The 57,671-nt window shown below is 65.7% G+C and carries 49 protein-coding genes and 1 pseudogene (1 of these 50 running past the window's edge); 32 read left to right on the forward strand and 18 right to left on the reverse strand.

Translation table 11 applies throughout. From position 1 onward, the window contains the following. Positions 1 to 262: 262 nt before the first annotated feature. From istA to L8H00_RS13925, 3 genes are all read left to right on the forward strand, one after another. Positions 263 to 1,771: an IS21 family transposase gene (istA, locus tag L8H00_RS13915; RefSeq protein ID WP_347340738.1), complete on the forward strand. Its 1,509-nt coding sequence runs from the start codon at positions 263 to 265 to the stop codon at positions 1,769 to 1,771. Beyond that, positions 1,758 to 2,486, forward strand: a complete 729-nt coding sequence (istB, locus tag L8H00_RS13920) for an IS21-like element helper ATPase IstB (protein WP_056634497.1) — start codon at positions 1,758 to 1,760, stop codon at positions 2,484 to 2,486. The genes istA and istB overlap by 14 nt, the downstream gene beginning before the upstream one ends. A 168-nt stretch (positions 2,487 to 2,654) precedes the next feature. Then, the gene (locus L8H00_RS13925; RefSeq protein WP_242097905.1) at positions 2,655 to 3,047 is read left to right on the forward strand and encodes an IS5 family transposase; all 393 of its coding nucleotides are present in this window, start codon (positions 2,655 to 2,657) and stop codon (positions 3,045 to 3,047) included. A gap of 26 nt (positions 3,048 to 3,073) precedes the next feature. On the opposite strand, the gene L8H00_RS13930 is transcribed toward L8H00_RS13925, so the two are convergent. Next, positions 3,074 to 3,595: a hypothetical protein gene (locus L8H00_RS13930; RefSeq protein WP_242097906.1), complete on the reverse strand. Its 522-nt coding sequence runs from the start codon at positions 3,593 to 3,595 to the stop codon at positions 3,074 to 3,076. Positions 3,596 to 3,834: 239 nt separating this feature from the next. Between L8H00_RS13930 and L8H00_RS13935 the strand changes: the two genes are divergently transcribed. Continuing rightward, a complete protein-coding gene (locus L8H00_RS13935; RefSeq protein WP_242097907.1) occupies positions 3,835 to 6,882 on the forward strand; it encodes a TonB-dependent receptor in 3,048 nt (1,015 codons plus the stop codon). A 96-nt stretch (positions 6,883 to 6,978) separates the two neighbouring features. On the opposite strand, the gene L8H00_RS13940 is transcribed toward L8H00_RS13935, so the two are convergent. Beyond that, positions 6,979 to 8,007: a hypothetical protein gene (locus L8H00_RS13940; RefSeq protein ID WP_242097908.1), complete on the reverse strand. Its 1,029-nt coding sequence runs from the start codon at positions 8,005 to 8,007 to the stop codon at positions 6,979 to 6,981. Between the two features lie 139 nt (positions 8,008 to 8,146). Here L8H00_RS13940 and L8H00_RS13945 point away from each other — a divergent pair, with 139 nt between their 5' ends. Together L8H00_RS13945 and L8H00_RS13950 are read left to right on the forward strand one after the other, a co-directional pair. Continuing rightward, positions 8,147 to 8,413, forward strand: a complete 267-nt coding sequence (locus L8H00_RS13945) for a hypothetical protein (protein ID WP_242097909.1) — start codon at positions 8,147 to 8,149, stop codon at positions 8,411 to 8,413. Positions 8,414 to 8,478: 65 nt separating this feature from the next. Further along, entirely contained in the window at positions 8,479 to 9,786 is a 1,308-nt protein-coding gene (locus tag L8H00_RS13950; protein WP_242097910.1) for an aspartyl/asparaginyl beta-hydroxylase domain-containing protein, read from the forward strand. 6 nt (positions 9,787 to 9,792) lie between these two features. Here L8H00_RS13950 and L8H00_RS13955 read toward each other — a convergent pair whose 3' ends face one another. Next, the gene (locus L8H00_RS13955; RefSeq protein ID WP_242097911.1) at positions 9,793 to 10,944 is read right to left on the reverse strand and encodes an aspartyl/asparaginyl beta-hydroxylase domain-containing protein; all 1,152 of its coding nucleotides are present in this window, start codon (positions 10,942 to 10,944) and stop codon (positions 9,793 to 9,795) included. 155 nt (positions 10,945 to 11,099) lie between these two features. On the opposite strand from L8H00_RS13955, the gene L8H00_RS13960 reads away from it, so the two are divergent. Both L8H00_RS13960 and L8H00_RS13965 read left to right on the forward strand, forming a co-directional pair. Beyond that, positions 11,100 to 12,230 (forward strand): hypothetical protein, encoded by a 1,131-nt coding sequence (locus L8H00_RS13960; RefSeq protein WP_242097912.1) that lies wholly within the window; start codon positions 11,100 to 11,102, stop codon positions 12,228 to 12,230. Positions 12,231 to 12,453: 223 nt separating this feature from the next. Then, positions 12,454 to 12,663, forward strand: coding sequence for a hypothetical protein (locus tag L8H00_RS13965; protein ID WP_242097913.1), 210 nt, complete (start codon positions 12,454 to 12,456; stop codon positions 12,661 to 12,663). A 36-nt stretch (positions 12,664 to 12,699) separates the two neighbouring features. On the opposite strand, the gene L8H00_RS13970 is transcribed toward L8H00_RS13965, so the two are convergent. After that, positions 12,700 to 13,821 (reverse strand): tyrosine-type recombinase/integrase, encoded by a 1,122-nt coding sequence (locus L8H00_RS13970; RefSeq protein ID WP_242097914.1) that lies wholly within the window; start codon positions 13,819 to 13,821, stop codon positions 12,700 to 12,702. Positions 13,822 to 14,083: 262 nt separating this feature from the next. Here L8H00_RS13970 and L8H00_RS13975 point away from each other — a divergent pair, with 262 nt between their 5' ends. From L8H00_RS13975 to L8H00_RS13985, 3 genes are read left to right on the forward strand one after another with little or no spacing between them, the layout of a single operon-like run. Beyond that, positions 14,084 to 14,779: a bacteriorhodopsin gene (locus L8H00_RS13975; protein ID WP_242097915.1), complete on the forward strand. Its 696-nt coding sequence runs from the start codon at positions 14,084 to 14,086 to the stop codon at positions 14,777 to 14,779. Then, positions 14,776 to 15,651: a Brp/Blh family beta-carotene 15,15'-dioxygenase gene (locus tag L8H00_RS13980; RefSeq protein WP_242097916.1), complete on the forward strand. Its 876-nt coding sequence runs from the start codon at positions 14,776 to 14,778 to the stop codon at positions 15,649 to 15,651. The genes L8H00_RS13975 and L8H00_RS13980 overlap by 4 nt, the downstream gene beginning before the upstream one ends. Further along, positions 15,648 to 16,478 carry a formate/nitrite transporter family protein gene (locus L8H00_RS13985; RefSeq protein WP_242097917.1) on the forward strand — a complete coding sequence of 277 codons (831 nt, stop codon included), beginning with the start codon at positions 15,648 to 15,650 and terminating at the stop codon, positions 16,476 to 16,478. The genes L8H00_RS13980 and L8H00_RS13985 overlap by 4 nt, the downstream gene beginning before the upstream one ends. Before the next feature lie 45 nt (positions 16,479 to 16,523). Here L8H00_RS13985 and L8H00_RS13990 read toward each other — a convergent pair whose 3' ends face one another. After that, positions 16,524 to 22,310 carry an autotransporter-associated beta strand repeat-containing protein gene (locus tag L8H00_RS13990; protein ID WP_242097918.1) on the reverse strand — a complete coding sequence of 1,929 codons (5,787 nt, stop codon included), beginning with the start codon at positions 22,308 to 22,310 and terminating at the stop codon, positions 16,524 to 16,526. A gap of 226 nt (positions 22,311 to 22,536) precedes the next feature. On the opposite strand from L8H00_RS13990, the gene L8H00_RS13995 reads away from it, so the two are divergent. Then, positions 22,537 to 23,529, forward strand: a complete 993-nt coding sequence (locus tag L8H00_RS13995) for a helix-turn-helix domain-containing protein (protein ID WP_242097919.1) — start codon at positions 22,537 to 22,539, stop codon at positions 23,527 to 23,529. Between the two features lie 93 nt (positions 23,530 to 23,622). Here L8H00_RS13995 and L8H00_RS14000 read toward each other — a convergent pair whose 3' ends face one another. Together L8H00_RS14000 and L8H00_RS14005 are read right to left on the reverse strand one after the other, a co-directional pair. Beyond that, positions 23,623 to 24,684 (reverse strand): UbiA family prenyltransferase, encoded by a 1,062-nt coding sequence (locus tag L8H00_RS14000; RefSeq protein WP_242097920.1) that lies wholly within the window; start codon positions 24,682 to 24,684, stop codon positions 23,623 to 23,625. Then, complete coding sequence (locus L8H00_RS14005; protein WP_242097921.1) at positions 24,674 to 25,642, reverse strand: hypothetical protein; 969 nt, start codon at positions 25,640 to 25,642, stop codon at positions 24,674 to 24,676. The genes L8H00_RS14000 and L8H00_RS14005 overlap by 11 nt, the downstream gene beginning before the upstream one ends. Positions 25,643 to 25,799: 157 nt before the next feature. Here L8H00_RS14005 and L8H00_RS14010 point away from each other — a divergent pair, with 157 nt between their 5' ends. The 4 genes from L8H00_RS14010 to L8H00_RS14025 are packed head-to-tail and all read left to right on the forward strand — an operon-like array spanning position 25,800 to position 30,806. Further along, positions 25,800 to 26,624: an ABC transporter permease gene (locus L8H00_RS14010; protein ID WP_242097922.1), complete on the forward strand. Its 825-nt coding sequence runs from the start codon at positions 25,800 to 25,802 to the stop codon at positions 26,622 to 26,624. Between the two features lie 38 nt (positions 26,625 to 26,662). Further along, positions 26,663 to 28,729, forward strand: a complete 2,067-nt coding sequence (locus L8H00_RS14015; protein ID WP_242097923.1) for a cytochrome P450 — start codon at positions 26,663 to 26,665, stop codon at positions 28,727 to 28,729. Then, positions 28,726 to 29,922, forward strand: a complete 1,197-nt coding sequence (locus tag L8H00_RS14020; protein WP_242097924.1) for an ATP-binding cassette domain-containing protein — start codon at positions 28,726 to 28,728, stop codon at positions 29,920 to 29,922. The genes L8H00_RS14015 and L8H00_RS14020 overlap by 4 nt, the downstream gene beginning before the upstream one ends. Then, on the forward strand, positions 29,913 to 30,806 hold the full coding sequence (locus L8H00_RS14025) for a sulfotransferase (protein WP_242097925.1): 894 nt from the start codon (positions 29,913 to 29,915) through the stop codon (positions 30,804 to 30,806). The genes L8H00_RS14020 and L8H00_RS14025 overlap by 10 nt, the downstream gene beginning before the upstream one ends. A gap of 236 nt (positions 30,807 to 31,042) precedes the next feature. On the opposite strand, the gene L8H00_RS14030 is transcribed toward L8H00_RS14025, so the two are convergent. Together L8H00_RS14030 and L8H00_RS14035 are read right to left on the reverse strand one after the other, a co-directional pair. Then, positions 31,043 to 31,417 (reverse strand): hypothetical protein, encoded by a 375-nt coding sequence (locus tag L8H00_RS14030; protein WP_242097926.1) that lies wholly within the window; start codon positions 31,415 to 31,417, stop codon positions 31,043 to 31,045. Next, complete coding sequence (locus tag L8H00_RS14035) at positions 31,395 to 31,976, reverse strand: hypothetical protein (protein ID WP_242097927.1); 582 nt, start codon at positions 31,974 to 31,976, stop codon at positions 31,395 to 31,397. Before L8H00_RS14035 ends, L8H00_RS14030 begins: the two co-directional genes overlap by 23 nt. Before the next feature lie 383 nt (positions 31,977 to 32,359). Here L8H00_RS14035 and L8H00_RS14040 point away from each other — a divergent pair, with 383 nt between their 5' ends. From L8H00_RS14040 to L8H00_RS14070, 7 genes are all read left to right on the forward strand, one after another. Beyond that, positions 32,360 to 32,581, forward strand: coding sequence for an antitoxin VbhA family protein (locus L8H00_RS14040; RefSeq protein ID WP_242097928.1), 222 nt, complete (start codon positions 32,360 to 32,362; stop codon positions 32,579 to 32,581). 288 nt (positions 32,582 to 32,869) lie between these two features. Next, positions 32,870 to 34,141 carry a nucleotide sugar dehydrogenase gene (locus L8H00_RS14045; RefSeq protein WP_242097929.1) on the forward strand — a complete coding sequence of 424 codons (1,272 nt, stop codon included), beginning with the start codon at positions 32,870 to 32,872 and terminating at the stop codon, positions 34,139 to 34,141. Positions 34,142 to 34,211: 70 nt separating this feature from the next. Beyond that, positions 34,212 to 35,009 carry a metallophosphoesterase gene (locus L8H00_RS14050; RefSeq protein WP_242097930.1) on the forward strand — a complete coding sequence of 266 codons (798 nt, stop codon included), beginning with the start codon at positions 34,212 to 34,214 and terminating at the stop codon, positions 35,007 to 35,009. Between the two features lie 58 nt (positions 35,010 to 35,067). Beyond that, a complete protein-coding gene (locus L8H00_RS14055) occupies positions 35,068 to 35,766 on the forward strand; it encodes a polysaccharide biosynthesis/export family protein (protein ID WP_242097931.1) in 699 nt (232 codons plus the stop codon). 34 nt (positions 35,767 to 35,800) lie between these two features. Next, the gene (locus L8H00_RS14060) at positions 35,801 to 38,044 is read left to right on the forward strand and encodes a polysaccharide biosynthesis tyrosine autokinase (protein WP_242097932.1); all 2,244 of its coding nucleotides are present in this window, start codon (positions 35,801 to 35,803) and stop codon (positions 38,042 to 38,044) included. Further along, entirely contained in the window at positions 38,034 to 39,251 is a 1,218-nt protein-coding gene (locus L8H00_RS14065) for a hypothetical protein (RefSeq protein WP_242097933.1), read from the forward strand. Before L8H00_RS14060 ends, L8H00_RS14065 begins: the two co-directional genes overlap by 11 nt. Further along, complete coding sequence (locus tag L8H00_RS14070) at positions 39,251 to 40,603, forward strand: O-antigen ligase family protein (protein ID WP_242097934.1); 1,353 nt, start codon at positions 39,251 to 39,253, stop codon at positions 40,601 to 40,603. The genes L8H00_RS14065 and L8H00_RS14070 overlap by 1 nt, the downstream gene beginning before the upstream one ends. 3 nt (positions 40,604 to 40,606) lie before the next feature. On the opposite strand, the gene L8H00_RS14075 is transcribed toward L8H00_RS14070, so the two are convergent. Further along, positions 40,607 to 41,764 carry a glycosyltransferase family 4 protein gene (locus L8H00_RS14075; protein ID WP_242097935.1) on the reverse strand — a complete coding sequence of 386 codons (1,158 nt, stop codon included), beginning with the start codon at positions 41,762 to 41,764 and terminating at the stop codon, positions 40,607 to 40,609. A 123-nt stretch (positions 41,765 to 41,887) separates the two neighbouring features. Between L8H00_RS14075 and L8H00_RS14080 the strand changes: the two genes are divergently transcribed. From L8H00_RS14080 to L8H00_RS14100, 5 genes are all read left to right on the forward strand, one after another. Then, positions 41,888 to 42,952 carry an EpsG family protein gene (locus L8H00_RS14080; RefSeq protein ID WP_242097936.1) on the forward strand — a complete coding sequence of 355 codons (1,065 nt, stop codon included), beginning with the start codon at positions 41,888 to 41,890 and terminating at the stop codon, positions 42,950 to 42,952. Between the two features lie 193 nt (positions 42,953 to 43,145). Beyond that, positions 43,146 to 44,321: a glycosyltransferase gene (locus tag L8H00_RS14085; protein ID WP_242097937.1), complete on the forward strand. Its 1,176-nt coding sequence runs from the start codon at positions 43,146 to 43,148 to the stop codon at positions 44,319 to 44,321. Next, positions 44,318 to 45,418, forward strand: coding sequence for a glycosyltransferase family 4 protein (locus L8H00_RS14090; RefSeq protein ID WP_242097938.1), 1,101 nt, complete (start codon positions 44,318 to 44,320; stop codon positions 45,416 to 45,418). The genes L8H00_RS14085 and L8H00_RS14090 overlap by 4 nt, the downstream gene beginning before the upstream one ends. A gap of 98 nt (positions 45,419 to 45,516) precedes the next feature. Further along, positions 45,517 to 46,422 (forward strand): sugar nucleotide-binding protein, encoded by a 906-nt coding sequence (locus tag L8H00_RS14095; protein ID WP_242097939.1) that lies wholly within the window; start codon positions 45,517 to 45,519, stop codon positions 46,420 to 46,422. 7 nt (positions 46,423 to 46,429) lie between these two features. Then, entirely contained in the window at positions 46,430 to 47,536 is a 1,107-nt protein-coding gene (locus L8H00_RS14100) for a glycosyltransferase (RefSeq protein ID WP_242097940.1), read from the forward strand. A 24-nt stretch (positions 47,537 to 47,560) separates the two neighbouring features. Here the strand turns inward: L8H00_RS14100 and L8H00_RS14105 are convergent, their stop codons facing one another. Then, a complete protein-coding gene (locus L8H00_RS14105; protein ID WP_242097941.1) occupies positions 47,561 to 48,562 on the reverse strand; it encodes a glycosyltransferase in 1,002 nt (333 codons plus the stop codon). A gap of 156 nt (positions 48,563 to 48,718) precedes the next feature. On the opposite strand from L8H00_RS14105, the gene L8H00_RS14110 reads away from it, so the two are divergent. Then, the gene (locus L8H00_RS14110; RefSeq protein ID WP_242097942.1) at positions 48,719 to 49,798 is read left to right on the forward strand and encodes a glycosyltransferase; all 1,080 of its coding nucleotides are present in this window, start codon (positions 48,719 to 48,721) and stop codon (positions 49,796 to 49,798) included. Positions 49,799 to 49,976: 178 nt separating this feature from the next. On the opposite strand, the gene L8H00_RS14115 is transcribed toward L8H00_RS14110, so the two are convergent. From L8H00_RS14115 to L8H00_RS14135, 5 genes and pseudogenes are all read right to left on the reverse strand, one after another. Then, positions 49,977 to 50,414, reverse strand: a complete 438-nt coding sequence (locus tag L8H00_RS14115; RefSeq protein ID WP_347340742.1) for a transposase — start codon at positions 50,412 to 50,414, stop codon at positions 49,977 to 49,979. Positions 50,415 to 50,479: 65 nt separating this feature from the next. Further along, positions 50,480 to 50,917, reverse strand: coding sequence for a transposase (locus L8H00_RS14120; RefSeq protein WP_242097944.1), 438 nt, complete (start codon positions 50,915 to 50,917; stop codon positions 50,480 to 50,482). Positions 50,918 to 51,128: 211 nt separating this feature from the next. After that, positions 51,129 to 51,324: pseudogene (locus L8H00_RS14125) on the reverse strand (IS5/IS1182 family transposase); the annotation flags it as partial. 95 nt (positions 51,325 to 51,419) lie between these two features. After that, positions 51,420 to 52,415, reverse strand: coding sequence for a glycosyltransferase (locus tag L8H00_RS14130; RefSeq protein ID WP_242097945.1), 996 nt, complete (start codon positions 52,413 to 52,415; stop codon positions 51,420 to 51,422). Beyond that, entirely contained in the window at positions 52,412 to 53,971 is a 1,560-nt protein-coding gene (locus tag L8H00_RS14135; RefSeq protein ID WP_242097946.1) for an O-antigen translocase, read from the reverse strand. Before L8H00_RS14135 ends, L8H00_RS14130 begins: the two co-directional genes overlap by 4 nt. 149 nt (positions 53,972 to 54,120) lie before the next feature. Here L8H00_RS14135 and L8H00_RS18995 point away from each other — a divergent pair, with 149 nt between their 5' ends. Genes L8H00_RS18995 through L8H00_RS14150 form a run of 3 tightly spaced genes read left to right on the forward strand, consistent with a single transcriptional unit; the run spans position 54,121 to position 56,545 of the window. Next, the gene (locus tag L8H00_RS18995; protein WP_242097947.1) at positions 54,121 to 55,086 is read left to right on the forward strand and encodes a DegT/DnrJ/EryC1/StrS family aminotransferase; all 966 of its coding nucleotides are present in this window, start codon (positions 54,121 to 54,123) and stop codon (positions 55,084 to 55,086) included. Next, complete coding sequence (locus tag L8H00_RS19000; RefSeq protein ID WP_347340741.1) at positions 55,083 to 55,604, forward strand: DapH/DapD/GlmU-related protein; 522 nt, start codon at positions 55,083 to 55,085, stop codon at positions 55,602 to 55,604. Before L8H00_RS18995 ends, L8H00_RS19000 begins: the two co-directional genes overlap by 4 nt. A 5-nt stretch (positions 55,605 to 55,609) precedes the next feature. After that, positions 55,610 to 56,545: a GNAT family N-acetyltransferase gene (locus L8H00_RS14150; RefSeq protein ID WP_242097948.1), complete on the forward strand. Its 936-nt coding sequence runs from the start codon at positions 55,610 to 55,612 to the stop codon at positions 56,543 to 56,545. Here L8H00_RS14150 and L8H00_RS14155 read toward each other — a convergent pair. Both L8H00_RS14155 and L8H00_RS14160 read right to left on the reverse strand, forming a co-directional pair. Continuing rightward, the gene (locus L8H00_RS14155) at positions 56,523 to 57,632 is read right to left on the reverse strand and encodes a DegT/DnrJ/EryC1/StrS family aminotransferase (protein ID WP_242097949.1); all 1,110 of its coding nucleotides are present in this window, start codon (positions 57,630 to 57,632) and stop codon (positions 56,523 to 56,525) included. The two genes, L8H00_RS14150 and L8H00_RS14155, sit on opposite strands and share 23 nt — an antisense overlap. Beyond that, positions 57,629 to 57,671 carry the end of an FdtA/QdtA family cupin domain-containing protein gene (locus L8H00_RS14160; RefSeq protein ID WP_242097950.1) on the reverse strand. The gene runs 548 nt beyond the window's last position, so the window shows 43 of its 591 coding nt (coding positions 549-591); its start codon lies off the right edge, out of view; it ends in the stop codon at positions 57,629 to 57,631. Before L8H00_RS14160 ends, L8H00_RS14155 begins: the two co-directional genes overlap by 4 nt.

Genomic DNA, 57,671 nt, shown 5'->3' on the forward strand with positions numbered 1-57,671 from the left:
ACGGGATGTCAGCGCCGACATGATCGACAGCACCGTAGTCCGGGCGCACCACTGCGCCGTCGGGCTAAAAAAGGGGATCAGAAATTCGAGGGGCTCGGCCGTTCGCGAGGCGGCTTCACGAGCAAGCTGCACGCCCGCTGTGATTGTGGATCGGCGTGGAAAAAGGACCCCGGTAGCGGGGTGATCGGCGTCGAAAAAGGACCCCTCATCCCGGTGGTCTAGGCTGTCCGCTTGGCGGTGTGTCAGGCGGCGAGATCGGGATGTGGTATTGGAGACGGTGTTGAGGATCCGGCGCGAGCACGCGGCGGGAAAAGCCATCAAGGCGATCATGCGAGACCTGCATTTATCTCGCAAAGTGGTGCGCAAGGCGATCCGGTCGCCGGAGGCGGACATGGGCTACCGGCGTGAGGTGCAGCCGCTGCCCAAGCTGGGGCCGTTCCAGGCGCGACTGAATGCGTTGCTCGATGAAGACGAGGCGCGGCCGCGGCGCGAGAAGCTGCGCATCACGCGTATCCACGATCTGCTGCTGCGCGAGGGGTTCGACGGCTCGTATGATGCGGTGCGCCGCTATGCGGCCCGCTGGCGGCAGGCACGTCGTCGGGACGTGATGAATGCACCAGCGTTCATCCCGCTGCTGTTTCGGCCGGGCGAGGCCTATCAGTTCGACTGGAGCCACGAGGACGTCGAGATCGCGGGCAAGCCGATGCGCGTGAAGGTCGCCCATGTGCGGCTGTGCGCGTCGCGGGTGATATACGTGCGAGCCTATCCGCGTGAGACGCAAGAGATGCTGTTCGACGCGCATGCGCGGGCGTTCGCCTTCTTCGGGGGCGTGCCGACGCGCGGCATCTACGACAACATGAAGACGGCGGTGACGAGCGTGTTCACCGGCAAGGAGCGGGTCTTCAACCGGCGCTTCCTGGTCATGGCCAGCCACTACATGGTCGAACCGACAGCCTGCTCGCCAGCAGCCGGCTGGGAGAAAGGTCAGGTCGAGAACCAGGTGCAGACCGCACGTGGCCGGTTCTTCCAGCCGCGTCTGCGCTTTGCCAGCATCGAGGAGCTGAACGGCTGGCTTGAGGCGGAGTGCCGGCGCTGGGCGGACATGCACCAGCATCCCGAGCAGAAGGAACTGACGGTTGCTCAGGCATGGGCTGCCGAGCGTAGCGTGCTCCAGCCGGTCGTAGCGCCCTTCGATGGGTTCTATGAGAGCGAGCACGCGGTAAGCGGCACGTGCCTGATAAACTTCGACCGCAACCGCTACTCGGTCACGGCCAAGGTCGTGCGGCGTGCGGTCCAGGTCCGTGCGTATGCCGACCGCATCGTCGTGCGCTGCGACGGCGAGGTCGTTGCCGACCATCCCCGGTTCTTCGGTCGTGACCGGACCATCTACGACCCGTGGCACTATTTGCCTGTGCTGGTGACCAAGCCGGGCGCCCTGCGCAACGGTGCGCCGTTCCAGGGCTGGGAGCTGCCACCTGCGCTATCACGGCTGCGGCGCAAGCTCGGCGCCGGCGACGATGCCGACCGGCGCTTCGTACGGGTGCTGGCGGCGGTGCTCGACGACGGGCTGGAGGCAGTTGAAGCAGCCGTGCACGAGGCGTTGCTGGCCGGCGTCACCAGCGACGACGTCATTCTCAACATCCTGGCCCGCAGGCGAGAACCGCCACGACCGTTGACCATCGTCACGCCCGAAGACCTGGCGCTGCGTCATCCGCCGCGTGCCGACTGCGGTCGCTATGACAGCCTGCGAGGCCTTCATGCAGCGGCATGAGATGATGACGGCGATGGCGGGGCTTGGCCTCAAGGGCATGGCCGGCGCGTTCGACGAGGCGGTGACCACCGGCCTGCAGCGCAAGCGCACGACGATGGAGATCCTGACCGACCTGCTGCGTGCCGAGGCAACCCACCGCCATGCAGCGTCGGTCCGCTACCGGATGTCAGCCGCCAGGCTACCAGCGGTGAAGGATCTCGACGCCTTCGTCTTCGAGGACACCCCCATCAACGAAGGCCTGGTGCGCTCGCTGCACAGCGGCTCGTTCCTGGCGGGCCAGCGCAACGTCGTGCTGGTCGGTGGAACGGGCACCGGCAAGACACACCTGGCCAGCGCCATCACCGCCAACGTCGTGCGAGCTGGCGCCCGCGGACACTATTTCAACACGGTCGACCTGGTGAACCGGCTCGAGGAGGAGAACCGCCTCGGCAAGGCGGGCACGCTGGCGGCTCAGCTCTCCCGGCTCGACCTCGTGGTGCTCGACGAGCTGGGCTACCTGCCATTCGCCCGCTCGGGCGGTCAGCTGCTCTTCCATCTGGTCAGCAAACTCTACGAGCGCACTTCCGTCATCGTCACAACGAACCTGGCCTTTGGCGAATGGCCCACCGTCTTCGGCGACCCCAAGATGACCACCGCGCTGCTCGACCGCATTACCCACCACTGCGACATCGTCGAGACCGGCAACGACAGCTGGCGCTTCAAGCACCGCAGCTGACGCCCGGGACCACCGGCCAAAGACGCTTCGCGCTGGTTGCGCCTCCGGTCGGGCTACGCCCGCCCTACGCCGCAACCAGCGCGAACGGCACGCCCGCCATAACCGTCACGCTGCACGACGAAGGGGGTCCCTTTTGGACGCCGATAGGGGGTCCTTTTTGGACGCCGATTGACACGCTGTGATGGTCAGGGGCGACCGCTATGTTTCGTCCTGACGCCGGGCCAGACTCACGACGTGAAGGGTTTCGGGCCCTTGTTCGGGATGCTGGCTGACCGGATCGAGGCTCTGCTTGCCGATAAGGGCTATGACGCCGATGCCATTCGCCAGGAACTCGCCAAGGCGGATGTCGAGGCGGTCATTCCAACCAAAAGCAACCGCCGCATACCGATCCCGCATGATCGCGAAAAATACCGTTGGCGCAATCTCGTCGAGCGCTTGTTCAACAGGCTCAAGAACTGGCGCCGTGTCGCAACGCGTTATGACAAGACCGCAGAGTCATACCTCGGCTTCGTCGCGCTCGCCTCAGTTACGCTGTGGCTGCCCTTTGTCCACGTGACCTAGGTTCACCCTCCCGCTCGCACGCTGTATTATCCCACCCGTCGCCCGCGAACAGGCCGCTCGTGATCGACGAACATAAAATATGACCCGAGCGCGCCTTTCTTGATCCGGAGTTTGACACCCGATCTGGGATCCATCGACGACGGATCGGTCGTCTGCCAATGCGCGCCATCGGGCAGAAGGAATTCGAACTTCCCGTTACCGATGGAACGCACTTGCGTGGCCGTCGTCTCGATCTCGGTGAACTCGTCGCGCTTCGTCTCGTCCGAGCGACCGAACAAGGGGATCGACGGCAGGGCGAAACCGAAGAGCGAGCGCTTCGTCTGCCGCACGCCCTCCTGGTCGAGGACGGTCAGCGTCTTGCGATCGAGGGCCTGTTGCAATTGCGCCGCGGCCTTGTCGAAGCAGGCCAAGCGCGCCGTCGAATCGGCGACAGCGCGACACTGGGCAATGGCCGCCACTTCGCCTGCTTTGGGCACTTCGGCCCCTGCGAACGAAGCAAGCGCCGTCGCGCCCAAAGCTGCCAGAGTCCATCGATGATCGCGTCGCATGTTACCCCCTGAGGTTCGGTCTGTTCACCAAGCCTTAGCCGAAACCGGTTCCGAACCGCAAAGCCTCACCCGAGTGTGTCTAATATGTGACGATCGTAATTTTCCGGAACAAACCGCCACTAACCAATTGTCCGATCCGGACATAGACGGCTAGGAATGCTGCAACGCAAGGAACCTGCGTGATGTTTTCTCGTCGACAAGGTCCCCAAGGATCCGGCGAGCTAAAGGGGGAATATCAGATGACGCGTAGCTATCGTCGACAGTTGCTCGCCTCAAGCCTGCTGGTCGGTGCCTCGTTCGCCATGACTGGCGCGGCACACGCGCAGGCCAGCACGGCGCCACAGGCATCGTCCACCACGGACGAAACCGGCCAGACCACCACGCCGGACACTGCCAAGCCCGACAGCACGGGCGACATCGTCGTCACCGGTTCGCTGATCCGCGACCCGAACCTCGTATCGGCCAGCCCGGTCACCTCGGTCGGCCAAGACGAGATCCAGCTGCGTCAGTCGAACACGGCGGAAGAAATCCTGCGCGACCTGCCCGGCGCGGTTCCCAGCATTGGCTCGGCCGTCAACAACGGCAATGGCGGCGCCTCGTTCGTCGATCTTCGCGGCCTCGGCTCGACGCGCAACGTCGTCCTGCTCGACGGCAACCGCATCGCACCCGCGGGCCTCGCCGGACGCGTCGATCTTAACAACATCCCGCTCGCTCTGGTCGAGCGTGCGGACACGCTCACCGGTGGTGCGGCCACCACCTATGGCGCCGATGCGGTCGCCGGCGTGGTGAACTTCATCACGCGCAGCAACTTCTCGGGCGTCGATGCGCAGATCAGCAACCAGATTACCGAACGCGGCGACGGCAAGTACTTCCGCGGCGATCTGACCATCGGTGGTAACTTCGACGAGGACAAGGGTAACGTCGTCTTCTCGGTGGGCTATCAGAATTCCGATCCGGTCTACCAGGGCGACCGCACCTATTCGGTCAACAACATCGACTCGTTCTCGGGCACAACGAGCGGCTCGGGAACCAGCATTCCTTCGCGCTTCACGCGCCCCGGCTCGGCAACGCAGCAGATCGATCCTAACACAGGTGGGCTCGTTCCAACCTATGCGCTGTTCAACTTCAATCCCTACAACATCTTCCAGACTCCGTTCCGCCGCTACAATATGTACGGTGCCGGCCATTACGACATCAGCGACAGCATCGAGGTGTATACGCGCGGCCTGTTCTCCAAGAACACCGTCCAGACCATCGTTGCGCCATCGGGAATTTTCAGCAGCTCGCTGACCATCCCATATAGCAATCCGTATCTCCCCGCTGCTGCTCGCGCGCAGTTCTGCGCCTCCAACGGTCTGACCGTCGCACAGTGCACCGCAGCGGCTGCGGCTACGAGCCCGTTCCTTGCGGACGGCAAGACGGCGAACCCCGACTTCCGCACGTTCACGACCACCGTGTTGCGCCGTACCACCGAAGTTGGTCCGCGTATCTCGAACTTCTCCACGACGATCTTCGACTATCGCGGCGGCGTAAAGGTGGGCATCACCGACTCGCTCAAGCTCGACGTTTCGGCAGGCTATGGCGAATCCGAGAACCGTCAGACGCTGCAGAACTACGTGCTTACCTCACGCGTCCGTGCGGCGGTCTATGCAACCAACACCACGACTTGCCTTGCCAACGCACCGAACGGCGCGGCGAGCACGGCTGCAGGTTCGGGCTGCGTTCCGCTGAACATCTTCGGTCCCCAAGGCTCGATCACGTCCGCGATGATCCCGTATATCACGGGTGAGAGCACCACGACGGTCCGGACGTCGCTCCTTCAGACACGCGCCCTGCTGACCGGCGATCTGCCGATCACCAGCCCGTTCGCATCGAGCCCGATCGGGTTTGCAGCCGGTGCCGAGTATCGCAAGTACTTCGCATCGCAGCGCTCGGACACACTCGCTCAGACTGCGGGCGAATTGGGCGGTGCCGGTGGTGCTGCGCCGAACGAGGACGGTGGTTATGAGGTCACCGAGGGTTATGCCGAAATCAACGCGCCGTTGATCAGCGACAAGCCCTTCTTCCAATCGCTGTCGCTCGAAGGCGGTGTCCGTTATTCACACTACAAGGTCTTTTCGGCCAACAACCCGACCTACAACACGACGACGTACAAAGGTGGCGGCGCTTGGGAGCCGGTCACGGGCCTCAAGCTGCGTGGCACCTACCAGCGTGCGGTTCGCGCGCCGAACATTGCGGAGCTTTTCGCACCGCAGGTGACGGGCCTGACAAACCTCGCCAGCGATCCCTGCGCCTCGTTCACCAACCAGGGCAAGGTGAAGATGGCGACGCCGACCGGCAATCTCGCCGCCATCTGCCTTGCGCAGGGTGCGACGCAGGCGAATCTGGCGAACATCGCCGATCCCACGGGTGGGCAGGCCAATGCGACCGCCGGTGGCAACCTCAACCTGAAGCCCGAGATTTCGGACAGCTTCACGGGCGGTGTCGTCTTCCAGCCGACGTCGTTGGTTCGCGGTCTCTCGCTGAGCGTCGATTATTACAACATCAAGGTGACCGGCGCCGTTTCGTCGCCGGGGCCGCAGGACGTGATCGATGCTTGCTTCAAGAACCAGACAGCAGCCAGCGCCACCAGTGCTGCCTGTACGTCGATCCGGCGCAATCCGGTCAACGGTCAGCTTGACGGCGACGTGGCGACGACGTTCGGCTTGCCGCTGGTTTCGTCGAACCTGGGTCTCATCAAGACCAGTGGCATCGATCTGGGCTTCAACTACAGCCGAAACATCGGCGTGGTGAAGTTCTCGGGCAGCTTCACGGGCAACTACACGATCGACTCGAAGTTCAAGGCAATTCCGACGTCGGGCCTCTATCGCGATTGCGTTGGCTACTACTCGGTTAACTGCCCGTCGATCCAGCCCGAGTTGTACTGGAACGCCCGTGCGACGTTTGGCTACCAAAAGACCGATTTCTCGGTCCTGTGGCGCCATATCGACTCCGTCCAGTACGAGCCGGCAGCGATCGACACCTCGACCGCGGCGGCCACGGCTGCGACCACCCCAGCTGCGGGCTTTGGCCGCATCCCGGCGTACAACTATATCGATTTCACGGTTCGCTACAGCGTGAACGAGAACTTCGACTTCACGATTACGATGACCAATGCGTTCGACAAAAACCCCCCGCTGGTCGGTTCGACCATCGGTTCGACGCTCTACAACAGCGGCAACACCTATCCGTCGACCTACGATCCGCTGGGCCGTCGCTTTGCGGTTTCGGGTCGCCTCCGCTTCTAGAACAAGCGGAAACACAAACGAGAAAGGCGGGCTTCGGCCCGCCTTTTTTGTTTCGGCATTCTGCCGGAACGACCAAACGGCAACGTCCCGGAAGGCTCAGCCCAACAGCGAAGAGGCCAACACCAAGGGAATGCCATGCGCATCCGCAACCGCCGTGGCCCAGATCGCCACCTTGTCGAGCTCGTCGGCATGAAGCACACCGGCATCCGCCACCTCCGCCGCCCGTGCGGCGTCGCCAAACACGGTGCCGAACTTGGAATGCCGGGTGAAGGCGGGGCCAGCGACGATGCCGTCCACCGCCGTGGATGACAGCGCCAAGCTGAAATGCGCGCCGAGCGCCACCGTCACCTCACGCGAACGCCGCGTCACCGCCTCGCTGTCCAGTGTCCGGACGCGTGCGCCGAAGCGCTGCGCCATGCCAGCGAACAGCGCCTGCTGCGCCAGCCAGCACAAGGCCGCGATCTGGAGATCCGACTGGCCGAAATATTCGTCCTGACCAAAATTGAACGGCAGCATCCCGTCCTTCGCGAGACCCAGGAACAGCTGGCGCACCCAGAGCCGCCCCCACAGCCCCTTCTTGGCGACCGATCCCAGAAACACCGGCAGCGGCGCATGAAGAAGCAGAGCCGTCGCCTCGGGTCGCAGCGCCATGATCGCTGCGGCGAACCCGTTGACGATGTTGGAAGGCTTGATGACCACCGCCTCTCCGCTCGCGAACGGTCGTGCCAGCAACGCGAGCGTATCGTCCAGCAACCGCTCCGCATCCGCCCGCGTACCGCCGCGATGGCGAAAACCGACGACGTCGTTGAGGATCACCGGCTCCTTCAGGCTGGTCGCGATGCCCGGAAGGTCGAGCGCGTTGGCGAGCAGCGTCGAGCAGCAGAATGCCGAATGGAAGATCACGCGCAGTGGCGCTTCATCCGGCCGCATGCCGAGCACGGCCTTGCGCGGAAGCGGCTCGAGCGGCAGGCCGGCAGGCAGATACTCGTCGGTCAGGAACGTGGCCGAGCGGCGCGTGGCGCGATCGACGCGCAGGAACTGGACCATGTCGAGCGTGGCATCGTAGCGATGCGGCAGCCATTCGGCATCGCGAACGATCGCATCGGGGGTAGCGGAAATCGGCATGCCGCTTCGTGCCTATCATGGCGCATCTGTGCAACAAACGTATCGGCATGCTTGGAGGCAAGCTTGCAAAACTACGGCGGCTCGGCACAATCGTTTAAGTCCGCTCTGTGTGGCGGGTCCAATCCGTTTGGAGGAACCGATGCCCTTGTCGATCAAGCTCGCCATGCTGCTCGTCATTGCAATGTTGGCCCAAGCCCCGGCCTTTGCCGACGATGCCGTCGCCACCAAAGCTGCCACGCCTCCTGCCGAAAAATTGATCTGCAAGACCGAAACCGTCGTGGGGTCGCTGATCCCGGGCCCGAAGCGTTGCCACACGCGGGCCCAGTGGGAGGAACATGCGCGCGCAGGTCAGGCGATCGCGCGCAAGCTGGTCGAGGACGGAACAGGTCGCCCGACCACCAACTGACGCGTCCATAGGACGCCCTTGCGCCTTGACGCTACGCACGACGATAAACCGGGGAAGGCCAAGCCATGGCGCAACATGATACGCAGGACGCGCGTCTCGCCAGCCTGTTGCGGGCCGCGGTCGCTGCGCGGGGCGCCCGCGATCCGGCCGCGGAGATGCGCGCGCTGCGCAACGTGTTGGCGCTCGATCCCGCCAATCCCTCCGCGCTGAACGCGCTCGGCATGCTTGCGCTCGGCACACGCGACTTCGCTGCGGCGGACAGCCATTTCACCGCTGCGGCGAACGCCGATCCCGCGGCACCACCCCTCTGGCTGAACGTCGCCAACGCGCGCCGCCAGCGCGGCGATACCGAGGGCGAACGCACGGCACTCCACCGCATCCTCCAGATCGACCAGCGCCACCTGATGGCGACGCTCCGCCTCGCCGAGCTCCACGAACGGCTGGGTGAACTGCCTCAGGCGGGCGTGCGCTGGGGCGCCGTCCTCGCGATCGTGCAGATGATGCCAGAAGCGCCAGCTGCCCTCGAACCGATAATCGCGCACGCGCAGCGCTTCGTGCTGGAGCGCAGCGCCGCGTTCGGCGAAGCGGTGGATGCCGGGCTCGCACCGGCGCGCGCGGCGATCGATCCGTCCGAACGGCGCCGCTTCGACGCCTGTATCGATACGCTGCTCGGGCGTCGGCGGATCTACGTCAACGAATGCCACGGGATGCGTTTTCCGTTTCTCCCGGCGGACGAGTTCTTCGACCGGCGGCTGACGCCGTGGCTGACGAAGATTGAAGCGCAGACGGATGCGATCCGCGCGGAATGCGCGGCATTGTTGCGCGGCGGGGATGCCGGGTTCGAGCCCTATGTCGCGATGGATGCGGGAACGCCGGAAAACATATGGTCCGGCCTCGACCATTCGCTCGACTGGAGCGCCTTCTACCTGCTGCGCTATGGCAAGCGGGAGGACGCGGCACAGGCCGCCTGTCCGATCACCACCGCAGCGCTCGATGCCATGCCGCTGAACGACATGCCCGGCCGTGGTCCCACCGCCTTCTTCTCGATCCTGAAGCCCCGAACCCGCCTGCCCGCGCACAGCGGGGTCAGTAATGCGCGCGCGACGGTTCACCTGCCGCTGATCGTCCCGCCGGGCTGCGGCTTCCGCGTCGGCGGGGAGACGCGCAAATGGGTCGAAGGCCATGCCTTCGCGTTCGACGATACGATCGAGCACGAAGCGTGGAACGACAGCGACCAGCTTCGTGCCGTCCTGATCTTCGATGCCTGGAACCCGCACATCACGCCGGTCGAGCAGGATCTGCTGCGGCGATTCTTCATGGTCGCCGACGCCAGCGGCCACGATCCCGGAGGCGCTGCCACGATCGCGGACTGACGGGGCTCAGCCTTCGTCGACGAAGGCGCCGACCGCGCCGAACAACACGGTCAGCGCCGCGCGCTCGTCCGCGCTCAGCTCGGGGCGCCAGATTTCGAACAGCAGTACGGTGCGGTCGCTCGTGCCACGGTTCCATGCCTCGTGCTCGATCGAATCGTCGAACACCAGCGCCTCGCCCACGCGCCATTCGCGCGTCTGCGAACCGACACGCAACGCCGCCCCCGGTGGTGCGATCAGCGGCACATGGACGATCAGCCGGGTGTTGAGCAGGCCGTGATGCGGCTGGATGTGCGTTCCCGGCGTCAGCTTGGAGAAGAGCGCCATCGGCGAACGCTCGGGAATGATCGGCATCGGCGCACTCGCCAGCGCCGTCATCGTGGCCGGACAACGATCGGCGATTCCGGGTACGGGCGCGCCCGCCTTCCAGAGATAGCAGGCGCTCCAGCGCGGATCGTCGCGCAGGGGATTGGGGGCAGGGGGGCGCCCGGCATGCGTCTCGACATAGGGCGCGAAGGCGTCCCCGGCGAGGACCGCCTGCAATTCGCCGAGCATGGCCGCGCTCGCCGCCTCGACGGCTTCGAGCCACGGGAACATCGTGCGCGGGAAGAACTCCATCTGCGGCAGGCCCGGGAAATAGAAGCTCGACGGGCGCTGGAGGAAGATCTCGGCCTTGCCCGTCAGCAGGTCGATGGCGTGCGCGACGCGGGGGAGGCCCGCCATGTCCGCGATCCCGGCCGATTCGAGCCGCGCATGAAGGTGCGCCTCATAAAGCGGTCCGGCGTTTTCGAGATAGGCCCGCGCGCGGTGCAGGTCGGGGTGGAGCGTGGCCGGCACGGCGGCCGGGTTCGCGTTCGCGTTCGCCAGCGCGGCCTGGTAGAAGGCACTGGCCGCGCGAACGTCGCCGTCGCCCAGAAGATCGCCGCTCATCAGCAACGCAGCGACGTGACCGGGCTGGCGCGCCAGCAAACGCCCGAGTGCGACCTGCGCACCGGCCGTGTCGCCGAGCGAGCGACAGGCCTGCGCCAGGGGAAACAGGGCACGGGGATCGTCGGCGATGCCGATGAACCGCGCCTGGGCAAGCCGGGCGTCGCCGCACCGCAAGGCCGCCAATCCCTCTTCCAGGACCTGTGCCGTATCGATCGCTTCGAAATCCGCCATGCCTCGTTCTTTACCTGTCAGCAGCCCCTGCGAAAACCTGTGACTACGCCTTCGGTGTGAGAGGATCCTGAACCCTCGATCCATCGATTTCCAATCCTAAATCCTATGGGATTCGGTGGATACCGCATTATCATCCCCGCCACGGGAGACGTTCGATGCTTTTGTTCGCATTGCTGCTGGCCGGCCAGGCGGCCACATCCGATATCGTCGTCAACGGCAAGCGGCTCGACGACGCAGCGGCGATGTGTGCGAAGCGGCAATGCACGCCCCTCCAGGATGCGCGCGTATCGATCGCGCTGGCGGAACGCGCCTTTCGTTCCGGCGACTATCTGACGGCGAAGCATATCCTGGCCGTGGCGGTAGCACGCGAGCGCGGGAACGCGGCGTCCGATCCCAAACCCGTTGCGGCGCTATATGAGGCGTATGCGACCGTGGCGATCCAGGACGGCGACGAAAACGTCTATCGTCGCGCGGTCGGCAGCCAAGTCCGCACCCTCCGCGACAATCTTCCTGCGAACGATCCGGCCGTGCTCGATGCGGCGTTCGCCACGGGAGACATGTGGATGAAGCTGCGCGATTTTCGCAATGCCGAACAGGCCTATGCCGCGGTCGAACACAGGGCAACCGCGGCAGGGCAAAACCGGATCGCCATCCTGGCCGCCATGCGCCGGATCGGCTTGGTCGGTGGCGATGCGAACGGTGCGACGGCCAACGCCATGCTCGCCAAGCTGGAAGCACGCCCCGGTGCCGACGATCCGACAATCCGGCCCGCCATGCGCGTCCTGCGGCTACGAATCGCGGCGCGGGGCGGAGACGACAGCCAGATCGATGCCATCGTGCGCGATATCGGCCACGATCAGTCCACCCGGCCCGTACTCATCTGGGCACCACCCTATCCCGAGACCGGGGAGGCCGCCGCCCGTGACGACGAGCGCCGTTTCAGTTTCCGCGATCCGGCCTCACCGCAATCATCGGAGAACAGCCCCTATCGCTGGGCGGATGTCGGCTTCTGGATTCGGCCGGATGGCCATACGGACGAGGTTACCGTGCTGCGTGGCACCCCATCCCGCAATTGGATCAAGGCGTATCTGCCGGTCGTCGCCGCGCGCCGTTATACCGGATCCGCCACGGCCACAGGCCAGGGCGTGTACCGGGTCGAGCGCTTCACCGAACGCCCCACCTACGTCGCTCCCATAGGCAGCCTGATCCAGCGGCGGGCGGGCCCGGTACGGCTCGAGGTGCTCGACCTCACCGGCGCATCCGCTCCGATGCCGGTCCGATCCTGACCGACCGACCGGCGACGATCGCGGGAGCACGTCCAGCGATACGGAGGGGTGACGAAGCCGTCTCCGCCTATGCACATCATACCTCGCCTGCCCCGGCGGGCAACGATGAGGCTCCTGCCGCGGATTCGATTCAGCCGGATCGGCCTGATGCAGACAATGGAAGGGCTCCAGCGTCAGCACTATTGCCATTCCGACGCGACCAAGGATCGTGCTGGAGAGCGGAATGCCAGGCCTCAACGACACCGACGCGCTTTGTTATCAGGCGGTGATCGCGGAAGATCTGGCGCAGACGCTCCCTTGCGCCTTGGATCGCATGCATTATGCGATGGTCGCGCAGGAATACCGGGCCAGCGCGGCATCGATCGTCGAGCAATATCGGCAACTTGGCGAACGTGTCGCAAATCACGCCCGGTGCCTCGCGCACGTCGATTGATCCGCCGCGCCGGCCAAGTCTTTCAAATCACTTGCCTCAAAGAAACCCCTCACCCGCATGCTCGCGGAACCGCTCGTGGTCGCGCACATACTCCGCCACCATCTCGAGCGAAGCATGCCGGCTATGCTCCTTCATCTTGAACAGATTGGCGTTCTGCCGCCCCGCCTCGGTCAGGAAACCCGCGCGCAGCGAATGGCCCGAGAACATCTCGGGCGGATAGCCCGCCGCGACCGCTGCGGCCTTGACCACCAGCGCCACGCCCTGCGCGCTCATAGGCTTGTCGGTCAGCCGGCCCTGAGGCGTGAGCTTGCGGAAGACGGGGCCGCTTGCGATCCCGGCCTTCGCCAGCCAGGCGCGGTAATGGCGCACCGGTTCCAGGCGACGCCCGTCGGGAATGGCGACGCTGTGGCCCTTGCCCTCCTGGTCGGTCTTGGACGCGGCGATGCGGACGAGGAGGCCGCGCGCGTCCTCGGACACACGGCCGACGGTGATCGCGACGAGCTCGGAACGGCGGAACGCGCCCGCCATCCCGATCGCCAGCAGCGCGCGGTCGCGGTGCGCGCGCAGATCGTCGCCGGTGACACAGCGCAGCATGTCGCGCAGCACGTCGCCGTCCGCTGCGCGCTTGCGCGCCGGCAGGTCGTCGCGCTTGTCGCGGCGGATCGCGCGCATCGCCTTGTCGAGCCGCGCGGCGTCGGGCTGCGAGGTCGGAGGCTCGACGTCGGCCGCGCGGTGCGCGAACACGATCGCGGCGAGGCGGCGGCCGATCGTCGACCGGCCGAGCGGGACGGGGGGCTTGGGCGGCTGCACGCGGCCGCGCTTCGTCCGGCGCGGTTCGGCGGGCACGAAGCCGCGCTCCGCCAGCAACGTCAGGAACGCCGCGACCGTCGACGGCGTCGCGGGCAGCGCCCGATAGCCATTCTCCGCGCACCACGCGCAAAAAAGCCGCCAGTCGGATTGATAGGCGCGCAGCGTCGCATCGGCCGAAGCGCGCGCGACATAGCCGTCGACCCGCTCGCGGTCGTCCGGCGCGAGTTCGGGCAGGAACGGCGCGAGCGATGCCGGCGGATCGACGATCGCGGGCATGCCGGCCATGATCGCGTTCAGGTCGATGACCGAAGGTTGATCCGGCTCCTGCGCGTCGTCGCTGTGGTTCACGCCGGCTCCCCCCATGCCGCCCCGATCGGCCGTCCGGCGATAGCGCCCTGCCCTTTTGCCGACCAGATTCTTTTTAGCGGGAAGGAAGGTTATCGCTAATTAGAGGCCGGCTGGATCGACCGCGATCATCGGTCATCCCAGGCCGGAACCCGCCCATCGCGCTGCCTCGCCACGAACATGCGCGAAGTCGCCGGAACGATGCTCCGTGCCGAACGCTCTGCGGGGCACGGGAGCTTGCAAACAGGGAAAGCAGTCTATGGTCATGTCACCATTTTTCGTGGGCTTCGTCATCATGGCGCTCGCGTCACTGGCGATCTACGCCAAGGGATCGAAGCTGCCGCCGGTGCGGCATCACACCTATTTCCACGCGACCGTGCCCTTCATCGCGGCGACCGCCTATCTGGCGATGACGTTCGGCATCGGCGACGTGCTGAAGATCGACGGCACCGTCACCCTGACGGCGCGCTATGCGGATTGGGCGATCACGACGCCGATCCTGCTCACCGGGCTGGTGCTGACGGCGCTGCACGAGCGCAAGGAAGCCTCGGGCTTTCTCGTGGCGATCATCGTCCTTGACGTGCTGATGGTCCTGACCGGATTGATCTCGTCGCTGGCGATCCTGCCGGTGATGAAGCTGGTGTGGTTCCTCTGGTCCACCGCGGCGTTCCTGGGCGTACTCTATATCCTGTGGGGGCCGCTGCGCGTGCTCAGCCGCAGCTATGGCGGGCCGCTCGACAGCGCCTACACCAAGAATCTGTCAATCCTGAGCATCGTGTGGGTGCTCTATCCGGTGGTCTTCGCGGTGGGGCCGGAGGGCGTGCAGGCGATCTCGCCGCTGGCCTCGGCCTGGGCGATCCTGGTGCTCGATGTCGTGGCCAAGGTGGTCTATGCCTTCATCGCCGCCAGCAACATTGAGATCGCGGTGCGCAACCTGCGCGACGAGGATTACCGCGCGTGATCCAGGCGCGCGCCCCGCTCATCGGGTGGGGCGCGTTCCTGGCGGCGGGCATCGCCGCGGCGATGCTGGCGCTGGGCTGGCAATTCGCCTTTGCCGGCCTGGCGATCGGCCTGCTGGGTCTGCCGCACGGCGCGAGCGATCTCGCGGTCGTGGCGCCCGCGCGCCGGCCCGGCTTCCTCGCCAGCTATGTCGGCTGCATCGCGGCGGTGATGCTGGTGTGGCGGGCGGAGCCGGCGACGGCGCTGGCGCTGCTGCTGGCGCTGTCGGCGCTGCATTTCGCGATCGATGGCGATGCGCGGCATGGGGCCGTGCGCAACGTGGCACTCGGCCTGTTCCTCGTCGCCGGGCCGGCGCTGTTCCACCATGACGCGATCGCCGCATTGTTCGATGGGGCGACGGGCGATGCGCACGCCGCGACGCTGCTCGCCGGCACGCTGTGCGTCCTCGCGCCAGTCGCAACCGCGATCCTCGTCGCACATCTCATCAGCGATCGGGGCGATCCGCCCGAGCGCTGGATCGAGGGGATGGCAATCGCGCTCACGCTGGCGCTGCCGCCGCTCGTCGGTTTCGCGATCGGCTTCGTCCTGCTCCACGCGCGCGGCCAGACGACCGAGCGGCAGCATGCGATCGGCTGCCCGACGCTTCGCGCCTATCTCGTCCGCGTGGCGCCGCTGATGGCCGGGGCGTTCGCCGTGCTCGCGCTGGTGGCGATCGAGACGCTGCGCGGAGGCTTCGGCCACGCGACCTTCCTGTTCGCCGGCATTGCCGCGCTGGCGGTGCCGCACATGCTGGTCACCCCGCTCTGGCGCCGCGCGCCATCGCCCGCCGGCCGGTCGCGCATCTGGCCGGCCATGACGGGGAACGGGCGTTGAGCGACGAACAGCAACCCGATTCCGGCCTGTCCGACGACGAGGTCAATGCCGTCGCGCAGCGCAAGGCGGGATCGGCCAAGGTCGTCCATGAGGTCATCCGGTTGCAGGGCGACGAGGAGCTCGACCGGCCGCTCGCATCGCTGCTGTTCTCGGCATTTGCCGCGGGCGTCGCGATCAGCGCCTCGATCCTCGCCGAAGCGTCGCTTGCGGTCCGGCTGCCCGAGGCGCCCTGGCGCGAGCTCGTCGTGTCGCTCGGCTATACGGTCGGCTTCGTGCTGGTGATCCTCGGCAATCTCCAGCTCTTCACCGAGACCACCGTCACCGCGGTGCTGCCGCTCGCCACGCACCCGACGCTGCGCAACCTGAAGCGGCTGCTGCGGCTATGGGCGGCGGTGCTGCTCGCGAACCTGGCGGGCACGTTCCTCGTCGCGCTGCTGATGGCGAAGCGGATCCTGATGTCCGCCGACCAGCTCGACGCCGCGATCGCGCTGTCGCGCACCGCGCTCGATCACGGCGCGGGCGACGTCCTGCTGCTCGGCATGCCGGCGGGCTTTCTGGTGGCGTCGATCGCCTGGATCCTGCCCAATGCGCGCGGCAGCGAGTTCTGGGTGGTGATGCTCGTCACCTATCTCGTCGCGATCGGCGGGTTCAGCCATGTCGTGGCCGGATCGGGCGAGGCGTGGCTGCTTGTGCTGACCGGGCGGATACCGTTCTCGGCCGCGATCCTCGGCTATATCCTGCCGTCGCTCGCGGGAAACATCATCGGGGGCACAGGGCTGTTCGCGGTGCTCGCGCACGGGCAGGTGCGCCCCGAGATCAAGGACTGACGAGGCCGGGGGCGGGGTCTCCCCTTCCGGGAAAACTCCGATCGATCAGAACCGCACGCTGACCGAGCCCTTGCCGCCGTAATCGCGCCATTCACTGGAGCGCATGACATAGCCGGTCGCGCCGATGCGGATATGCGTGGAGACGATGAGGTCGATCCCGCCGCTCGCATCGAGATTGTCGCGGCCGAGGCGGTCGCCGGTGACGCCGAACGCCGGCCCCGTGCCCCCGAACGTCTCCAGCCGCGTCGAATAGAGCCGGTCCCAGGTGCGCAGATAGGCGGCCGAGGCATGCGGCTCGATCACGAGATCGCCCCCGATCGGATAGGAGGCCGCGATCCGCGCGCCCGCCGTTCCGAATTCGTTGTGGCGGCGCTCGGCGGCCACGTTCAGCGCGGCGGGGCCGCCGATCTCGGCAAAGCCGTCTGCGCGCGACCGGTCGTAATCGTAGCGCACGAACGGGGTGAGCGAGACCGGGCCCTGCAGCAGCGCGAAGCCCAGCTCGCCGAAGGCCTGCGTCGTGCGGATCTCATAGGCGGCGATATAGGCGCCGGCGAGGCCGGGCACGTCCACCGTGCGCGTGGTGTCGACATGGTGCCAGGCCTGGGTCACGCCCGCGGTGGCGTTCAGCCGGCCGCCGAGGGCTGCATAGCTGATGCTGCCGCCGATCAGGTCGGTCTCGATATCGGCGCGGCTGGCGAGCGCGGGCACGCGCAGCTTGTCGTCGAAATAGCCGCCGCTGACGCCGATCCGGAAGCCGGCCACCGCATAGTCGATGCCGCCATAGACGCCGATCCGGTTGGTGTGGAAGCCGAACGCCTGTGCCTGGTCGCGCGAATAGGCATAGGTGTCGAGCCCCTGCATCCAGAGGCCGAGACCGTCACCCTGCGCCACGCGCGCGCGGTCGAGGATCGCGTCGCGGACGCGGCGGTCGCTGTCGATCATCGCGGTCGGGATGGTCGCGTGGATCTCGCCCGACAGCCGGTTGAACGCCTGGCCGGCGCCGTTCGCGGTCTGGACGAGCACCGCGTTGTAGACCGTATCGCCAAGCCCGCGCGCCGCGACCGCATTGGCCACCGCCACGCCGTTGGGCGCGGTCGCCTGCGAGGCGAAGCTGATATCGTTGCGCCCGAGCGACAGCGTCACCGCATTCGCGCCATAGGTGAGCGCCGGCGTGAGGAAGGCGAGATTGGAGGTCGCGCCGGCGAATTGCCCGGTCACCCCGCCCGCCGCGGTGAGGATCGTGTAGCTGGTGAGCGGCGCATAGACGCCGCTCGCCGCCAGCACCTGCACCGTGCCGCCCGACAGCGTCGCGGTGCCGGTGACGTTGGTCCGGTCCGCCTGGCCCGCCGCATTGGCCTCGACCTGGTAGATCGAACCCGCCGCGAACGCGACATTGCCCGCGACGTTGAGCGTGCCGATCGAATTGCCCGGCGCGAAGATGCCCCCGCTCGCGACCGTGGTGGAGCCGACCGTGCCGTTGCCGCCGAGCGTCCCACCCATGAACACCGTGACCGGCGACGTGATGCTGCCGTTCACCGCCAGGCGACCGCCCGTGATCGTCGTCGGGCCGGCATAGGTGTTGGTGCCGGTCAGGTTGAGCGATCCGGCGCCGCTCTTCGTCAGGCTGCCATTGCCGGTGATCGAGCCCGCAAAGCTGGTGTTGCCCGCCTGGTTCACCGTCAGCGCGCCGTTCGCGATGTTGACGGTGGCACCGGTGCTGGCGCCCGAGAGCTGCGCGATCGTCTGCGTGTTGCCCGACAGGTCGTAGGTGCCGGTGCCCTCCGCATCGAGCATCGTCGAGGCGGCAACGGGCGTCGACAGCCGGATCGACCCGCCGTTCAGCACGGTCGTGCCGGTGAAGCCGTAGTTGCTGCCGAACACGACGCTGCCCGCGCCCTGCTTCACGAAGGTGCCCGATCCCGTCAGCGCGCCGGCGAAGGTGTAGCTGTCGGAGCGGCTGGAGATCAGCGTGCCGTTGTCGGCGAGCGTCCCGGTGAAGTTGCCGCCGGTGCCGACCTGCACCGTGCCGTTGTTGACGAAGGTTCCGCCCTGCGTACCGGTTACGAGCAGCGTGCTGCCCGCATCGACGGTGTTGGTGCCGGTGTTGCGGAGGCTGTTGGTGCCGTCCAGCGTCGCGGTGCCCGTGCCGGTGAAGAGCACGCCGCCCGTGCCCATCACGGTCGCGGCGCCGAAGGTGCTACCGCCCGATGCGGTGCCGCTGCGCACCACCAGAGTGCCGTTGTCGGCATAGGTGGACGAGGTGTAGCCCGCGATTCCGGTGGTGCCGTTCGCGACCTCGAACGCGGCGCCGCTGGCGATCGTCGTGGCGTTCACCGCGGTCGTGCCGGTCGGAGGCGCGGTCCAGTAGCCGCTCTGCACGGTCAGGTTGTCGAAGCCCGAGAAGTTCGCCACCTGCTGCGTCGCGGTCGCCCGGCCGCTGGTGCCGATCAGCACCGCGGCATCGGTGCCGCCCCCGCCCGCGACGGTGCCGGTGATCGCCGAACCGGTGCGCAGGATCACGGTGTCGTTGGTCGCGCCCAGCTGCACCGCGATGCCGTTCGCGCCCGCAATCGCGCCGCTGTTGTCGAGCGTCGTCGTGCCCGAGGCGAGGATGCCGGGCCCGCCCGAACTGGAGACGCTGCCCAGATTGACGATGCTGTTGGTCGCCCCCACCGCGTCGATGCCGGCGACCGCGCCCGAGACGCTCGCGCCCGATGCGACCGTCACGCTGTTGGCGCCCGGCGGATCGATGAACACGCCGTAACCGCCCGCCGACGACACCGCGCCGTTGACCGCGAGCGTGACGCCCCCGCCCGTGCCATTGGCGATCAGGTGGATGGCGTCCGCATTGGCGCCCCGCGCGCTGGCCGATCCGACCACCGCGTTGATCGTGCCCGTGGTCGCTGCGGCATAGATCGCATCGGCGCGGTACACCTGGCCGGTGCTCGCATTGGTCGCGATCGTGCCCGTCGAGGACGCGCTGCCGATGTTGAGCGTGACGCCGGTGCCGCCCGTGACATAGACGCCCGCGCCGCCATCGCCGCTCGCATTGGCCGTCGTCGCGTTGACGGTGACCTTGCCGCCAGCGTCGCCGAAGATCGCGTTGCCCAGCGCCGCGCTCACGGTGCCGCTGGTGATCGACAGGTTGCCGGTGTTGGCATGACCTTCGACCGCATAGCTGTTCTGCCCGGTCGCGGTCGTCGTGCCGGCGTTGATCGTCAGGTCCGCGGTGCGGCTGCGCCCGTAGATCGACGAGACCTGGCCGCCCGTCGTGGAGGTCGTGCCGGCGGTGATGCTCACCGCACCGCCCCCCGTGCCCAGCACTGCGTTCGCGTTATAGCCCGCGGTCGAGGCGGTGCCGCTGACGATCGTGACCGCGCCCGCGCCCGAGGCATAGCCGATGACGCCGTCCGACGTCATCCCGCCCGCGCCGGTGCCCGTCGCGGTGGTCGTGGTGGTGCCGGCGTTGATCGTGATGTTGCCGTCGGTCGTCTGCGCATAGATCGCCTGCGACCCGACGCCGGACGTGCTGGCGGTGGTGCTCGTCAGGTTGATCGCGCCCGTAGTGGAGACGATGTTGATCGCGTTGGCGCCCGTGCCCGAGGTGGTCGCGCTGGTGCTGGTGATCGTGTTCGCGCCCGTCGAGGCGCCGACATTGATGCCGACCGAACCCGCGCCGCTGGTCGACACCGCGTTGCTCGCGATCGTCAGCGTGTTGGCGTCGGACGCGACGTTGATCGCGTTGGCGGTCGCGCCGCCGGTGGTGACGGTGCCGGTGTTGTTGACCGACAAAGCGGCGGTGCTGGCGGTGGTGCCCGGCGCGCCGAACGTCGTCTTCGCGCGACCAGCCTCGACGTCGATGCCGCGCGCGGTCGTGCCCGCCGTCGAGATCGTGCCGCTGTTCGTCACCGATACCGCGCCGGTCAGGCTGAACGCGTCGATGCCGTTGGCATAACGCTGCGATGCGGCGTCGGTCTGGCCGGCCGCCGCGCGTGTGGTGCCCACCGTCGTGACGTTGCCCGTACTGGTGATCGAGAGGGCGCCGCTGCTGGTCAAGCCAAGGATGGCGTAACCGCCATTGCCGATCGCCGACACCGTGCCGCTGGTGATCGTCAGGTTGCCGCCACCCACGGCTTGGCCTTGGATGCCGAACGTGTTGCCCGTACCGGTATAGACGAGGCTGCCGCTGGTGATGGCGAGATTGCCGGTGCCCGCCTCGATCGCGCTAAGGCCGATCCCATTCAGCGACGTAGCCCTGCTCGACGCCACCGCTGTCAGCGCCATACTGCCGCTGGCGATCGTGGTATCGGCCGTTCCGTTGGCGCTGACGCTGATCCCGCTGCCGCCGCCCGTGATCGAATTGCTGGTGAGATTTACCGCATCGCTCTGGACGGAAATGGCCTGCGCGTTGCCCGTCCCCATGTTCTTGACCAGCCCGCTGGTCACGGTGGCAAGCCCGGCTCCCTGGACGACAATGCCCGAACCGTTGTTCGTATCGATCTCGGTGCTCGCGATCGTCGTCGGGCCGGCCGTGACCGAGATGCCCGTGCCGTTCGTCACCGCGATCGTGCCGCTCGTGATCGAAACCGGCGCGGTCGTATTGCCGCTGGCGACGACGATGCCCGAGGCGCCTGTGCCCGAAGCGTTGATCGTCGTGCTGGCGATCGTGGTGGCGCCGGTCATGACCCCGGTGCCGATCGGCCTCACATTGATGGCGGTGGCATTCGCGCCCGTCATCGTGATCGTGCCGCTGGTGATCGCCGTGGTGCCCGCGCCGTTGGGCGTCGCATAGATGCCGGAGGTATTGGCACCGGCGCTGGTGATCGAGCCGCTGGTGACGTTGGCCGAGGCATAGCCGATGCCGTTCGGGCCGGAGGTGAAGTTGCCGCCCTCGTTGCCGCCGAGCACCAGGGCATAGCCGCTGTTCGCGCCATCGAGCTGGATCGTGCCGCTGCGCACCGTGATGGCGTTGCCGCCCTGGATGCTGATGCCATCCGAATTCTGGGTGGTGTGAACGGTGCCGCTGGTGAGGTCGAGCGTGCCGTCGGCCGCGGCGATGATCCCCGCCTGGCCCTGGCCGAAGGCGTTGGTGGTGCCCGCCGTCACCACCGCGCTGGTGCCGGCATTGACGAAGATCGCGGTGCCGTTGGTGCCGGCGCTGTTGGTCAGGCTGGCGGTGCCGCTGTTCAGGATCACCCGGTCGCCCTGTGCGATGATCGCGTTGGGCTGGTTGGCGGCGCCCGTCGATTGGGCGGTGACGACGTTGATCGTGGTCAGCGACGCCAACGCGGCCGTTCCACCCGTGGTGCCGGTATAGATGCCGCGCAGGCCGCCATCGGCCTCGTTGGCGTTGATCGTGATCGTCCCCCCGTTCGTCACGACCGCGATGCCGCGGCCATTGGCGGCGTTGGTGGCGTCGACCTTGCCGGTCTGGGTGATGGCCACGGTGCCGCCTTGCGCGGAGGCGAAGATGCCGTTGCTCGCGCCGGTGCCGGTGATGGTGGCGTTCACGTCCTTTATGTTGACGTTGCCCGTGCCGCTGTTGGCCGCATAGATCGCCGCGTTGGTGCCGGGCGTGGCGGTGCCTGAGCCCGGATTGGCCGCGATCACTGTGTCCAGGTCGAGGCTGATGTCGCCCGTCGCGGTCGTGGCGCTGACGGTAGTCGGCCCGCCCGAAATCGTGCCGCCATTCTGATAGTTGGTGGGGCCGGTAAAGCTCTGGTTCTGCGCCGCGGCCGGTTGGACGACGAGCGTCGAGCCGAGTGCCGAGCCGAGCAGCGCCATGTTGCGCACCGAGGAACGCATGCGCACCGCCGTACCGATCGAAACCATGTCATTCCCCCTGTTGGCGCCACGCCGGGAGTCGCGTTCGGCAACGGCATCGCGGATATACCCCCGTCGATCCGCGATGCCGGCCCTGCCCCCTGTCCATGGTCGCCCATGCGACCGGTCAGGCCTAGGAGCGATGGCTTCGGAGCGTCAATCGTCGTACCGGGCACGCCATGGTTTTGGTAAGAAATGACGAAGGCGCGATATCCCGCGGCTCGGGAAGAGATCGATGATCGAAAGCGGAAGCCACACGCCCGGCATCGCGGCCGCGGATTTCGGCCTCCCGGCCGGCACCGCGCTGCGCTACGAACGGCCCGATCCGGCGCTGGAGGCGCTGTTCCCCAGCTATGCCGTGCTCGATTCCGATCTCGCCCTGCTGGCACCCGACCGGCCGGTCGAATGGATGCTGCCGGGATGGGCGCAGATCTGGATCGTGCTGACGGCCGGGCCGATCCGCGTGCGCATCGGCAACCGCTCCTATGATCCGCTCAAATCGGCGATCCTCTACGGCGTGACGAGCCGCGCCATGCCGACGATGGCAAGCGGCGGGACGACGGTGGTGATCGATGTGAGCCCGCTCGGCTGGGCGCGGCTGTTCGGCGCCGATGCAGAAGCGCTGCGCGACCGGATCACGCCGCTGGGCGAGGTGCTGCCGACCGAATGGGTCACCGAACTCGTCGACACGCTGCAGGCCTCGGACCATGCGCTCGAGGTGAAAGACCGGCTTGACGCGTTCCTACTACGCCATCTGGCCCCGCCCAACCGCGACGAGCCGCTGATCGCACGGATCATGACGCTGATCGCCGACGATCGCACCGACGATCTGCCCGTGGCGGCCAAGGCCATGGGCATCACCGTCCGGACGCTGCGCCGCCTGTCGAAACGCTATTTCGGCTTTCCGCCCAAGATCCTGCTGATGCGCAGCCGCATCATCCGCGCGATCGTCCCGATGCTGCTGGACGGCCAGGACACCCCTGCCCCGCCGCCCTATCACGACGCCTCGCACTTCAACCGCGACGGCCGCCGCTTTCTCGGCACGACGCCGCGCCGCTTCCGGGCCCTGGCCGTGCCCTATCTCCGCGCCGCGCTGCGCGCGCGCCGGCAGGTGATCGGCAGCGCCATGCCGGCGCTGGACAGGGCGGGCGACATGCCGCCGGGCACCGCGCCGCCCACAGAGCAGGCCTCTATCGCTCGCCAGCTCGACCGCGATGCGCAACCCTAGACGAGAGGCTATTGGCCAGACCGGGCGCCGTGCGGCACCACAAGATCGACCCAAGCGGGTTCGCGTCGGCGCCTCAATTTCGTACCCGCATGATCAACGATGCAGCAGGCGATAGCGAATTTCACTGCAACACCCCAAGACCACCCGCTTGGCACCTTTTATGCTCGGCACAATCGCAACGGCGAACAAGGCGATATCGATCCCAGCCACGACGACATCGGCCCCGTGTCGCACGACCGCGATCGACAACAGCGAGAGCGGCAATATCACGATATAATATTCGCCCATCAGGATAAAATAGTTTTCGCGGATCCCGACGACGACCGGACGCATTCCAAGATACGCCATCTTGCCCGCAACCAAGAGCGCGTAGCCGATCAAGGTCAAAAAGAGGAATGGCTCGTCCAGTCGCCAGATCACGACGCCAAGCGCTGCACATTCCACCGGAAAAACCAGATAACGGGCGAGCCTCTTCACCGCTTGCGGCGATGTCGCGACAACGAAACTTTGGACGCCGGCAGCACGATCGGCTTCGGCATCGCTGAGCTGATGCCACATGATGCCGCGCAGGCCATAGGCAAACGACCAGCAGCCGATCGCCGATATCCAAGCCGGATCGGACCGCCCCGCCCCGTTCAGGACCACCAGCGCGGCCATCAGGGCCGGGAAGAGATGCGCGCCGGCGGCATCGGCGAACAGCCCGGCAAGACCACGTGCCTTGAGCCGCAGCGGCGGCAGCGAATAGGCGGCAAACGCGATCCAGGCGCCGCAATATGCCGTCAGCAGCGCCGAATCGCCAAGCCATGCGCAGCCGATCGCCATGCCGAGCCCGGCGGGGATCGCCAAAGCGACCGTGATGAAAACAGGCGATCGCCCGGCCAGCCGGTTGGGCTTGGCCGCCATCGCATCGTCGGCGCGGTCGCAGGCGTCGTTCAAAATGCTGACGAACGCCGCGCCCGATCCAAGCGCGAGCAGCAACGCCAGCAACACACGCCAAAGCGAGAATATCGAAACCCCAGTCAGGATCGCGGTGGCGTAGGACACCGCCAGCGCAGGCGCGATCTTGAACTGCCACCACTCGCCCATACGCAGGATCCGGAAGCCGGGCACGCGGATCACACGCTTGCGCAGCGCCGCTGCAGCGTCAGACTTCACCGCACACAAACCACAAGGCTGCGATGCAGAATGCCGTGGTCATCTGCTCCGATCCCCAATGCGGCGTATTGGGATGGGGCGGATCAAAACCACGCCCCGCCCACCGCCGGCCGCCATGATAGACTGCTGCGATCGGCCAGGCACCCGATGCTATCTGCAGCTCGACCAACCGGGCGATCCAGGCGGGCGGGACGGCCGCACCGCAAAGCCGCGCGGCGCCGATCGCCAGCGCGATATCCAGCGCGCTCATGGGATCGACGTTCGTCAGCGGCGCCACGAGGTGCACGCATCGTTCCGGTGCGGCGGTGGCGATGGCGCGCGCGATGAAATATCGAACCACGAACGGGTTGTCGTACCATTTATCACTTGCCGCCTCCCGGCCCTCGACAATGATAGAGACCAGATACCTCACCACATGTTCCCGGCCGACGAAATCTTGAAGGTAGAAAAGGCAATTGGCGTTGACCACAGCGTCCACATCGCCCCGCCTGGCCGAAGTCAGTCGAAAGAATTGCACGAGCACCGGCAGGTGGCGCAGTTGACGCAGCATGATCATGCGGTGCCGCCGCGTGGTCCAGCGTAAACGCGGGATCACCCAGGTCAGGAACAGGCCGTCGCCTCGCCGGTTCGCTAGCAAGATCTGGCGGTTGTCTGGCACTTCGCCGGATGACAGCAGGGCCGTCGAAGCGCATGCGCTGTCGTCGAGATCGGGCGGTAGGGTACAATGATAGGGATGATCGCGCGTCCAGTGTTTCCACAAGCCGTCGCCGTCCATTTCACCCAACAGAAACGCGCGCGCCCGCTCGGCGATACCAGCCGCCGCCGGCACGTCGGCAAGCACGGTCAAGATGACCGCGGTTGGAAAAACGGATGGATCGGCGACGCAGCCCCGTCGCATCTCCGGATCGGTCGTCATCAGCACCGGCACTTCGCCGGAGGCGAGCTGCGTGTCTTCCATGAATTCTATCGCCTTGCGCATCGACGCGGCGAGACACGTGTCCTTCATGCCGGCGGTGAAAGCGTAAGACGGTTCATAGCCAACCTTGTATGGAGCCGGCCTGCGGCATGCAACTGGGCGATGGACATGCCCGCAAACTACTTGTAGGCCACCGGAAATGGGCGGGCACATTGTTTACGACGATCGTCGCACACTTGTCCGTCCCCGGCACTTTCTACGTCTCGCACTGGCTGACTTGATCTATTCTCTGCCGGTCGCCTGGCATTTGTTCCGCAGTCGGTTGAGATCGCGCAATCGCCGCCTTTGGTTGGGTTACCTGTGGCTGCTGCTGCCCTCGCTTGGATCGGTGGCGGTTTGCTTGGTCGTCCAGTCGCAGAAAGTGGTGACGATCGCACCGACGGTTCTGCCTTACGGCATCTTCGTAATGGCCGGCACGATGCTGTGGCAGGCGTTCGTAGAGGCACTCAACACCCCGCTCCAGCAGTTGAACACGCACCGCCAGATGCTCACCCGCACCCGCGTGCCGCTCGAAGGCTTTATCGGTGCAGGCGTGCTCGAACTGCTGCTCAATTGCGCGATCCGCCTGGCCTTTCTGTGCGTGACGATGCTCGTCGTCGGGATGGCAATGCCCGTGACGATGCTGCTGGTGCCGTTCGGCGTGCTTGCTCTGACGCTGCTCGGTCTCGCGATCGGGCTGCTGCTGTCACCATTCGGATTGCTCTACGACGATGTCGGTCAGGGGCTCGCCTTGGGCGTCACATTCTGGTTCTTCCTGACACCAGTGGTCTATCCAGCGTCGCACGGCGGTATTCTGTCGCTCAACCCGGTCGCGCCGTTGATCGTCACCACACGGTCCTGGCTGACCGGCCCGGCCGATCCGCTTGCGTTTATCGCGTGCACCCTTGGCGCCGGCGTGCTGCTCGCCATCGCCTGGCTGCTGGCGCGCGTGGCGCGACCGCACGTCGCGGCACGCCTCGGATGATCCACTTGCCGCGTCGCGTGCGGCAAGGTGGCGCGCGCATGCGCGCGCTGATCCGGCCGAAGGTTCATGCGCAGACGCTGTTGGTCGTGTCCGGTGGCGGCGTGGCGTGGCGCGAACAAGGATGCCGGCTTTATCGCGACGACAGGACGTTTCGCGATGGTATCGACGCGGCCGATGCGCGCGTTCGTGCCGATACCGGCTTGTCGCCGAGCGCGGCGTTTGACGAAAGATGGGCCCCGGCATCGTGGGTGGAAAACCGTGTCGGCAATAAAATCTTCATGGGCCTGTTCAACCTTGGTATTCATGATGCGCTAACGGCACGCGGCTTTCGGGCCGCTGCAACGCTTGGCCTCAGCCTGGCCGAAACCAATGCGGCCTATGCCGCGGGGATCCTGTCGCGACGCGATGCGGTGACCATGATGACCGCGGTGGCTGCCAATCTCGAACACCGTGACGACGAATCCATCGCCTATTTCTTGAAGACGAGCACCGCCGATGCCCATTCGCTGTGCCAGCAGGCACCGCGACCATTGTGGTTTTCCGGCGAGGGGCGCTACGGCATCTCGATCGTTCTCGGCGACGCGCGCGATGCCGTCGCGCTCGGCGCATATTTGGACGCGACCGGAGCCGTGGTCGAAACATCGACGCATTTGGGCTGGTATCATACCAGGGACTGTGGGTTCGACACCGCCACTTACGGTCAGCAGACCGCGGGAACCGCACCACGGATCCCCTGCATTCCGTTCTATTCGGCGGCACGGGGCGGACAGGTTGGCGATGAACCGCTGCAACCGGATTTCTGGGCTGAAGCCGCCTCGGAACCGTATTTCCTCGGAAGCGCGGCGGCACAAGCGGCCGACGACGGCGTGGATATGGCGATCTGCGTGGGTCCGCCGTTGGTTGCGCGGTGGTTAGCGGACGGTCTTCGGGCCGCCGGATATGCGATCCCCGTGATCGACTGGCTGGCTACAAACCGTTCGACGCGGCCTTGGCGCCGCCCTGAAGCGCCAGTTGCGCCCAAGCCTGCGATCAACGGCCCAATCGATTTCAGCTTCGGCGACCCGGCGATCCGTGCCGATCCCTTTCCGATGTACGCAGCGTTGCGGGCTGCCGGGCCAGTCCACCACATGCCGCGTGACGATGCGTGGTTGGTCATCGGCTACGAGGAAATTCAATTCGTGCTGGCGTCACCGGACGCCTTCTCCAGTGCGCCTTACAACAATATCGATGCCACCATGCTGGCCGCCGGTCCGCCGCTTCACGGCCCGATACGACGCATCATGTCGCGCCGCTTCTCGGCCGCTGAGATGAAGCGCCTCACTGATCTGGTCGGCGAGACTGCCGAAACGCTGATTTTGCCCCGGCTCGATATCGTGGGTGAATTCGCCAAGCCGATCACGCATGCGATCGCCCGCGATCTGATCGGCCCGGATGAGGCGGGAATGCGTGACATCCTCATCGCCGCACTGCCGGTGCCGAACGGTGGAAACTGGCTCAATGTCCTCTCAGCCACGATCGAGCGTATCGCCGATCGAACGACATTATACGCCGAGTTGCGCGACGCCGGGCTTGACCGGGCTCAGTGCTGCAGCCTCATTCAGCTAATGTGGCTGGCGGCAGTTCCCACGAGCACGCGCGCGATCGCATACAGCGTCTTGGCTCTGCTCCGCCACGATACGCTGCAGGATCGGCTGTCGGCCGATCCCCATGTGTTGCCCATATTCGTCGAGGAGGCGATGCGGCTGTTCCCCGAACCGATGATCAGACGCAAGACCACGCGCCCGGTGCGGCTGGGCACCACCGATCTTCCGGCCGGTGCGCTCGTCCAGCTATCGCTTGCCGCTGGAAACCGCGATCCTGCGGTGTTCGATCGTCCAGCGGAGATCGTGCTGGACGTGCCGCGGCCCAAGGCGCTGACCTTCGGCGCGGGTATCCACCACTGCCTCGCCGCACCGCTCGTGCGCCGAATCGTGCCGCGCGCGATCGCCACGCTGATCGACGCGGGTCGCCTTGTGGCCATGCAACCGCTGCACGGACGTATGCTGGGCGAAGACATGGAAAAAGGCCTGCAGCGGCTGATGATCGGGTTGGTGCCGCGAACATGACCATCATGTCGGTTTCCGGGCTGTCGAAGAAATATTGCCAAAGCCTCCGCAGGTCACTCCGCTACGGCTTGCAGGATATCGCGAGCGAACTCGTCGGTCGTCACGGATCGCGCGGATTGCGCCGCGATGAATTCTGGGCGTTGGACGACGTGTCGCTCTCAGTCGAACCGGGTGAGGCGCTGGCCGTGCTGGGCCGCAACGGTGCCGGCAAGAGCACGTTGCTGCGCACGATCTACGGCATTCTCAAACCCGACCGCGGCAATGTGCATGTTCGGGGCCGGGTCGGCGCGATCATCGAACTCGGCACCGGCCTTGATCCCTTGCTCACGGGCCGCGAGAATGTCGCGCTTGGCGCCATGTTCCAGGGGCTCGATCAGCGTCGGCACGCTGGATTGCTGGATGAGGTGGTGGCCTTTGCTGAGCTCGACGCGTTCATCGATTCACCGCTGCAATCCTATAGTTCGGGTATGCGCGCTCGGCTGGCCTATGCGCTTGCAGCGCATCTGAAACCCGATCTGCTGCTAGTCGATGAGGTTCTCGCGGTCGGCGATCTCGCTTTCCAGCGCAAGTGCGTCAACCATATGCGCGATTATCTCGCCCATGGCGGAACGGTCCTCTTCATCTCGCACAATGTGCTGCAGATCCAAGCGGTGTGCCGCAACGCCGTGTTGCTCGATCACGGCAGGCTGGTAGCCTCGGGAGACGTCGCATCGGTGGTCAACCAGATGATGGAGGATCAACGCCTGCTCGGCGCTGAAGAGCAGGGCGGCACGGGGCCGGTGCGGATCTGCAGCATCAGCATCAGCGCACCAGACGGCGGCCGCGCGAAAAGCGGCGCTTCGACGCTGGTGACATTCGAGTGCGAAGCCGAAACGGCAGTGGACGTGGTCTGGGGTTTCACCGTCTGGACGGTCGATCAATGGGTCGGCATCGGCGGCGCGAAAACGCCGGAAACCGTGCGACTTCACGCCGGGCGAAATATATTCACCTGCCTAATGCCGCGCCTGCCGCTGGCGGGCGGCCGCTATGCCGTACGCGCCGCCATCATTGACCCCGAAACGCATTTTCCTTTGGCAATGTACGGATACGACGCACGCGGCTTCGTGCTGGACGTGGCGCCGATCGAGGGACGATGGGGAAATCTGCAGATGCTCGGGGGATTGCTCACCGAATTCGAGGTCGAATGGGCGTGACCTTCGTCCAACCCGAGGGACCCGCACCGCGGCATCTGCTGCATGTCGGGTTGGCCAAGGCCGGATCGACGCTGCTCCAGCAGTGGTTCGCCGCGCATTCGCAGTTGCGCTACCGTATCGGCGGCATCGCGGGTTTTTCGTCGACCAGCGATATGATGTTCGCCGATGCCTCGACAGCGCGGCCCGCCTGGTACGTCACCAGCGAAGAAGGGTTGGCATCGCCATATGATGGCTCAAGCACGCTTCCGATCGCCGAACGGCGCAAACAGGTATGCGCAACACTCAAGGATCTGTTTTCAAACGCCAAGGTCCTGATCGTGACGCGAGGCTATCGTGGCATGATTCTATCGTCCTACTCGCAATATGTCCGTACCGGCGGCGAGGCGCCGCTCGAAGCGGTCGCGGCGGATGCAGCGGAAACCGGGGTCTGGCACTATGATGCGCTGGTCGCGCTGTACCGTAGGGCATTCGGCCAGGATGCGGTGATCGTCATGCCCTACGAACTGCTTCGCGACGATCCGCGACGCTTTGCGGATTTGCTTGCCGACCGTCTCCAGATCGATCGGTGCGCCTTGCCGACCGGGTGGCCCAACCGCTCGCTGACGCCGATCGAGCTGCGCTGGTATCCATGGATGTCACGGAAAATGCGCCAGCTCCCACTGCCCGGCCCGCTGAAGCGACCGATCGCGTCGCAATATGCGAAGGCCGTTTTCGACAATCGGCTGGCACGACCTATCCGATTGCTGCAGCGCCTCATCGTCCGTCCGCCAGTCGTGCAGGCCGGCGATGCTCTCGTCGCGAGATTCATCGGGCAAGCCGACGGTCTGGCCAGTGATCCGCTATACCGGGCCTATGCGGCGGAATATCTTTTCGGAGACGCATAGCCATGCCCATCTCTCATTAGCATCGGGTTGAGAAAAAGCTTTGTATTGCTAACGTACTGGGAGACCGCCGGCTGCGCGACGGGCTGTGCCGAATCGATCGCTATTCGCCTAAGCCGAGCATGGAGCAGATCCTGGGACGCGCGATCATCAACGAGATTTCGCCATTATAACGCGAGCAACGAACGCTTGCGTATCTTGGATATCGATATAACGGGCCAACTGCCCCTGACACGGTTTCATCCACAGCCGCCTAACGAAAGTGAGAACTCGGATCCTATCGTGTCGTTGTTGAGTGGATCATCCCGACCCGCAATCGAGTACAAATGCTGGCCGCCACGATTGACAGTGCGCGGGCGGGGGGCACGGATCCCGAGATCATCGTCGTCGACGATGCCTCGACCGACGACACCGCGGCGCTGTGCGCGGGAATGCCGCACATCACCTATCAGCGGCTCCCCATGCAGAGCGGCACAGCCGCGGCGCGCAACCACGGCATCGCCGTGGCGCACGGAGAATTCGTGGCGCTCCTCGACGACGACGATCTGCGCCTGCCCAACACGTTCCTGCAGCAGCTCACCGCGCTGAAACTTACGCGTCTTCAGCCCAACCACGGTCCGTCCAATACCGGATTTCGCCCCCGACACAGGACGACAACGTGCGTCGCAGGGCTGTTAGCAGGGTGCGCAATTCCCCGGACGTTTCGAGAAACGGTCCGGCGATCCGAGCAATGTTCAGAGAGCTCCCGGGCTGGTTGGCGGCGTTCATGGCGTGGACCGCCTGGTTGATGTTCCGGCCGATTGCGATCACCTGTTTGCGCAGCTTGCCGAGCTCGCCCTGGGTGGTCGGTGCCAGGCGGAGAACGCCCGCCTTGTCCCAGAGCTGCCAGCGGATCGTGCGCTTGATCCATTCGACGCGCGTGAGCCCCATCGGTGCTCCTACCGTATCGATCGCCTCCAATTCGCTGCGATCCATCCGCACGGTGACACGGACATAATCGTCCGCCCGCCCTGTTCCCTGCGTCGCCGTAAGCGGCAGCGCTTCGTTCTCCGGAGCGACGGCCGCGCGTTTCAGCACCAAGGCCATCCACGCGCTCCGTGACTGCCCGTTCGCATGCGCCACGCGGTCGATCTCCGCCAGGAGATCGTCCTTTAATCGCAGACTGACCATCATTCCTTTGAGTCCCGTGCAGCGGTACCGAGAAACCCGATGTAATACATCGGTGCCACGCGGTATATCCTGCCATCCCTCAGACATGCTTCTCCCATCGATCAAACATTCCTCGAACACGCCCGATGTGAGCATCGACGCGGAGCAGGAGGTGGGCGTCAGGTGGCGGTCGTTAAGGCCGAAGAGAGCGCAGCGGGGGCGCTCGCGACTGGTCACCTGAGCCGCCATTTCAGACGCCGGCTTATCTGGTGAGAGCACTTCCCTCAGATTGCTTCGTAGCGGCAGACGTGGTATAGGATTCAGCCGGAAGATCGGGACGGTGCCGCCCTTCCAACCTCTCGTCCACCGGGCTTCGGCGCCGGCTTCGTCATCGGAAACGATCCAGCTTGACCGAACCGGTACCGACCCTTTCCCGCCATCCCGCGATCAACGAAACCGAGCAGACGCGGCGTCAGAGCGAGGTGGATTTCGCGCGAGGATCGGTGCGCTACGAGGGTGGCATCCTGTCCGACGAGATCGAGCATCTCAACGCCCGCTACATCGCCGGTGAGATCGATAGCGATGCGCTGACGGCCGCGATCCTGGCGTCCCATACGGCCCGATCATAACGCCGGCCCTAGAACCGAACTAGCGGCACGCTTCATGCGCTCGTCGGGTGCCGACCCAGATCTCTTTGACACATGCGTTCGGCACAATCTCGGGAGCATCCGGCGCAAGAACGCGGCGATCGATTGACCAAGCCGATTTTATACCGCCGCGAGCGTGATGCCGTCGAAGTCGGACTGATCGGCGTCGGCTGACAACACCCAGATATTGTGACCCATCGTCAGGGCTTGTCGCGGCATCCTTCCTTGCTATGGGACCCCTTTCCCCCCAGCCAGACCAAGGAAGCGGGCATGGCCCAGAACAAGCGCGTCGTGGTGATCGGCCTCGGCTATGTCGGGTTGCCGCTCGCGGTCGCGCTGGCGCGGTCGTTCGAGACATGGGGGCTCGACGTCGACACCGGCCGCATCGCCGAGTTGGAGCGCGGCCATGACCGGACGGGCGAGATCGATGCGGACCGGCTCGCGGCCTCCAGCCTGCGCCTCACCACCGATCCCGCCGCCTGCCCCGAGGCCGATTTCTACATCGTCACCGTGCCGACGCCGGTCGATCCCGACAACAAGCCCGATCTCGGGATCGTCATGGCCGCGACGCGCACCGTGGGCGCAATGCTGAAGGCCGGGCGGCGGTCGATCGTGGTGTATGAAAGCACGGTCTATCCCGGCGTCACCGAGGACCTATGCGGCCCGGAACTCGAGCGCGTCAGCGGCTTGCGTTGTGGCGCGGACTTCTTCCTCGGCTATTCGCCCGAGCGGATCAATCCGGGCGACCGCGAGCATACCGTCGACCGCATCACCAAGGTGATCTCCGGCCAGACGCCCGAGACGCTGGAGGCGATCGCCGACCTCTACGGCCAAGTGACGAGCGGCGGCGTGTTCCGCGCCGCCTCGATCAAGGCGGCCGAGGCCGCCAAGGTGATCGAGAACGCACAGCGCGATATCAACATCGCCTTCGTCAACGAGATCACGCAGATCTTCGCGAAGATGGACCTGTCGGTCTGGGACGTGCTCGCGGCCGCCGGCACCAAGTGGAACTTCCTGAAGTTCGAACCCGGCCTCGTCGGCGGCCACTGTATCGGCGTCGACCCCTATTATCTCGCCCACCGCGCGACCGAACTCGGCTGCGATCCGCGCATCATCCTGTCGGGCCGCGCCATGAACGACGGCATGTCGGGCTGGGTGGCGCGCGCGGTGCACGACTGGCATGGCCGCGGCGCCGGCCGCGTCCTCGTCCTCGGCCTCGCCTTCAAGCCTGACGTGCCCGATCTGCGCAATTCCAAGGTCGCCGACCTGATCGCCGCGTTCCGCGATCTGGGCCATGCGGTCGACGTGCACGATCCGCTCGTCTCGACGGACGAGGCGCGGCACGAATATGGGCTGGATCTCGTGGCCGAACCGGCCGGCGACTATGACCTGATCGTGCTGGCGGTACCGCACCGCGCGCTGGTCGAGAATTTTGTGCGCCTTGCGGGCCATCTCGCCGCGGGCGGCGGGATAGCCGACCTCAAGAACGCGCTGGCCGCGGCCGGGCAGGTCCCCGCCGATGCCCGGCTATGGACGATGTAACCGTTCATCTTGCATGGCGTATGGGACGGTCACTTGACCGGTCGTGTTCGCTTGGGCGTTAGAGGTTGGCGTGATTTTGAATCTGTTCCGCCGTGTGTCGGCCAATATCGCGGCCGAGCGCAGCTTTGCCGGGCCGCCGGCCAAGCGGCTCTATGCGGTCGGCGACATCCACGGGCGGCTCGATCTGCTCGACGATCTTCTGTCGCGGGTCGAGGACGATATCCATGACCGTCCGGTGGAAACCGCCGCAATCGTGTTCCTCGGCGACCTGATCGACCGCGGCCCGGATTCGGCCGGGGTGATCGCGCGCCTGGCGAACCTACAGCATTTCCCCGCCAAGACATTGTTCCTGCTCGGCAATCACGAGGAGATCCTGCTGCGCGTGCTCGCCGGCGAGCCGGGCCTCGCCTATGACTGGTTGGGCTTTGGCGGCGATGCCTGCGCGGAGAGCTACGGCGTCAATGCGGCCGCGCTGCAGGCGATGGACGAACAGCGGATCGCGCAGGTGCTGGGCGACGCGATCCCGACCGCGCATGTCGAGTTCCTGAAGGGCTTCGGCGACACCTTCCGCTTCGGCGATTACCTCCTCGTCCATGCCGGCATCCGCCCGGGCGTGCCCATCGAGCAGCAGCAGCCGCACGACCTGCGCTGGATCCGCAAGCCCTTCCTGACGGACGCGCACGATCACGGGGTGATGGTGGTCCATGGCCACACGATCAGCGACGGCGTCGAGCGCCGCGTCAACCGGATCGGGATCGACACCGGCGCATACCGGACGGGCGTGCTGACCGCGGCGGTGATCGAGGAGGCCGATCTGCGCTTCCTGGCGACGGGTGCTGCCCCCGAGCTTGCGAGCGAAGGCCGTTAACGGTAGGTGTAACAAAGCGCATCGGCCCGATGCAATTTTCAATTGCAGGACGAGTAAGATGACGTGGAACAGATTGGTGGCGCGAACGATCGCGATCGGGCTGGCGTTGCTCGCCTCGGCCTGCGCGACTAGCCGTGGTGGGGACATTCCCTATAATGTCCACAACTTCGGCGCCCCCGACGCGCCGAAGATCGCCGCGGTGGACGACACCTACAAGCTGGCGCCGCTCGATACGGTAAGCGTGACGGTGTTCCAGGTGCCCGATCTCAGCCACGACTATCTGATCGACCAGAGCGGGCGCATGACCATGCCGCTGATCGGCCGGGTCGATGCAGTGGGCGTCAGCACCTCGCAGCTCGGCAAGACGATCGAGACGCGCCTGAACGAGAAATATATGCGCAACCCCAACGTAACGGTGGCGCTGAAGGATTCCGCCAGCCGCGTCGTCACGGTCGATGGATCGGTTCGCCAGCCCGGCATCTTCCCCGTGGTCGGCCCGCTCACATTGGTCCAGACGATCGCGCTCGCCAAGGGCACCGACGAACTCGCCAACCCGCACCGCGTGGCGATTTTCCGGACGATCGGCGGCAAGCGGATGGCTGCCGCGTTCGATCTCGTCACGATCCGGCGCGGCACGCAGCCGGATCCCGACGTCTATCCCGGCGACACCATCGTCGTCGATGGCTCGGGCGTGAAGAAGGCGCAGCGCACGCTGCTGCAAAGCCTGCCGCTCGCCAGCATCTTCATGGCGCTCTGACGCAGCAGCCCGACCGGTTTAGGATTCTCTCACCATGGCAAGCACCGGGGCCGACGGCCCCAACACCCTGACCGTCGAACCGGAACGGGGGCGTCCACTCGCCCCCGTGACGCCTGCAGGCAGTTACGGAAGCTATGGCAATACCGGCAGCGGCCGCGAATTGTCGCTGTCGCTGCTCTGGCGCGTCGCGGTCGAATGGCGCTGGCTGATCCTAGCCGCGATCGGGACGGGCATTGCCGGGGCGGTGCTCGTTACGCTGCTGACGCCGCTGAAATACCGGTCGACCGCGTCGATCGAGCTCAATCCGCCCGATGTCGAAATTCTCGATGACAAGACGGGTGGCGGGCGCAAGGCGAGTGCAAGCAGCGCCACTTTCATCGGTACGCAACTCGGCCTCCTCGGCAGCCGGGCGCTTGCCGAACGCGTGGCGCAAGATCTGAACCTCGCCAGCGATCCCGCCGTCGTCGGCAAAGGCAGCGATCGCGAGACGAACACCAAGATCGCCGCCAATTTCGTGGAATCGGGCACCCAGGCGCGCCTGCAGCCACAAAGTGACCTGGTCAGCATCAGCTTCGTCGCCCGCGATCCTCAGCTCGCAGCCAAAGTCGTCAACGGGATTGCGGATGCCTTCATCGCGACCAATCTCGAACGACGCTATCAATCCTCGTCCTATGCCCGAGACTTCCTTCAGAAGCAGATCACGAACACACGCCGCGACCTCGAAAAGTCGGAGCGGCAGATCGTCGCCTATGCGCAGGCGCAGAACCTGATCACGACGGGGGCCGCCGTCGGCGAGACGTCGGGCGACACCAATTCGCTGACGGGCAGCACGCTCGTTGCGCTCAACAACGCCCTGGCAACGACACAGGCCCGCCGTATCGCAGCGGAGCAGCGGTATCGCGAAGCGATGATGGGCGGCGCCTCGACCGAGGGCAGCGCCAATGCGGGGCCGCTTCGTGCCCAAATCGCATCGTTGAACGCGGAATATCAGCAGAAGCTGCAAACCTTCCGTCCCGACTATCCCGACATGGTCGCGCTCCGCGCTCGGATCGATGCGCTGCGCGCCGCGGTGGTCAGCGAGACGCGAACCACCAACGCCGATCGCGCCGGGTCGCTTCGCCAGGACTTCCAGGCCGCCCGCGCGGAAGAGGATCGCCTGCGCGCGCAAGTGGCCGGGCTCAGCCATTCGGTGCTCGACCAGCGTGGCCGCCGCATCCAGTATAATATCCTGCAACGCGACGTGGACACGAACCGCACGCTCTACGACGCGCTGCTGCAACGCTACAAGGAGGTCGGCGTCGCCGGTGGTGTCGGCACCGCGGTTGCCTCGGTCGTCGATCGCGGCCTGGTTCCGGGCGGGGCGTTTTCGCCCAACCTCTATCTGAACCTCCTGATCGGCTTTGCCCTCGGCCTGCTGGCCGGCATGCTGGCCGCGATCGCGCTCGAATTCATCAACGACACCATCAAGTCGCCCGACGACGTTCGCGACAAGCTGCACCTGGCGTTCCTCGGCGGCATTCCCAACGCCAAGGATGCCAAGCCGATCGAAGAATTGAAGAACGTGCTGTCGCCCGTCACCGAGGCCTATCTGTCGACCGCGACCGCGATGCAGTTCGTGACCGAAGGCGGCGCACCCAAGACGCTGCTGGTGACCAGTACGCGCCCTGCCGAGGGCAAGTCTACATCGGCCTGGGCGCTGGCGCAGAGCTTCACGCGGCTCGGCAAGACGGTGCTGATGATCGATGCCGACATGCGCCGCCCTGCCTTCGTCACCGGGCACGACGATGTCGGGCTGTCGCACCTGCTGACCAACACCAGCTCGCTCAGCGAGCATGTGCTGCGGACCGATGTGGAGGGATTGTGGATCATGCCCTCGGGCACGATCCCGCCCAGCCCTCCCGAACTGATCGCATCGGCGCGCTTCGCCTCGCTGTTAGCCGATGCCGCCGCGACCTTCGACATGGTCGTGATCGACGGCCCGCCGATCCTAGGCCTTGCCGACGCGCCGCTCCTGTCCACCACGGTCCAGGCGACGCTGATGGTCGTAGAATCGGGCCGCACGCGCACGCGCGCCGCGGTCGAGGCGCAAAACCGGCTGCGCACCGCCGGCGCACACATGGTCGGCGCCATCCTGACGCGCTATCAGCCGCAGGCGGCCTATGGTTACGGCTATGGCTATGGTTATGGCTATGGCCAGAACAAGGACCAGTACCGCTACGTCGCCGACGACAATGACAAGAAGCGCCGTATCCTGCTGACCACGCATGATGAGGACTAGGACACGAATCGGCCTTCGCGGGCTTGCATCCGCGATCGTTCTGGCGCTCGCCGGGGTGCTGCTGGGCTATCTCTGCTTCCGGTCGGCGATCGTGGAGGCGCTGCCGAGCAACGCGCCCGTCCTCGCGCAACTGGCGCCCCACGATCCCGGCGTCGTGCTCGACAACGCGGCGACCGCGCTGGTGCAGCGGCACGGGATCCTCGATCCCGCGACGCTCGCCGCGGTCCGCCGGGCCGCGCTTGCGGCACCGCTCGACGCACGCGCCTTCCTCGTGCTGGGCCATCAGCAACTCCTCGATCGCCGGCCAGACCGCGCGGTTACGACGCTCGAGGCGGGGCAGCGGCTCGACCCGCGCGACCGCGTGATCCACCTGCTGCTGCTCGACCGCTACCTGCGAACCGGGCGCTATGCCGATGCCGCAGCGCAATTCTCGGTGAGCGCGCGGCTGGGAGAAGCGGGCGGCCCGATCGCCGCAGCGATGGCGCAGATGAGTCTCGCGCCCGAAACCCGCGATGCGGTGCGCCGCACGCTCGGCACCGATCCCGCGCTCGAACGCGCGGTGCTCGTCGCGCTGGCCAGATCCAACGCGGCCCCGGCGACGCTCTTTGCCTTGGCCAGCCCCACCGCGCGTCGTGAAGCGGGTGGAACAGAGGGATGGGGCCCTGCCCTGATCGATCGGCTGGTGGCGCAGGGCCATTATGCCGAAGCCCGTGCGGTATGGCAGAAGGTGTATGGCCTGTCGGACGCGCAGGTGGCGGCCCCGCTGTTCGATCCGGGGTTCGCCGAATTGCCGGGATCGCCCCCGTTCAACTGGGCGCTGACGGCCGGCATGGTGGGCGCGGCCGACATCCGCAATGGTACGCTCGCGATCGACTATTACGGACGCGACAGCGGCGAACTGGCCAGCCAACTCCTTGTCCTGCCGCCCGGTGCCTGGCGCTTCGAATTCACCGTCGAGGGCAGCAAGACCGCAGCGGGGCCGAGCCTGTCCTGGTCGCTGCAGTGCGCTTCCGGCAACAAGGCCGAGATGATGAACGCGCTGGTCGCCGCGACGGGTATGCGGCACCGCGAGGCGGCGAACTTCACGGTGCCTGCCGGCTGTGCCGCACAGCGGCTCGCGCTGAGCGGCAATGCGGGCGAGTTCCCCACCCCCATGAACGTGACGATCCGCGACCTGGTGCTGCGCCCCGCGGCAGGAGAGCGATGATGAACCGGCATGCGGTCGTACCCGCCTATCTCCTACTCTGCCTCCTGCTCGGGGGGGCGAGTGCCGCGGGATTCATCGCCAATCTATTCCTCGAACTGGCCGCGATCCCGCTGATCGGCTGGTCGCTGTGGCAATTGCTCCAGGGTGCGCCGGTGCGACCGATCCGGGCGCCGCTCGCCCTCCTCGCGCTGCTGGTGGCGCTGATGCTCGTCCAGCTCATTCCGCTGCCGCCCGCGCTGTGGACGCTGCTGCCTGGGCGTGGATGGATCGTCGATGATTATCGGCTTCTCGGCCTGCCGCTTCCTTGGCTGCCGCTGACGCTGGCCCCGGACGGGGCGCTCTCCAGCCTGCTCTGGTTGCTGCCCGCCTTCGCGGTCTTTCTGGCGATCGTCGTGCTCGGCGCGTTCCGGGGGCGGCTGATCGCCTGGATCATCGTCGCGGTCACGCTGGCATCGGTCGCGGTGGGCGCGCTCCAGATCATCGGTGGCGAGAGTGGCGGCGCTTATTTCTATGAGAATACCAATCCGGGCGTGGCGGTCGGTTTCTTCGCCAACGGCAACCACAATGCGACCTTACTGCTGGTGTGCATCCCCTTTCTCGCCGCGTTGCAGGGCGCGCTGCTGAAGCGAAGCCGGTCGCAGCGCAGTGCCTCGGCGGTTCGGCTGCTGATCGGTGCTGCCTATGCCATCATCCTGGTGGGCCTGCTCATCAACGCGTCGCTCGCCGGGATCGGGCTCGGCGTCCCCGTGACACTCGGCACGTGGCTCGTCTTCGGGAGACAGCCTGCGATGCTGCGCCGCGGCCTTGCGATCCTGACGGTGCTCGCCTCGGTCGCTGCGCTGGGCGCGATCGTCGTCGGCCCGTTCGGCAACAACCTGTTCGGCATCCAGCAGAAGAATGTCGAGCTCTCGCGCCAGACATCCTTCACGCTGACGCTGCGCGCGGCACTCACCTATCTTCCGTTCGGATCGGGTATCGGCAGCTTCCAGCCCGTCTATCACACGCAGGAGCCGCTCCCGAGCGTCGGGACGACTTATATGAACCACGCGCACAGCGACTGGATCGAGATCTTCCTCGAAACCGGGATCGTCGGGATTGGGCTGGCGGTGCTGTTCCTGATCTGGTGGGCCCGGCGCATTCGCGCGATCTGGCAGGCCGAGGAACGTGACGGCTTCGCCCAAGCCGCAACCATCGCTTCGGCTGCGATCATGCTGCACAGTCTCGTCGACTATCCGCTGCGCACCGCCGCGCTGTCCGCAATCTTCGCAGCCTGCGTGGGGCTGATGACGGGGATGCGCCCGCATGTGCGGCGCAGCCGGACGGCATCGTCGGCGCGCCACCTGAGCCTCTGAGGCTCAGACCGGCGTCTTGCCTCGCATGGCGCGTTCGATCGCATCGAGATAACGCGCCTCGATAATCGCCACGTCGAACTCACGCTCTGCGATCGCGCGGCTGTTGCGGCCCATCGCCATGCGCGCCTCGGGCGTGAGCGCGAGCATCGCCAGCATCGCGTCCGCCAGCGATCGGGCATCACGCGGGGCGCACAGGAAGGCGTTCTCCCCTGCCCGCGCGATCTCGGTGCAGCCGGGCACGTCCGTGGCGACCAGCGGCTTGCCCATTGCGGCCGCCTCCAGCAGCGAACGCGGCATGCCCTCGCGATAGGACGGCAGCACCACCGCCGAAGCCGCCGCCAGATAGGGCCGCACGTCGGCCGCCTCGCCCAGATAATCAATCGCGCCTTCACGCACCCAGCCCTCCACCGTCGCGCGATCGACCGCGGTGCGGTTCGCGACGTCGAGGAAGCCGAGCAACCGGAAGCGCGCGTCCGGCCGGCTCGCCCGCACGATACGCGCCGCGTCGGCATATTCCACCACGCCCTTGTCGCGCAGCAGCCGCGCGACCATCAGGAACGCGAACGGCGTCACCTCCGCCTCTGCCTCCACGCCCGCGGGCGTGAAATCGCCGAGGTCGATGCCGGACCCAGGCAACAATGCGGTGCGTGCCGCCCTCACCATCCGCTGCGCCACGAACAGGTCGCGATCATGCCGGTTCTGGAAGAACACCGTCGCCGATCGCGCCAGCGCGGTACGGTACAGCCGGCGCACGATCCGCGTCAGCAGCCCCACCTTGATGAACGCGGTGCCGAGGCCCGATATGTTGTTGATGACCGGAATGCCAAGCGAGTGCGCGGCAAGCGATCCCCAGACATTGGGCTTGATCGTCCAGCCGAGAAACGCGGCCGGGCGTAGATCGGCCAGGATCCGCCGATAATCACGAAGCAGCGCCAGATCGCGCAGCGGCGAGACGCCCTTGTTGTCGATGGCGATATCGACATGCTCGACGCCCATCGCGGTCAGCACCGCGACATGCGCATCCGCCGGCGACACCGCGACGACACGGTATCCCTCCGCCCGAAGCCGTCGGACCAGTCCCGAACGGAAGTTCACGATGTTCCATGTCGTGTTGATCGACAGGACGATCGGACCGGATGTCGGAACGGAGAGACCGGGCATCGATTGATGATCCTGCGGGTAGGTGAACGTTTGATCCTACTAGGTGGACCGCGCCGGAGCGAGCGCTATAAACCGGAACGCGGTGCACGATAGCGACCGCTTCTTTCGTCCGCAGGAGCACATGTGACGCCTTATTGGGTCCTGTTCGTCATATGGGCAGCGGGCGCGATCCAGTTCTCGCGCCAGCGTGTCGATAGCGGAATGGAAGGCATCCTCTACGTGGTGGCGACGGTGCTGACCACGCTGATGATCGGACTTCGCTTGGGTGTCGGAGGGGACTGGGGCTCCTACATCGGCATCTATCAGGAAATTATGTTCCAGCCGCTCGGCTTTGCCCTGGGCCGGACCGATCCCGGGTACGGCTTTCTCAATTGGGCGGCAACGCGCGGCGACTTAGGTATCTGGTTCGTCAACACCGGCAGTGCCATCCTGTTCATGGCCGGGCTTGCGCGGTTGGCGCGACGACAACCCAATCCGTGGCTGGCCATGCTCGTCGCTGTGCCGTACCTCATCATCGTCGTGGGGATGGGCTATACCCGCCAAGCAGCCGCGATCGGCATCATCTGCTGGGCTCTTGCCGACGCTTCGTCCGACCGGGTCGTGCGGACGGTAGTGCTGATCGGCCTGGCCGCACTGTTCCACAAAACTGCGATTCTGTTCCTGCCGATCCTGCTGGCGCCCCTCGCCAGCCGCCGGCCGTTGCTCGCCGCGGCAGGCGCGGTCGCCTTCGCCCTGATGTTCAATGTCTTTCTCGGCGGAGAATCGGATCGCTTGGTCACCAATTACGTGACTAGCACCTATGATTCCTCAGGGGCCGGCGTCCGCGTTGCCATGAATGTCCTCGCCGCGGGTTTGCTGTTCGCGTTTCGGGAGCGCCTCGGCATGACTGGCTATCGCAAGAACATCTGGACGATCTGCGCGGCACTGGCGGTTATATCGGTTGGCGCTCTCCTAACGCTATCGGCGTCGTCGGGAGTTGACAGGTTGTCGCTGTTCTTGATCCCGCTTCAGATCGTCGTTCTGTCACGCCTGCCCTCCGCGCTCTCGCGGACAGGTCGACAGTTGCCGTCGGTGTTGATCGGGGTGGTTGCCTACAGCCTCACGGTGCAGTTCGTGTGGCTTCACTTTGCCGACAACGCCAATGCCTGGATTCCGTATAGTACCACGCTGTACGCGGGCAACTACTGATCGTTCCGACGGTCACGGTTGCATCGGAGCACTGCGCCGTCTACGCGAGCGGCATCTCGAAATCAGGCCTCTGGCCGCGTTTGCCGGAAAGTGCCGTGCGACCATCACGCTGCGCCCATCCCGCTTTGAAACGTGCATGGTGTGGCATGCGCGGATGCGCTTTATGAGCGATCCTAGGCCGGGGGTTCTCTACATGAGCTATGACGGCATGCTGGAGCCGCTGGGGCAAGGACAGGTTATCGCCTATCTCGAACGGCTGGCGGACGAATTTCGCATCCATCTGATAAGCTTCGAGAAGCCTGTGGACCTCGCTCGGGGGCCCAGCCTCCGCGCGCTGGAGGCGCGTCTTGCCGCTGTCGGTATCGTCTGGCACCGGCGGCGCTATCACAAGCGGCCGCGCTTCGTGTCGACCATTTGGGACATGGCCTGCGCGACCCTCGTGGCGGTCGCGATCGCTAGGCGAGAGCGGATCGCGGTCCTGCACGCGCGCAGCGTGCTCAGTGCGGCGATGCTCTACCCGGCCAGACTGCTCGCGCGCGCGCGCTTCATCGTCGACATCCGCGGTTTTTGGGTCGACGAGAGGGTCGATGGCCACCAAATCAAAGCCGGCGGCGTGATATACCGGCTGCTCAAGCACATGGAAAACGCCATGCTTGGCGCGGCCGATCGCATCGTCGCCCTGACGGAGGCCTCGGCGCGCGTGCTTCGCGACGATCCGCGCTTCGGCCGACCGGCTGCACCGATCGCGGTAATCCCCACCTGTGCGGATCTCAACGCCTTCACGCCGGCGGTCCAGCCGCCACACGGTTTTGTTGTCGGCTATGTCGGCCAGATCGGCGGCTGGTACCGCTTCGACCGAATGGTAGAACTTTTCGCCGAGTTCCGACGGGTGCGTCCCGATGCCACCATGCTGGTCATCAACCGCAAAAACCATGATGAGATGCACCGGATCTTCGCGTCCTACGGGATCCCGCCTGACGCCTATGCGGTGCGCGGTGCCGAACTCGCCGAGGTGCCGGCTGAAGTGCGGCGGATGACGGTGGCGCTGTCGATCAATGCCGTGAACTTCGCCAATGCTGCGCGCGCACCGACCAAGCTTGCCGAATATCTCGGCTGCGGTGTGCCGTGCATCAGCAGCGAGGGAGTGGGGGACGTCGAGGCGATCCTCGAAGGCGAGCGCGTCGGCGTCGTGATCCGCGACTTCTCCGAGAAAGGCAAACATGCTGCGGTCGCGCAGATGCTCGCGCTGCTTGATGACCCCGGCCTGCCCGACCGCTGCGTCGCGGCGGCGCGGCGGCGCTTCGCGCTGATCGACGGCGTCGCCTCCTATCGCCGCCTCTACCACGAATTGTCAGGGGAAGTGGCATGAGCAAGCGCCGCCGGATGCTGGTGTTGTGCCCCTTCCCGGAAGGCGTCGCGGCAGGGCAACGGCTCAAGTACGAGCATTATTTCGACGACTGGCGCGCCGCTGGCTGGGACATCACCGTGTCGCCGTTCATGGACCGGGCGATGTGGGACATCGTCTACGCGCCCGGGCGTATGTTACAGAAAGCGGCCGGCGTGCTGCGCGGCGAACTGAGGCGTCTGCGCGACTACGCGCGTATCGGTCGCTATGACTTGGTCTATGTCCACATGAACGTGACCCCACTCGGCACCGCTGCCACCGAGCGGCTGGTGCGCGCGCGCGCAAAGCGGATCGTCTACGACCTAGAGGACAATGTCCTGCACGGATCGGGCGGGTCAAGCGTCAACCGGATCGCCGGATTGCTCAGGGGTACGGGCAAGATCAGGTATTTGATTGAGGCTGCCGACCACGTCATCGCCTCCTCGCCTTCGCTTGCGGAGACTTGCGCGGGGCTCAACCGCCGGGGGGCGGCGACCTACATCTCCTCGTCGGTCGACACCGACCGCTTCGTTCCCGCCCCGCCCCGCCCCATCGGCGCGCCGGTCACGATCGGCTGGACGGGAACGTTCAGCAGCCGTCCCTATCTCGACCTGCTCGCCCCTGTTTTCCGCCGCCTCGCCGAGCGGGTGTCATTTCGCCTTCGGGTGATCGGCAATTTCGACTACCAGTTGCCCGGCGTCGACCTGGAGGTCATCACCTGGACCGCCGCGCGCGAGGTAGCCGACCTTCAGGCGCTCGACATCGGCGTCTATCCGCTCCCGCTCGATGACTGGGTGACGGGCAAGAGCGGCCTGAAGGCGATCCAGTACATGGCATTCGGCATCCCGCCGGTCGCGACCGAGGTCGGCACCACGCCCTTGCTGATCCGCGACCGCGACAATGGCCGCCTCGTGCGGAGCGAGGACGAGTGGGTCGACGCACTGGAGGAACTGGTTTGCGATCCGGCGCTGCGCGCACGGCTTGGTGCCGCGGCGCGCGCCGATGCGGTGGCGAAATACTCGGTGGCGGCGATCGCCGTCCACTATCGCCGGGTGCTGGCGAAAGCCGAAGCAGCACGCTAACCGCTCTCCGCGGCTTGCCGATCCCCCGGTCGGGCCGGTAGGAGGCGCTTACGAAATCCCGGGCGCCGTTCTGCGCGCCCGCTGCCGAGAGAGGTTGAATGACCAAGCGGATCTACATTGCCGGCGCCGGCGGCATGCTGGGCGAGGCGTTCCACCACGTGTTCGGCCCCGACCACGAGCTGAAATGCACCGACATCGACGTCAACGCCGACTGGTTGTCGCTGCTCGATTTCCGCGATCTCGACGCCTACCGCGCCGATGTCGAGGCGTTTAAGCCCGACTATCTGTTCCATCTCGGCGCCTATACCAGCCTTGAATATTGCGAGGAGCACGTCGCCGACACCTACGCCACCAACACGCTGGCGGTCGAAAACGCGGTGCACATCGCCAACCGGCTCGGCATCCCGCTTCTCTACATCAGCACCGCGGGCATCTTCGACGGGCGCCAGGAGACCTATGACGACTGGGACGATCCCGCCCCGCTCGGCCACTATGCCCGCAGCAAATACGCAGGCGAGCGCTTCGTGGTCGCCAATGCCGACCGCTATCTGGTGTGTCGCGCCGGCTGGATGATGGGCGGCGGCCCGACCAAGGACAAGAAGTTCGTTCAGAAGCTGATGAAGCAGCTCAAGGACGGCGCGACCGAGCTCCACGTCGTGGACGACAAGCTCGGCACCCCCACCTACACGCGCGACTTCGCGGCGAACGTCAAGCTGTTGCTCGAACGCGAGCTGTGGGGCGTCTACAACATGGTCTGCGGCGGCGTGACCGGCCGCTTTGAGGTCGCCCAATACCTTGTGCAGGCGCTCGGGTTGACCGAGAAGGTGGCGGTGACGCCAGTAACGTCCGACTATTTCGCGGCCGAATATTTTGCGGCGCGACCGCCGTCGGAGCGGCTGCTCACGGTCAAGCTCGACTTGCGCGGTGCCAACGTGATGCGCGACTGGCGCGTCTGCCTCGACGAGTATCTGGCGGACAAATACGTCGGCTATCTCGATCGCTGAGGGGGGCATGACCACGCCCGGCCGCTTGGCCTTTCTCCTGCCCCATATGACGGGCGGCGGGGCTGAGCGGGTCGCGCTGCGGCTGATCGAGGATTTCGTCGCCTACGGTCACCCTGTCGACCTGCTGCTCATGACGCAATGGGGTGAGCTGCTGCCGCTGCTGCCGCCGGCAGTGCGCATCATCGACCTGCACGCCCCGCGCGTCCGTGACGTGATCCGGCCGCTCGCCCGCTACCTGCGGACCGAGCGGCCCGAAGGATTGCAGGCGTTCATGTGGCCGCTGACCGTGGCCGCCGTCGTCGCGCATCGCCTCGCCCGGTCGAACGTACGCTTGGTACTGAGCGACCACACCACGCTGTCCAAGCAATATGGCCATTTGGGGCGGGCGCGCCGCGCGCTGCTGCGCGAGAGCATCCGCTTTGCCTATCCGCGCGCCGACGCGCGCGTCGCGGTATCGGCGCAGGCGGCGGACGATCTGGCAGCGGTTGGGGGACTGGCGCGGGACGGGATCACGGTGATCTACAACCCGGTCGACCGACCGTCCGCCGAGGTTCGGGACAGTGCCGCGGCGCAAGCGGCCGCGGCCGCGTGGGGGAATGCCACGGCGCGCATCATCACCGTCGGCGGCCTCAAGGCAGCGAAGAACCAACCGCTCTTGATCGAAGCGTTCGCAATCCTTCGCCGAAGCCGACCGGCGCGGCTGGTGATCCTAGGCGAAGGCGAGCTTCGGGGTAAACTGGAGGCGCTGGTCGCCGCGCGCGGGCTAACCGGCGACGTGGTGCTGCCGGGATTCTTCACCGATCCCTGGCCCTTCTACGACACCGCGCAGGTGTTCGCGCTGTCGTCCGACTACGAGGGCTACGGCAATGTTCTGATCGAGGCGATGCGCGCCGGGCTGTCGATCGCCAGCACCGATTGCCCGAGCGGCCCGCGCGAGATCCTAGACGGCGGAACTTTTGGGCGGCTGGTGCCCTGCGACGACCCGGCCGCGCTGGCACTGGCGCTGGCGGAGATGCTTGACCATCCCGCCCATCCGGCCATCATGCGGGCACGGGCGGAGGCGCTGTCCGGGCAAGACACGTCCGACCGTTATCTGGAACTGATGACGGCCTAGCGCCAGCGCCAAAATGTCCCCGCATCACCGCGCGGAAGCGCCACGCCGCGTCAGGCGCTTCACTGCGCCGTAGAGCCTGGGATTGGCAGCCAGCATCGCGCGGGCGAGAAAGGCCGGCTCGCGCAGCAGCCGCAGCGGCAGCCCGGGCTTTTCCCCCTGCACGTAGCGGAGGAACGTGACCAGGCCGCGGTAATCGCGCGCGCGGATATAGGCGACCATCGACGCCCGCGTGGTGCTGGCCATAACCCGGTCGCGCCAGCTGCGGATGAAGGCAGGATCGAGGCCGACGCTTGCGGCGTGCGCCGCCACGCCGTCGATCATGGGAAAATTCTCCTGGTACTTGGCGAGGTCGGCGTTCTTGGTCTCGTTGGCGCCGTGTTGCACCCAGGCGGCGACCACGCCGTCCAGGAACGCGACCTTGCGCCCCATCACCAAGCGGAAGAACGACTCCCAGTCGTTGCGCGGCACGCCATCCTCCCAATAGCATCCAAGTTCCATCGCACGGTGCCGGTCGAAGACGATCGAATTGTGGTTCCACACGATCTGTCCGTCGGCGAAGCGGTCGAGGAATTCGGTGCCGGACATCACCCGCGGATGCGGCGGGTTGCGGATGTCGAGCCGCGCACTGGTGGCGTCGTTGATCTCGCAATAGTCGGCAAAGACCAATGCAACCGCAGGATCGGCCGTGACGGCCGCCATCGCCCGCGACAGGAAGCTCCGGTCGACGAAGTAATCGTCGGCATCGAGGTTCACCGCCCAGTCGCCGGTGGCGTTGTAAAATAGATTTTGGTGGTAGTTGCGCAGAATGCCCAGATTGGGATCGTTGCGATGATACGAAACCCGCGTCTCGCCGGACGTGGCGATGAAATCGCGCACCACCTGGCCTGTCGCATCGGATGATCCATCGTCCGACACCACGACTTCGACGTTGGGATAATCCTGATCCAGCGCGCTGCGGATCGAACGGAGGATGAACCCGGCCTGGTTGTAGGTCGGTATCGTCACGGATACCTTGGGCGTGTTCACTGTCTTCTCCCGTTGCCGTCGCGGATGAGCGAGCCCGCCTGCGTCCGGTTCGCACCAGCAAGTGGCGAGCGGATCGACGGCACGGCGCGTACGCGAGGGCAGTTCCTTGACACGCCAGCATCCGTCCGATCAAGGTGTGGAAGGCGCGAAGCCATCGTGAAACACGGCGCGCGCACGACCAGCGGCCTGTCAGCTTTTCAAGAGAACCGCATCCCTATGACGGACAGTAGAGACGATGTGGCGTCGATCTCCATCGTCATCCCCTGCTACAATCGCGCCGGGTTGGTCGGTCAGGCGATCGAAAGCGCGCTTGCGTATGGCGAGGGTGCTGAGGTCATCGTGGTGGACGACGGGTCCACCGACGCGTCTTGGGAAGTGATATCGTCTTTCGACGACCGCGTGCGTCGCTTCCGCATTCCCAATGGCGGGGTGTCGGCCGCGCGCAACTTCGGCGTGGCGCAGGCGACAAGCGCCTTTATCCGGTTCCTCGATTCCGACGACCGCATGGCGCCGCAGGGGGTCTCGGCACTGGTCGCCGCGCAGAAGACAGCTCCCTCAAATGCGATCGTGTTTGGAGATGCGAGCGCGATCGGTCCGGACGGCAAGGCGCTCTCCCAATGCGGCTACGGCTATGCCGCGGTCGCTCGCCCAGGCCTGATCTCGCGCGCGACGCTGCTGTCGCGGATCATGTCGCCCCTGCTTCCGCTCTATCCGAGAGATGCGTTGCAGCGGCTGGGCGGTTTCGACCCCGCGTTCACGCTCGGTGAGGATCAGGAACTCGCCGTGCGTTTGGTAGCGGCGGGTTACGAGTTCCACCGCGTTCCGGTCATCGTAGCGGAGGTGCGCGAGCATGGCGGCGCGCGGCTGTCGCGGACGATTACCGCGGTATGGTACGACCGGCAGGTCGACGTGTTCTCCGCCATTGTGCGGCACATGGAGACGGCGACACCGCCGATTACGCCTCACGAGGCCTCCGCACTGGCGACGATGCTGTGGGTCGTCGCACGCGATGCCGCCCGCGCCCGCTACCGGCCCCAAGCGGAGTGCTTGTTCGCCTTTGCCACGAAGCTGGTCGGATTAGCCGCCGCACCCCCAAGGCTGCGTCCGCTGTACCGGTGGGTTGGCCTCTACCGTACCGAACGAATAATAGAGGTGGGAAAGCGCGTCCTGCGCGGCGTACGGCGGCCGGCGGCCGGCGAAGAATTAGGGACGATCGACAGCGATCTAGCTGCGTAAGTCATTGCCATCATAGGCTTTGTCGGCGAGCACCGCTCCGCCGCGCTGGCCTTCGAGCAGGCCGGATGCCGAGGCGACTCGCTGGCTTGCCCGGGCGTGATGCGGAACCGCGAGGGCCGGCCGAGCGTGTCCGCGAGCATGTGGACCCCTTCGACAAGCTCAGCAACCGTATTGCAGGTCAAGCGGGATCGGTCTGCCAGGGTCGATCATAGGTGAGCATGGAGTTGGCGACGGTGATGAGTTTTCGCATGGCAGCGACGATGGCGACCTTGGGTGGTTTGCCCTGTTCACGCAAGCGTTTGTAGAAGGGTCGAATGGCGGGATTGCAGCGGATGGCGACAATGGTCGCCATGTAGAGACAGCATCTCGCTGACATCCGCCCACCCGCAATATGCGCCTGACCGCGCGACATGCCGCTATCGCGGTTCATGGGTGCGACACCAGTGAGCGCGGCAATCTGTTTGTTGCCCGTGAGCCCGAGTTCGGGAAGCTCGGCCACCAGCGTGGCGGCGGTAAACCGCTCCGACGCCGGGATCGTGCGCAGGAGTGCCGCGCGACGGGCAAGCGTAGCATCGGCTTCGATGGCGTCGGCGATCGCTTCGTCGATGGCGGCGATCTCCTGGCCAGAAAGGCCAGATGCCGCTCGAGCGAACCGGTGACGAGCGGCTGGCCTGGGATCGGTTAGCGCTGTTTCTCCTGGGCTGCGGCATCGACAAGTTGGCGTCGTCGGCGGACCAGATCGATCAGCCGGACCTGTTCAGGCGATGGTGCAGGCGATGCTGGCGGCTGCATGGCATCAGCGAACCGCAAGATGGCGGCTGCGTCAATCTCATCGGTTTTCGCCAGCCGGCCGGTGGCACGGGCGAAATTGCGCACCTGGCGCGGATTGACCCGGCTGAGCGGAACCGTCTCGGCGGCCAGATCGCCCGTCAGGCGCCGGGTATAACCGCCGGTCGCCTCGCAGACGACGTGGGGATTACCGAGCCGACGTACCCGCTCGACCAGTCCGGCAATGCCGCTGGCATCGTTTGGCGTGCGCCATATCTTGGCTACACCGGGAAAGGCGACATCGAGATGATGCTTGGACACGTCGATGCCGACATAGCTTGGCTGCTGCATGATAACTCCTCCTCGCATGCGGGCTCCGACGCCCGATCAACCGTTCGAGACGATCATGAGGGGAGCAGGCAACCGAGCTGAGTTGCGATCTCGGCGACCAGGGACAGGCACGATCCACCCGCTCCCGTGATGGGCCGGGTCATGACCCGGCCCATCACGGGATCAACGCATCACATCCGCGCTAATCCTGCCAGCAATATACGAGGACAGGCTTGGTCGTCAGTCCGCCTCGGGAACGCCCCAGCGCCTGATCCTTAGCTCCCTTTTCCGGTCGCCGCCTGCTGGTGGACGCGAACGATGGTGCTGTCGATCATCAGATACCGGTTGTCCCGGACGGCCGTCAGCGCCTCGAACACCCGCTCCCAGAGCCCGGCGTGACACCAGCGGCTGAAACCCCGGTGCACCGTTGCGTGGTCGTGGCGCTCCCGTGACGTACCTGTCCCATATGGCTTCCTTCCATTCCAACGAAAGGATCGCACCATCAAACCGTGGGATAAAATACCTAGCCAACCTTGCCGCCGTTCTGCCGAAAACCCCGATTAATGCGGCTCTGGATCAGCCACCGGATACGCGATTTCAGATAATGCCTCAGCACGAGGCGCCGGTCGATGTTGCGGGGCAGATGCCGGAGCAGTGCCGCTTCCCGGCCCGCCAGTCTGCTGCCAGACAGCGCGATCAGCGCCTCGTGCGTGGCGATTGTTCGCTCGCAAATCTTGCGAATATCGGGGTCGATGGAACCGACATGGTCGGCATCGATCAATCGCTGCCTCGCATCTTCCAGAAGAACGGTATTCTTCTTTACCGACCAGTTGCCTAAATAGTCCTTAAGGTTTTGGGCGTGCGTACGGGAGACTCCGCCCTCTACCCGATACCGGATCGTCTTATCGTTTATAAACTGGATTTGACCGCCAAGCAGGAGCGCTCGCCAGCCGAGAACCCTATCTTCATAGATGAGCTTGGGACCAAAACCGGGGAAACTCTCGATCAGATCGCGCGTGAACGCGCAGCTGGCACCGATTGCCTCGCTGAAACCGCCGGCGATGCCGGCAAGGTCGTGTTGTCCGGTATAGACCCAGCTCGGCTGGGCGATGATCCGTCCTTCAAGATCCATCAATTCAATATCGGAATACATCGAGACGGTGCCGCCACCCAAGCTCTGCCAGTGCCTGACCATCGACGAGACGCGGTGGGGCAGCGGGATATCGTCTCCGGCGATGCCGACGATCAACGCGCCCCGGCATTCCCGCACCGCTTGGTCGAGATGATATGCGGCCCCTTTGTTCACCGGTGTGCGGCGGACGCGCACATGGTGCCGGCCGGTGTAGCCAGCGGCAAGTTCCAGCAACCGCTCATAGCTGCCGTCGGTAGACCCGTCGTCCGACAGCAGGATTTCCATTTCGCCGTCGTAATCTTGCGCATAGGCCGCGGCGACCACCTCGTCCACGTATCGACATTGGTTATAGACGTAGACGATCTGCGACACTTGGAACAAGGTCATGGACGCCGCTCCTCACCGGCTTTGAGATGGAGGAGCCGACGAAGCTGCCCCGCCATAGAGGATAGGATCGCAAGCCGGGCAGGCAAGCCGCCAAGCTGATCTAGGCAGAGCAGTGCGAACAGGGCAGCGGCGCCCGCCATCATGATCCCGGCCAGCAGGCCGACCGGAGCCGACCACGTGCTAACTGCGGCCACCAGCGCAACGGTGAGGAACGTCGCCGCAGCGTGCAACACAACGCGTCGGGTCCAGGCAAAGCCAGTCATGCGGCGCGCAAGGAAATAGACCGCCGGAACATAGGCGCCGTACATCAGTAGAAAGCCCATGCCGGTCGCCGGAAGCCCTAGCCGGTCGATCGCCAGCCACACAAAAACGGCATAGACGCCCACTCCAAGCGTCTCGGTCAGCACGAAGGCGCGGCCATTGCCCGAGGCGAGGATAACGAAGCCGATCGGCCAGCCGATGATCTTCAGCACGTCTCCCAGGATCTGCCAGCGCAGCACCTCGGCGGCCGGAGCGAATGCGCCAGAATAGAGCAGGCGGATAGCCCAGGGGGCGGCAGCCTCCATGCCGATCAGGATCGGCGCGGCCAGTAGCAGTGCGATCTCGGCTTGCTCGTTCACCATGCGGTTGACGAGCGCCGGATCGCGGATCGCAGCCGTGAGACGCGGGTAATAGTCGGTTCCCATTGCCTGAAGCACGAAGCCGAGATAAGTCATGGAGATCATCCACGCGGCCGAGAAATGGCCTAAGGCGACCGGCCCGAGCCGCTGCGCGACGATCGCGCGCACTGCAAGCAGCGCCGTGGTGACCGAAATCCCTCCCAGCATGAAGCTGACGCCGAGCCGCGCCATCGGCCACCACTGCGCCCGCATATCGACGAGAGACGGGCGGGCGGTGGCGGTGCGGGGCACGCGCCGGACATACCATCCCGTGACCAGCGCTCCCGTCAGTGGCGCGGCGAGGACATAGACGACGATGCCGTGCTCCCCCCATAAAGCAAGCGCGGCGATCCCTAATCCCGTTCCCAAGATCGCCCCGCCGACGCTGGCGCGTGCCATGTCGCCGATCCGGCGCACGCCATTGAGCAGCGCGATCTGCGCGCCGTTGACCACCGTCAGTCCGACCGCGAGGCCGAGCCAACCGACCGCCGATGCCTGTGCGGGATCGCCCAGCACGTGTCGGGCGAGCGGTTCGCGTAGTAGCCAGAAGGCAGCCGTGCCAAACAGCGCCAGCACCGCCGTCCCCCAAAACAGGGCGCCCCGCGTCGCCGTTACCGCGCGCACGTCGCCGTCGCCTGTCGCTTCGGCCAATTGGCGCACTGCGCTGCTGCCGATTCCTAGTCCCGCCACGGCGCCGCCCGTCGCGAACAGGTTCTGGAGTAGCCCAATCAGGCCGATCCCCGCCGGACCGAGCAGCAGCGCGGCCACCTTGGTGCGGATCAGTCCAATCGCAATGTTGAGGATCGACGCGCCACCAATGATCGAGGACGAGCGCAGGATCTGGCGCGCCGAACCGGTTCCGGCTGCGGCAACCGGTATGACTTTGGCTGCGTCCACAGGGTCGGTCCCCGCGGGGCCAGGCGTGCCCTCCAAAGCGACCATTGTCAGCATATCCCCATATTCGTATAGCTTGGTACCAGCAGTTATGCCGCCCGCGCGATGCGCGACCTCTTACCGAAAGCGTCGGCAGTCAAGCGATGAGGCACGTGAGCACCAATCGAACCGACCTCGCCCATGCCACGCCCGTGGTCGCGCCGCCTAATCCCTCGACCACGGTAAAGGCGTTCGTGTCAGTCAGCCCCTTCTCCTACGCCGCCCTCGACGAGGACACAGCCGGTCCATCACCGGACGAGACAGAGGCGCTGCTCGCAGCCCATCTCGGTCAATCCTTCTCGCTTGCAAACAGCGGCCGGCACGCGCTCGACCTGATTCTCGCTGACCTAGCGCTCGCCCCCGATGACGTCGTCACGATCGTTACGACCTCGGGCTCGGATTACGTGTCGAACTGCGTCACCTCGACGATCGAGCGTTACTGCCGCTGGTCGATGCGGCGCGAACCCGGTACCCGGGCAGTGATCGCTATCCACGAATGGGGCCGCGCTTGCGAGCGGATTGGCGATTACCTCGGTACCGGTGTCCCCGTCATCGAGGACTGTGCTTACGCCTTCGCGACCCGGTATGCGGACGGCGAGCAAGTGGGGCGGAGGGGCGACTACGCGCTGTTCAGTCTCACCAAGATGTTCCCCGTCAACTTCGGTGGGGTGGCGATCGCACCAGCGGGACGACACCTGCCCTTCGCCATGCCGGATGCCGACCGCGCATTCTTGCTGGCCACGATCGGCCCCGAGCTCGCGCGGCTGGACGAGGTGCTGTGCAAGCGGCGTGTGGTGTGGAACGATCTCGCCGGGCGCTTCGCGGCGCTCGGCGCTCCGGCCTTCTTTGCTCCCGTCGCCGGCGAGCAGCCATCGGTGTTCATGTTCGCGCACGACCCCACCAGGGTTCCTCTGCCTGAACTGCGTCGTCGCTTCGACGCGCACGGGATCGAGGCCAGCGTCTTCTACGGCTCCGACGCCTTCTTCGTGCCAGCGCATCAACGGATCGGGCCACGTACCCGCGCGCTGATGGCGGCGGTCTATGCAAAGTTGCTCGCCGACTACGCGAGGCCGGCGTGATCGCGGCGCTACTCGATCGGCTCGATCGCGTGGTCTACGATTGGCTTGCCGCGCATCCTGACCAACTGCCCGTCAGGATGCGCAAGCTGGTCGCCTGGCACTATCCCGACGCCCGGCTTCGCAAGCTCTATTGGGCTAGCCTCAACGTCACGATGGGCGAGAACACCTTTCCCAATCCCGGACTGCTCGTGGTCAACACCATGGATACCGATGCACGGGTGACGATCGGCGCGCGCGTCTCGATCGCACCGGGCGTGATCCTAATAACCGACTCCTCTCCCGGTAACTCGCCGATGCTCATGCGCCATCCCGAAGTGGCGGCGATGGTGCGTCGGGCGCCGATCACGATTGAGAACGACGCGTGGATTGGCGCGGGCGTAATCGTCCTACCGGGGATCACCATCGGGGGGGGCGCAATCCTGGGCGCGGGTGCGGTTATCACCCGCGACGTACCGTCCTTTGCGATCGTCACCGGCGTTCCCGGCCGCGTGATCCGCTCGCTTGCACCTGTGGCCTGAGTCTGATGCCCGACTACAACCTTCTCGTCGATGAGTTCGCCGCGTCCGATCTCGGCACGTTGTTTCACCAACCGGCCTTCTTCCGGCTCCATGCGGGCAACAGCGGCCGCTATTTCCAGTGGACGGACGGCCGGGAAGTCGTGGGCGTTGTCCACTTCACCGAAGTCGAGCCGGGTGTCTGGCGCTCGCCTGCGCGCGGGACCTTTGCCGGCTATGCCTGGAGCCAGGAACTACCGGTCGAGCAGCTATTCGCCTTTCACGATAGGGTGGAGGCGGAACTCGCCCGCGCGGGCGCGCGTCGGGTTGAGGTGCTGCCCGCACCGATGGCACACGACCCGGCCGCCTTCTCAAACGCACTTTATCTGCTGCGCGCACGCGGGTTCAAGATGGAGACGTGCGACCTCAACCATGCGCTGACGGTGAGCGGGGTGCCGCTTGCCGAGCGGATGACCTACGGGAACCGCAAGCGGCTGCGCAAAGCGGAGCGCGAAGGCTATTTGGTCGCACGGCTCGGCCTCGAGCGACTGCCAGCGGTATACGACGCTATTGCCGCCAATCGCGCTGGCAAGGGGAACGAGATGTCGATGCGGTTAAGCCAGTTGGAGGAGATGGCCGCGCTATTTCCCGACCGGCTGGTGTTGTTCGGAATGGCGGAACCTGGGGCTCAAGACGAACAGTTGGCAGCGTCGGCAGTGTGCCTGCGGTTGTCGCCGTCGGTGCTTTACGTCTTCTATTGGGGCGACCGGCCGGGCTATGCTGCGCTTAGTCCGGTTGTAGCGCTGGCCGAAGCAATCTATGGTTACTGTCAAGCCGAGAAGGTAGCGCTGTTCGACGTCGGCACCTCGACAATCGACCACGCTCCCAATCATGGATTGATCGGGTTCAAACGGGGTCTCGGCTTTACCGAGACGCTCAAGGTCAGGATGGCGAAGCGGCTCTGACAGCCGCCGCCACGCGCTCTGCCTGTTCCATCGATAAGTGCGGGCCGATCGGCAGGCTCAGCACGGTGTCAGCGAGCCGCTCGGCGATTGGAAAAGTGCCTTTGCCAAGGCCGAGATCGGCATAGGCCTGCTGCCGGTGTGGCGGGATCGGATAGTGAACCAACGTCTGGACGCCACGCTCGGCCAGCATCGCCATCATCGCGTTGCGTTCGGGAGTCTGGACGACGAACAGGTGCCAAGCGGGCTCAGCCCAATTCGGAACATGCGGCAGGACGAGGGCGGTGCCGGCAAGACGATCAAGGTAGAAGGCCGCAATGTGCCGACGATGCGCGGTCCATCGGTCGAGGTGGCGCAACTTCACCGCCAAAATCGCCGCCTGCAACGGGTCGAGCCGCGAATTCACACCGCGGACCGCGTTGACGTATTTCTGCTGCGATCCGTAATTGCCCAGCATCCGAACGCGGTCGGCAATCGCGGAATCGTCGGTCGTCACCGCACCGCCATCACCCAGTGCACCCAGGTTTTTGCCGGGATAGAAGCTCCACGCCACGGCATGGCCATGCGCGCCGATCGGCCGCCCCTTATAGCGCGCGCCATGGGCCTGCGCCGCATCCTCTAGTACAAGCAATCCGTGAGCGCGGGCGATATCTAGGATTGGATCGAGGTCGGCGGGTTGGCCGTACAAATGCGTCGGAAGAATAACCTTGGTTCGCAGTGTGATCGCCGCCTCGACCAGCCGTGGATCGAGGTTGTGCGTGGCCGGGTCCGGTTCGACCAGCACCGGCGTCGCGCCGACCATGCTGACCGCCAGCAGCGTAGCGATGAAGGTATTGCTGGCTACGATCACTTCGTCGCCCGGCCCCACGTCCATCGCTTTCAGCACAAGATGCAGCGCATCGAGGCCGTTACCGACCCCGACGCAATGACGCGCCTCGCAGTAAGCGGCAAAATCCCGCTCGAAACGTTTAGTTTCAGGACCACCGATATACCAGCCGGATTCCGCAACGCGACGCATCGCATCATCGATTTCGTCGCGTAGTTCGAGATAGCCGCTCTTCAGGTCTAGGAACGAAACGTCGTTGCTCACCCTTGCACCTTTGCCATGAACGTGTCGTAATCGCGAATG

This window comes from Sphingomonas sp. CROZ-RG-20F-R02-07, assembly GCF_022662335.1.
Lineage (GTDB): Bacteria > Pseudomonadota > Alphaproteobacteria > Sphingomonadales > Sphingomonadaceae > Sphingomonas.

What these genes read in the sequence shown, in the direction of transcription:
- istB (WP_056634497.1), top strand. Translation starts at nt 1,758, where the DNA reads ATGCAGCGGCATGAGATGATGACGGCGATGGCGGGGCTTGGCCTCAAG.
- L8H00_RS13940 (WP_242097908.1), bottom strand. Translation starts at nt 8,007, where the DNA reads ATGCCGATTTCCGCTACCCCCGATGCGATCGTTCGCGATGCCGAATGG.
- L8H00_RS13975 (WP_242097915.1), top strand. Translation starts at nt 14,084, where the DNA reads ATGTCACCATTTTTCGTGGGCTTCGTCATCATGGCGCTCGCGTCACTG.
- L8H00_RS14095 (WP_242097939.1), top strand. Translation starts at nt 45,517, where the DNA reads ATGACCAAGCGGATCTACATTGCCGGCGCCGGCGGCATGCTGGGCGAG.
- L8H00_RS14035 (WP_242097927.1), bottom strand. Translation starts at nt 31,976, where the DNA reads ATGATGGTCAGTCTGCGATTAAAGGACGATCTCCTGGCGGAGATCGAC.
- L8H00_RS13955 (WP_242097911.1), bottom strand. Translation starts at nt 10,944, where the DNA reads ATGGCGGATTTCGAAGCGATCGATACGGCACAGGTCCTGGAAGAGGGA.
- L8H00_RS14055 (WP_242097931.1), top strand. Translation starts at nt 35,068, where the DNA reads ATGACGTGGAACAGATTGGTGGCGCGAACGATCGCGATCGGGCTGGCG.
- L8H00_RS14060 (WP_242097932.1), top strand. Translation starts at nt 35,801, where the DNA reads ATGGCAAGCACCGGGGCCGACGGCCCCAACACCCTGACCGTCGAACCG.
- L8H00_RS14020 (WP_242097924.1), top strand. Translation starts at nt 28,726, where the DNA reads ATGACCATCATGTCGGTTTCCGGGCTGTCGAAGAAATATTGCCAAAGC.
- L8H00_RS14070 (WP_242097934.1), top strand. Translation starts at nt 39,251, where the DNA reads ATGAACCGGCATGCGGTCGTACCCGCCTATCTCCTACTCTGCCTCCTG.
- L8H00_RS14130 (WP_242097945.1), bottom strand. Translation starts at nt 52,415, where the DNA reads ATGACCTTGTTCCAAGTGTCGCAGATCGTCTACGTCTATAACCAATGT.
- L8H00_RS14100 (WP_242097940.1), top strand. Translation starts at nt 46,430, where the DNA reads ATGACCACGCCCGGCCGCTTGGCCTTTCTCCTGCCCCATATGACGGGC.
- L8H00_RS13965 (WP_242097913.1), top strand. Translation starts at nt 12,454, where the DNA reads ATGCCAGGCCTCAACGACACCGACGCGCTTTGTTATCAGGCGGTGATC.
- L8H00_RS14150 (WP_242097948.1), top strand. Translation starts at nt 55,610, where the DNA reads ATGCCCGACTACAACCTTCTCGTCGATGAGTTCGCCGCGTCCGATCTC.
- L8H00_RS13950 (WP_242097910.1), top strand. Translation starts at nt 8,479, where the DNA reads ATGGCGCAACATGATACGCAGGACGCGCGTCTCGCCAGCCTGTTGCGG.
- L8H00_RS13960 (WP_242097912.1), top strand. Translation starts at nt 11,100, where the DNA reads ATGCTTTTGTTCGCATTGCTGCTGGCCGGCCAGGCGGCCACATCCGAT.
- L8H00_RS14085 (WP_242097937.1), top strand. Translation starts at nt 43,146, where the DNA reads ATGAGCTATGACGGCATGCTGGAGCCGCTGGGGCAAGGACAGGTTATC.
- L8H00_RS14025 (WP_242097925.1), top strand. Translation starts at nt 29,913, where the DNA reads ATGGGCGTGACCTTCGTCCAACCCGAGGGACCCGCACCGCGGCATCTG.
- L8H00_RS14045 (WP_242097929.1), top strand. Translation starts at nt 32,870, where the DNA reads ATGGCCCAGAACAAGCGCGTCGTGGTGATCGGCCTCGGCTATGTCGGG.
- L8H00_RS13995 (WP_242097919.1), top strand. Translation starts at nt 22,537, where the DNA reads ATGATCGAAAGCGGAAGCCACACGCCCGGCATCGCGGCCGCGGATTTC.
- L8H00_RS14015 (WP_242097923.1), top strand. Translation starts at nt 26,663, where the DNA reads ATGCGCGCGCTGATCCGGCCGAAGGTTCATGCGCAGACGCTGTTGGTC.
- L8H00_RS13945 (WP_242097909.1), top strand. Translation starts at nt 8,147, where the DNA reads ATGCCCTTGTCGATCAAGCTCGCCATGCTGCTCGTCATTGCAATGTTG.
- L8H00_RS14065 (WP_242097933.1), top strand. Translation starts at nt 38,034, where the DNA reads ATGAGGACTAGGACACGAATCGGCCTTCGCGGGCTTGCATCCGCGATC.
- L8H00_RS14075 (WP_242097935.1), bottom strand. Translation starts at nt 41,764, where the DNA reads ATGCCCGGTCTCTCCGTTCCGACATCCGGTCCGATCGTCCTGTCGATC.
- L8H00_RS14005 (WP_242097921.1), bottom strand. Translation starts at nt 25,642, where the DNA reads ATGGAAGACACGCAGCTCGCCTCCGGCGAAGTGCCGGTGCTGATGACG.
- L8H00_RS14120 (WP_242097944.1), bottom strand. Translation starts at nt 50,917, where the DNA reads ATGCAGCAGCCAAGCTATGTCGGCATCGACGTGTCCAAGCATCATCTC.
- L8H00_RS13935 (WP_242097907.1), top strand. Translation starts at nt 3,835, where the DNA reads ATGACGCGTAGCTATCGTCGACAGTTGCTCGCCTCAAGCCTGCTGGTC.
- L8H00_RS14010 (WP_242097922.1), top strand. Translation starts at nt 25,800, where the DNA reads ATGGGCGGGCACATTGTTTACGACGATCGTCGCACACTTGTCCGTCCC.
- L8H00_RS13930 (WP_242097906.1), bottom strand. Translation starts at nt 3,595, where the DNA reads ATGCGACGCGATCATCGATGGACTCTGGCAGCTTTGGGCGCGACGGCG.
- L8H00_RS14090 (WP_242097938.1), top strand. Translation starts at nt 44,318, where the DNA reads ATGAGCAAGCGCCGCCGGATGCTGGTGTTGTGCCCCTTCCCGGAAGGC.
- L8H00_RS13990 (WP_242097918.1), bottom strand. Translation starts at nt 22,310, where the DNA reads ATGGTTTCGATCGGTACGGCGGTGCGCATGCGTTCCTCGGTGCGCAAC.